The organism is Streptomyces thermoalcalitolerans (genome assembly GCF_039525155.1).
GTDB classification, from domain to species: Bacteria; Actinomycetota; Actinomycetes; order Streptomycetales; family Streptomycetaceae; genus Streptomyces; species Streptomyces thermovulgaris.
Genome location: NZ_BAAAHG010000018.1, coordinates 57,672 through 108,858, shown reverse-complemented (window position 1 = coordinate 108,858; position 51,187 = coordinate 57,672). Strand labels below are relative to the sequence as shown.

Sequence of the window (51,187 nt, the reverse complement as noted above, 5' to 3'; positions counted from 1 at the left end):
TGACGGACGCCGCCCCCCGGACCGTCCGCGCGCGCCCTCAGGCCGCGGCCAGTTCCCGGGCGATCCGCGTGATCGTCTCCGGGCCCACACGGCAGCAGCCGCCGATCAACCGGGCCCCCGCGGCACGCCACTGCCGGACCTGCTCGGGGACGAAGGCGGAGGGGCCGGCCCAGGTGCGGGACCCGGCGTCCCAGGCCTCACCGCTGTTGGGGTAGACCACGACCGGCTTGCCGGTGACCCGGGCGGCCGTCCGCACCGCGGCGGCCGCGTCGCCGGGCGCGCAGCAGTTCACCCCGACCGCGATCACCTCGTCCGTGTCGGCGGCCAGGGCGAACGCCTCCTCCAGCGGCTGCCCCGCGCGAGTGCGGTCGCCGGCGACGGTGTACGACAGCCAGGCCGGCACCCCCAGCCCGCGCACCGCCCGCAGCAGCGCCCGCGCCTCGTCCGTGTCCGGGACCGTCTCCAGCGCCAGTACGTCGGGCCGGGCGCCGGCCAGCACCTCCAGCCGGGGCCGGTGGAACCGCTCCAGCTCCCCGACGGTGAGCCCGTAACGCCCCCGGTACTCGGAGCCGTCGGCGAGCATCGCCCCGTACGGGCCCGCCGACGCGGCCGTCCAGAGGGGCCGGAGCACACCCCGCGCCCATGCCCTTCGTGCCGCCTCGCGCGCCAGCTCCACGCTCGACGCGATGAGTTCGGCCGCCCGCTCCCGGCCGATCCCCCGTTTCGCGAACCCCTCGAACGTGGCCTGGTAGCTCGCGGTGATCGCCACATCGGCCCCCGCCTCGAAGTAGGCGAGGTGAGCCTGGACGATCGCCTCGGGCCGCTCGTCCAGCAGCCGTGCCGACCACAGGTCGTCGCTCAGGTCGTACCCGGCCGACTCCAGCTGGTTGGACAGCCCTCCGTCGAGGACGACGGTCCCGGTGGCGAGGGCTTCGGCGAGGGTGGGGGAGACGACGCTGTTCATGCCACGACGCTAATCCACGGGCCGGGGACGAAGAGGATTCCCTGGGTCCGGGGACGCGTGCCCGGTGCACGTCCCGCGCCGTGCACGTCCCGCGCCGGCGGACTCCGGCGCCCCGATCCCCGCACCACCCGACGGAACACCGCCCGGGAGACCCGGGAGCACACGGACCGAAAGCGGTCCGGTCCGTGCGGCACAGCACACCGGAACGGTTCGGCCGGCGCCGAACCGACCGGCCCCTAGCGTCCCCCTCATGAGTGAGACCGCCTTCGCCGACCTCCATCACGCCGACGAGCCCCTGCTGCTGCCGAACGCCTGGGACCACGCCTCCGCCCTGTTCCTCGCCGCCCTCGGCTTCCCGGCCCTCGGCACCACCAGCCTCGGTGTCGCCGCCTCCGCCGGACTGCCCGACGGCGCCGCCGCGACCCGGGACCACACCCTCCGGCTCGCGCTCGCCCTCGGCGCGCAGCCGTTCCTGCTCTCGGTCGACGCGGAGAACGGGTTCAGCGACGACCCGGACGAAGTGGCCGAGTTCGCCCGGCAGGTGTGGAGGGCGGGAGCGGTCGGCATCAACCTGGAGGACGGGCTCGGACCGGCCGCCCGGCACGCCGCGAAGATCGCCGCCGTCAAGTCCGCCGTCCCCGGCCTGTTCGTCAACGCGCGCACGGACACGTACTGGCTGGGCGACAAGGACGAGACCGAGACGCTGCGCCGTCTCGACCTCTACCAACAGGCCGGTGCCGACGGCGTGTTCGTCCCCGGCCTGACCGACCCCGGGACGATCGCCGCCCTCGTGCGGCACCTCGACGCCCCGCTCAACATCCTCTGCTCCCCGGCCGGACCCACCGTCCCCCACCTCGCCGACCTCGGCGTACGCCGGATCAGCCTCGGCTCGCTGCTGTACCGGCGGGCGCTGGGCGCGGCCCTGGAGACGATGACCTTGGTCGCGGCCGGGCGCACTCCGCAGGGCGCCGCCCCCTCGTACGAAGAGGTGCAGGCGCTCAGCCGGCCGGTCCGTGAGACGGTACGGCCGGACGGGGGAGCCGGCGGAGCCGGGAAGTCACGGAGCCAGGAGGTCCGCGAGGAAGGCGTTGGTGAACTTTCCGGCCGGATCCAGCTCCCCGGCCAGGGAGCGGAAGTCGGCCAGCCGCGGATAGCGCCCGCGCAGTGCGGCCGTCGGGGTGGTGAAGACCTTGCCCCAGTGGGGCCGGGGGGAGAAGGGCTCCAGGGTCTCCTCGAGACGGCGCACCGCCGGGAGGACGGCCGCCGTGTCCGCGATCCAGGTGAAGTGCACGGCGACGGTGTCCCGGCCGTACGACGGGCTCAGCCACTGCTCGTCGGCGGCGACGGTGCGCACCTCGCAGGTCTGCAGGACCGGGGCGACGACCTGGCGGATGCCGTCGAGGGCGTGCAGGACGTCGAGGGCGTACGCGCGCGGCAGCAGGTACTCCGACTGCAGCTCCGCGCCGCTGCTCGGGGTGAACTCCGCCCGGAAGTGCGGCAGTCGCTCGTGCCAGGGCCCGGGGACGCCGAACTGCCGCGTGCAGTGCTCCGCCGGCATGCCCGGCACCGGGTGCAGCGCGACCTTGGCGGGCACCGCCCACGGGAAGGCGGGCGGCGGCTGGTCGGTGCGGCGTTTGAGCCACACCTGGCGGAAGCCGGGAGCGCGCCAGTCGGTGAACAGGCTGACGCTGTACGCGGCGGCGGCCACCGCCTCGAAGTCCAGCCCTTCCAGGGGAAGTTCGGTGAACAGATGCTGCTCGACCCCGAAGGCGGGCTCCAGGTCCAGGGTGAGCGCGGTGACCACGCCCAGCGCGCCCAGGGAGGTGACGGCCCCGCCGAACCGCGGGTCGCCCCGCCCGACGACGACCGTGGAGCCGTCCGCGGTGACGATCTCCACCTGCCGTACGGCGGAGGCGAGCGGACCGTTGGACACACCGGAGCCATGGGTGCCGGTCGCCACCGACCCGGCCACCGAGATGTGCGGCAGGGAGGCCATGTTGGGCAGGGCCAGGCCGTGCGCGTGCACCCGGCGGGCCAGCTCCGCGTACCGGACCCCGCCGCCCACCCGGACCGTACGGGCGGCCGTGTCCACGTCCACCTCGGCCGGCAGCGCCTCCAGCGACACCAGGGTGCCCCCGGCGCCCGGGTCAGCGATCCGGTTGAAGGAGTGACCGCTGCCCAGCGCCCGCACCCGCGTGCTCTTGGCCACCAGCGCGCACAGCGCCTCCAGTGATCCCGGCCGGTGCACCTCCCCGGCGGTGTAGGTGACGTTGCCCGCCCAGTTGGTCACGGTCCCGGTCGTCCTCCTGGCCATCCCGGTCCCTCTCTGTGCCGCTCCCTGTGCTCTCCGGGTGAACCTACCCGTCCGGCCGAGGGGGACCCGGCACCAGGTGCGCGCCGGCGGGGGCATACCGTGAGGAGTCGTACGTACGAAGTCGTGAGGAGAGACGGGATGGGCAGCCGTACCGCGCTGGTCGAGGATCTGATGGAGCGCTTCCCGCACGTGCCGCGGGAAGCCGTCTTCAAGGAGGATCTGCTCCGGGGTGGTGTGGCCTTCGACTCCTCCGCGCTCAGCGACAACGAGGACGGCGAGGTCAAACCGAAGTCGTACTTCATCTTCTCCTTCGACCACGGCACCCTGCCCGAGCTGGGCGAGGCCGCGCTCAGACGCCCGCCGGAGGAGATCATCCTCACCGGTGGGCCGTACGACCTGCGGCGCACCGTCGTGTCGGTGCGGGTGAACCCGTCCTCGCCCTACCGTGTGGCCGCTGACGACGAGGGCCTGCTCGGGCTCTACCTCGACGGCCGGCGCATCGCCGACGTCGGTGTGCCGCCCATGCCCGAGTACTACCGGCACACCCTGTCCAACGGAAAGTCCGTCATGGAGGTGGCCCCGACCATCCAGTGGGGCTACCTGATCTATCTGACCGTCTTCCGGGTCTGCCAGTACTTCGGCGCCAAGGAGGAGTGCCAGTACTGCGACATCAACCACAACTGGCGCCAGCACAAGGCGGCCGGCCGGCCCTACACGGGCGTCAAGGACGTCGAGGAGGTCCTGGAGGCGCTCGAGATCATCGACCGGTACGACACCCAGAAGGCGTCCACCGCCTACACGCTCACCGGCGGCGCCATCACCAAGACGGTCGCCGGCCGGGACGAGGCCGACTTCTACGGCCACTACGCCAAGGCCATCGAGGAGCGCTTCCCGGGCCGCTGGATCGGCAAGGTCGTCGCGCAGGCGCTGCCCAAGGCGGACGTGCAGCGGTTCAAGGACTACGGCGTGCAGATCTACCACCCCAACTACGAGGTGTGGGACCGCCGTCTGTTCGAGCTGTACTGCCCGGGCAAGGAGCGCTACGTCGGCCGCGACGAGTGGCACCGCCGCATCCTCGACTCGGCGGACGTCTTCGGGCCCCGCAATGTGATCCCCAACTTCGTGGCCGGTGTGGAGATGGCCAGGCCCCACGGCTTCACCACCGTCGACGAGGCCATCGCGTCCACCACCGAGGGCCTGCGCTTCTTCATGTCACACGGCATCACACCGCGTTTCACCACCTGGTGTCCGGAGCCCACCACCCCGCTGGGCAAGGCCAACCCGCAGGGGGCGCCGCTGGAGTACCACATCCGGCTGCTCGAGGCCTACCGCGCCACCATGGACGACTTCGGGCTCTCCTCGCCCCCCGGCTACGGCCCGCCCGGCCCCGGCCGCGCGGTCTTCTCGGTCAGTTCCTTCATGGACAGCCTTCCCGCCGAGGAGGACGACACGAGGGAGACGGACGCGGTGCGGACGTCCCAAGACCGTGAGCCGGGAGGAAGCTCCGTGCGGGCCCGCGCGTGAGCGCTGAGGGGCTCCGGCGCCCGTGACGGACGGCGGATCGCCGGCCCGCCGTCCGTCACGGGATTCCGAATACGCGGCTTGTCAGTTGTGTCACGGCCGTGAAAAGCTCGTGCCCTGCTGCGAGGTTCCCTCCAACTCCTTCTTGAACACGGTGAGTTGCCTCGCCCGTGGATGCAGGAGACCCATGCCCGACCTGCCGAGCCCCAAGGACGCGACCGAGTCCGCGCTGCACGCCGAGTGCTGGGACGCGGTGCTTTCCTACGCCGACCTGTGCACGGCCGGCTCCTTTGCGGCCCGGGAGCTGGCCGAGGAGGCGTTCGCACTGGGCGTGCGCGAGATACGGGCCGCCGAGGCCGCTGCGTCCCGGGGCCGCCGTACGCCCCGGCTGCCGGCGATACCGCTGATGCTGACCGCCGTGCGCACCACCGCCGCGTCCTGGGAGGCCGACGGCCTCGGCCACCGGCTGGACCCGGACCTGCGCCTGTGGCTCAACTCCGACAAGGCCGCCCGCTACACGGGCCCGCCCCTGCGCCGCCCGATCGCCCTGCGCGGCCTGCGGGACCTGCAGGAGCCGGACGCCGCGCTGCTGTGGCTGACGGAGGTGGAGGCGCTGCCGTCGACCGTCGTGGCCCGCAGGCTCGGGCTCGACCCGGCGCTGGTGTCCGAGGAGCTCGACCAGGTCCGGACCCTGTTCCGGGACCGCTGCCACCGCAACCACCTCGACACCCCGCTGGACGAGGAGTGCCGCAAGTACGCCCGGCTGCTGGACGCGGTCACCCGTTCCACACCGGTCTCCGAGACCCCCGAGGACCTCACCCGGCACCTGGCCACCTGCGTGGACTGCGCGGAGGCCGCCGGCTGCCTGAGGCTGAACGGCGGCGAACTGCCGGCCGCCCTCGCCGGCGGCGTGATCGGCTGGGGCGGCCTGGCCTATCTGGAGCGCCGCCGCCGGGCCGCCGAGGCGCGCCTGGGCACCCGCCGCTCCGAGCCGGCGAGCACCGGCTACGGGGAGCCCGCCGGGAACGCCACCCGGGCACGGATCGTGCGCGGCAGCCTGCTCGCCGCGGCGGTCGCCCTGTCCGGGCTGGCGCTGGTGGTGTCGATGATGCCGTTCGGCGGCTCCGCGGACGACACCGCGCGCGGTGACGTCGGCGCCCTGCCGATCGCCGACTCCGGCCTGTCCCTGCCGGCCACCGGTTGCTCGTCGTCCTCCTCGGCCTCCCCCTCGACGGCCGGCTCCGCCTCCGCCTCGGCCTCCGCGTCCGCCTCGGGCACGCCGTCCACGACCGGAACGGAGACCCGGGCCGACCGCAAGAACCCCGGACCCCAGGGCGCTCCCACCGCCACCGCCGGTGAGGCCGGCGGGACCGGTGAGACCCGTGAGAGCGCCACCCCCGGTCCGGACCGGAGCACCCCGGCGCTCTGCCAGGTCCGCTACCGCCTGACGGACCAGTGGCAGAACGGCTTCCAGGCCGTCGTCACCGTCACCACCGTCCGCGCCCTCGACACCTGGCAGGTGTCCTGGTCCTTCCGCGACGGCCAGCGGATCACCCGGATATGGGACGCGGACGTCGTCCGGAAGGGCCCCCGCGTCACCGTCGCCGCCGCCGACTACAACAGGTCCGTCGCCGCGGGCGGCACCCTGTCCTTCGGCTTCATCGGCACCTGGCAGGACAGGAACACCGCGCCGCACGGCTTCACGCTGAACGGCCACGACTGCGCGATCACCTGACCGCACGCGGGAAGTCCGGCTTCCGGGGGTGACCCGAACGGCCCTGTCGGATACCCGGGGAGGCAAGCAGGGTAGGAGGCGTGCCCCCGGCACGCGGTACTCCGACCGCCGTCCCGCCCCGGAAAGGACTTCCGATGCCCGCCGAGACGCAGCAGGAACCCGCCGGACTCACGGACGAGGAACTCGCGCAGCTGGACGCCCACTGGCGCGCCGCGAACTACCTTTCCGCCGGCCAGATCTACCTGATGGCCAACCCGCTGCTGACCGAGCCGCTGCGCCCGGAGCACATCAAGCCGCGCCTGCTCGGCCACTGGGGCACCTCGCCCGGCCTCAACCTCGTCCACACCCACCTCAACCGGGTCATCAAGGCCCGTGATCTGAACGCCCTGTGCATCTGGGGCCCCGGCCACGGCGGGCCCGCCGTGCTCGCCAACTCCTGGCTGGAGGGCTCGTACACCGAGACGTACCCGGACATCACCCGGGACGCGCACGGCATGGCACGGCTGTTCAAGCAGTTCTCCTTCCCCGGCGGGGTGCCCAGCCACGTCGCCCCCGAGACACCGGGCTCCATCCACGAGGGCGGGGAGCTCGGCTACGCGCTCTCCCACGCCTACGGCGCCGCGCTCGACAACCCGGACCTGCTCGTCGCCTGCGTGATCGGCGACGGCGAGGCGGAGACCGGCCCGCTGGCCGCGTCCTGGCACTCCAACAAGTTCCTCGACCCGGTCGGGGACGGCGCCGTCCTGCCGATCCTGCACCTCAACGGCTACAAGATCGCCAACCCCACGGTGCCGGCCCGGCTGCCCGAGGACGAGCTCGACGCCCTGCTGCGGGGATACGGCCACGACCCGGTCCATGTCGCCGGCGACGACCCGGCCGCCGTCCACCGCGCCCTGGCCGCGGCCATGGACACCGCGCTGGACCGCATCGCCGCACTCCAGCACGCCGCCCGCAGCGAGGGCGTCACCGACCGGCCCCGCTGGCCCATGATCGTGCTGCGCACCCCCAAGGGCTGGACCGGCCCCGCCGAGGTCGACGGCCTGCCCGTGGAGGGCACCTGGCGCTCCCACCAGGTCCCGCTGGCCGCCGTCCGGGACAACCCCGGGCACCTGCGGCAGCTGGAGCAGTGGCTGCGCTCGTACCGCCCCGAGGAGCTGTTCGACGAGCACGGCGCCCCGCGTCCCGACGTCCTGGCCTGCATCCCCGAGGGCGCGCGCCGGCTCGGCGCCACCCCGCACGCCAACGGCGGACTGCTGGTGCGCGAGCTGCCGCTGCCGCCGCTGGAGAAGTACGCCGTCGAGGTCGACAAGCCCGGCGCGACCCTGCACGAGCCGACCCGGGTCCTCGGCGGGATGCTCCAGGACGTCATGGCCGCCACCGCCGACCGGCGCGACTTCCGTCTCCTGGGCCCCGACGAGACCGCCTCCAACCGCCTCGAGGCCGTCTACGCCGCCAGCGGCAAGGCCTGGCAGGCCGCCGTCCTCGACGTGGACGAGCACCTCGACCGGCACGGCCGGGTGATGGAGATCCTGTCCGAGCACACCTGCCAGGGCTGGCTGGAGGGCTACCTCCTCACCGGCCGGCACGGGCTGTTCTCCTGCTACGAGGCGTTCGTGCACATCGTCGACTCGATGGTCAACCAGCACATCAAGTGGCTGCGCACCACCCGCCGGCTGTCCTGGCGCGCCCCCATCGCCTCCCTCAACTACCTGCTCACCTCGCATGTGTGGCGCCAGGACCACAACGGCTTCTCCCACCAGGACCCCGGCTTCGTCGATCATGTCCTGAACAAGAGCCCGGAGGCCGTCCGGGTCTACTTCCCGCCGGACGCCAACACCCTGCTGTCCGTGGCCGACCACGTCCTGCGCAGCCGGGACTACGTCAATGTGATCGTCGCCGGCAAGCAGCCCTGCTTCGACTGGCTTTCCATGGAGGAGGCGAAGGTGCACTGCGCACGCGGCGCCGGCATCTGGGACTGGGCCGGCACCGAGGACGGCAGCCGCGAACCGGACGTGGTGCTGGCCTGCGCCGGGGACGTGCCCACGCAGGAGGTGCTGGCCGCCGCCCAGCTGCTGCGCCGGCACCTGCCCGAACTGGCCGTGCGCGTGGTCAACGTCGTGGACATCGCCCGGCTGATGCCCCGCGAGGAGCACCCCCACGGGATGACCGACTTCGAGTACGACGGCCTGTTCACCCGGGACAAGCCGGTGATCTTCGCCTACCACGGCTACCCCTGGCTGATCCACCGCCTGGCCTACCGGCGCACCGGCCACCCCCATCTGCATGTGCGCGGCTACAAGGAGATCGGCACCACGACCACCCCGTTCGACATGGTGGTCAGCAACGACCTGGACCGCTACCGCCTGGTCATGGACGTCATCGACCGCGTCCCCGGCCTCGCGGTGCGCGCCGCCGCCGTACGCCAGCGCATGGAGGACGCCCGGCTGCGTCACCACGACTGGATCCGGGAACACGGGGTGGACATGCCCGAGGTCACGGACTGGTCCTGGGACGGCTGAGCCTCCCTGGGGCCGACCGGCCCTGGCCCCGCGTGCACCGAGGGTGAAGAATCGCGGTGGACACCGAGAACGGCACAAGGAGCGATTTCGATGGCGGACCGTGAGCAGGCCGGGGCCGGAACCCCGATCCGGGTCTTCCTCCTCGACGACCACGAGGTGGTACGGCGCGGGGTGCACGACCTGCTGAACGACGAACCGGACATCGAGGTGGTCGGCGAGGCCGCGAACGCCGAGCAGGCCCTGGTCCGCGTGCCCGCGCTGCGCCCGGACGTGGCGGTGCTCGACGTCCGGCTGCCCGACGGCGACGGCGTCACCGTCTGCCGTGAGCTGCGCTCCCGCCTGCCGGAGCTGGCCTGTCTGATGCTGACCTCCTTCGACGACGAGGAGGCACTGCTGGACTCGATCATGGCGGGCGCCGCCGGCTATGTCCTGAAGCAGATCCAGGGCGCGGACCTGGTCTCGGCGGTGCGCACCGTGGCCCGCGGCCAGTCGCTGCTCGACCCCAGCGCCACCGCGAAGCTGATGGCCCGGCTGCGCGGCGGCCAGGAGCCGGAGGAGGAGCCGGACGAGCTGCCCGGGCTGACCGACCGGGAGCGGGAGATCCTGGCCCTGATCGGCGAGGGGCTGACCAACCGGCAGATCGGGCAGCGGCTGTACCTGGCCGAGAAGACGGTGAAGAACCACATCTCCCGGCTGCTGGCCAAGCTCGGCGTGGAGCGGCGCGTGCAGGCCGCCGTGATCGCCACCCAGGCCCGGGACCGGCTGCGCGGCGAGGGCCGCTGACCCGGCCGGGCCGCGCGCGGCTCCGGGCCCGGCTGGTGAGGGCCGCGGAGCCGGGTGATGCTGGAGAGCGGACCCCTCCAGGCACGGCAGGGAAGGCAGGGCCATGCGTGCTCAGCTTGGCGACCGGCTGGTCGTCGAAAGTCCGGCCACCGGCGACACCCGGCGTGACGGCGAGATCGTCGGCCTGCATCACGACGACGGCACACCCCCGTACGACGTGCGCTGGTCGGACACCGGCGAGGTCACGCTGGTGTTCCCCGGTCCGGACGCCCGTGTCCAGCACCGGCGGCGCGAGCCGCAGGAGCCGGACCGGCCCCGGGAGCCGCGCCAGGACGGGGCCCCGGCGGGCGGCCCCGGGGACATCGGGCGGCGCCTCGCCGCCGCCCGCAGGCGTGCGGGGCTCAGCCTGGAGGAGGTGGCGGGCCGGGCGCGGATGTCCCCGCAGTACCTGAGCTACCTGGAGGAGTACCCCTCCGACCCCAGCCCGGCCGCCCTGCTGCGGCTGGCCGACGCGCTGGGCACCACGCTCGACAGGCTGCGCGGCGGCGGCTGGGAGCGCCCCCCGGGACAGGGACAGGCGCTGCTCCACCCCCGGCTGGTGGAGCTCGACGAGGACGAGTGCCGGGCGCTGCTGTGCACGCACGGCGTCGGACGCGTCGCCCTGGTCACCGAGGACGGCCCTGTCGTGTACCCGGTGAACTACGACGTGGTGGACGGCGACCTGGTCTTCCGCACCGACCCCGACGCGGCGCCCGCCGAGGCCGTCGGCACCGAGGTCGCCTTCGAGGTGGACCGCGTCGACGAGGTGATGAGCCAGGGGTGGAGCGTGCTCGCGCGCGGCCGCGCCGAGGCGGTGACGGACCCCGGGGAGATCCACCGGCTCCGGGGGCAGGTCCGCTCCTCCCCGTGGGCGAGCAGGGAGCGCACGCTGTGGGTGCGGATCCGGCCCACCCGCCTGACGGGACGCCGTATCACGCCGGCCGATCCGTGAGGGCGGCGCTCAGCAGGGCGCACTCGACGTCGACGACGCCCTCCACGGCGCGTACCAGACGGGCGGCGACGGGGACCAGCGAGGTGTCCCGGATGTGACCGCTGAGGGTGACCACGCCGTCGCGGACCTCGACGTGCACGGGGCCGGACGGAGCGGGGAAGAGACGGGCGACGATCTCCCGGCGGACCTCGTCGGCGATCTCCTCGTCCGGGCGCAGGAAGACCTTCAGCAGGTCGCTCCGGCTGATCAGACCCTCGAGCATGCCCTTGTCGTCGACGACGGGCAGCCGCTTGACCCGGTGCAGGGCCATGAGACGGGCGGCCTCGGCGAGGGTGGCGTCGGGGCGGACGGTGACGGCCGGGGCGGTCATCACGTCCGCGGCGGTGATTCCGCCCGCCTTGGCCAGGTCGGGCAGACGGCGCAGCTGGGTGAACCGGTCCGGGTCGCTGTCGCGGAACTCCTCCTTGGGCAGCAGATCGGCCTCCGAGACGATCCCGACCACCCGGCCCTCGCCCTCCAGCACGGGAAGGGCGCTGACCTTCCACTGCCCCATGATCTGGACGATGGTCTTGAACGGGGTGTCGCGGCCCGCGGACACGACGGTGCGCGTCATCATGTCGCTCACGGTGTACGGGCTGCCCATCACGGTCTCCTCCTCGCGTGTCGGTCGTGCGGGCCCCGCCGGCCCACCGGACCCGCGGGCGACATGAGCCGGCCTTCCGCGCCGGCCGGGAGGGGTCACCTGACGCCGCTGCCGTAGGGGGCGTACAGATCCAGGAGCCGGACACGCGCGGCGTGCAGGCGGTGCGCGACCACCCGGCCGACCCACACCGCGATCGCACGGCCGAACGCGGCGTCCTCGTCGCAGAGCCTCCGCACGGTCTCGGCGTCGAACTCGTACGCCCGCACCGGGCTCGTCGCCTCGCCGCCCAGCTGCCAGGTGTACGGCGGGAAGTGCCAGGACCAGCCGACCAGCTCGTTGTGGCCCAGGGTCTCGATGACGGCGGCGCGCCGGCCGGGGACATGCAGATCGAGGGCGACCGTCCCGGTCCTGATGATCCAGAACCGGTCGGCGTGCCGGTGCTCCTCGAACAGGCGGGTGCCGATGGGGAAGGACACCTCGCGGGCGAGGGACATCAGGCGCGTGCGGTGCTCCGCCGGCAGGGCCGAGGCCAGCGTGGTGGTGGAGGTCATCGTCTCCCGCTCCTTTCGTGCCCGTCGCCGCGGCCGGCCGACGAGCGGCGTCGCCCGGCCCCCTCCGGGACGCCGTCCGGCCCCCTCGGGAATGCGGTGGGTGCTGCTGATCCCAGCCTGTGCCCCGGCGGCGCGCACCACCACGGGCCACCCGGGCCCGGCGGGTGGGCCGTTCGGCCCCAACTGCCGGGAACCTGGTGCTTTGGTGCCGTGCCGCCGGACGGATCAGCGCGCGGCGCGGAGGTCCGTGAGCTCGCGCCCCGTGATCATCGTGGCCTCGATCCGGATGAAGACGTTGTCCTGGATGGGCATCCACGAGTCGGGGCCCGTCCGCAGCAGCCGCTCGTGCTCGGCGGGGTCGGTGACCACATGGGCCCGGCCGGTCACGACCACGCTCCAGCCGGACCGGGTCGCCGCGTCGAACTCGTCGGCCTCGAAGGCGACCACGACACCGTCGACGGCGCGCACCAGATCCGACCGGGCCGAGGTCCGTACCAGCACGGAGGAGTCCGTGTCCAGGGAGAAGTTCACGGGCAGCACCGCCGGGAGGGCATGCCGCGTGTACACGACACGCCCGACCGGCACCTTGCCCAGCAGTCGGAGGCACTCCTGGCGGTCCAGCGCGCGAAAGCCGTCGTTGTGCACCATCAGTCCATCCTCTCCCGCGGCTCCGCCGGCGGTTAGGGCCGATCGGCCCTAACCACGCCCGGGGGGATCCAGGGCCCCGGGCCCGGGCCGGCCCCCGCGGAACGGGCCGCCCGGCGGGAAAAGCTCTGCGGTTGCGTGTGTGGGCACTGCCTAGTGAGGTTATGCGGGTGGAGGTTATGCGGGTGACGGCTTTTCCCGGTGGACATCCACGGGCGGGCCCCGGAAGGGAGCGGCACGGTGGCCACGGAGAACGGTCCGGTGACGGACGAGACGCGCAGGGCCCGGCCGGCGGGCCTGGACAGTGAGCTGGTGGACGCGCTGGTGCGCTCGCGCCGGTTCTTCACCCGGGCGGAGATCTCCGACGACCTGCGCACCCTGCACAAGAAGGGCGGCCGCCGGGCGGACGTCTTCTACCGGGAGCGCTGGTCGTACGACAAGGTGGTCCGCTCCACCCACGGAGTGAACTGCACCGGCTCCTGCTCGTGGAAGGTGTACGTCAAGGACGGCATCATCACCTGGGAGGCCCAGCAGACCGACTACCCCTCGGTCGGCCCCGACCGCCCCGAGTACGAGCCGCGCGGCTGCCCCCGCGGTGCCGCGTTCTCCTGGTACACCTACTCGCCGACCCGGGTCCGCTACCCGTATGTGCGAGGCGTGCTCCTGCAGATGTACCGGGAGGCCAGGGCCCGGCTCGGCGACCCGGTCGCGGCCTGGGCGGAGATCGTCTCCGACCCCGGACGCGCCCGCCGCTACAAGGCGGCGCGCGGCAAGGGCGGCCTGGTGCGGGCGAGCTGGGACGAGGCGGTGGAGATGGTCGCCGCCGCGCATGTGCACACCATCAAGGAGTACGGCCCCGACCGGCTGGCCGGGTTCTCGCCGATCCCGGCGATGTCGATGGTCTCGCACGCCGCCGGGTCCCGTTTCTACGCGCTGCTCGGCGGCGTGATGCTGTCCTTCTACGACTGGTACGCGGACCTGCCGGTCGCCTCCCCGCAGGTCTTCGGCGACCAGACGGACGTCCCCGAGTCGGGGGACTGGTGGGACGCCGGCTATCTGATCATGTGGGGTTCCAATCTGCCGGTGACCCGCACCCCGGACGCCCACTGGATGGCCGAGGCCCGCTACCGCGGCCAGAAGGTGGTGGCGGTCTCCCCAGACTACGCGGACAACGTCAAGTTCGCCGACGAGTGGCTGCCCGCCCGGCCCGGCACCGACGGGGCGCTGGCCATGGCCATGGGCCATGTGGTGCTCAAGGAGTTCTTCGTCGACCGCCGCACCCCGTACTTCGAGGACTACGTCAAGCGGTACACGGACCTGCCGTTCCTGGTCGTGCTCGACGAGCGCGCACCGGGGACGTACACACCCGGAAAGTTCCTCACCGCCGCCGATCTCGGCGGTGAGCGGGCCGCCGCCGAGCACGCGGCGTTCCGCACCGTGCTGCTGGACGCCGACGGCAGCCCGGTCGTCCCGAACGGCACCCTCGGCGACCGGTTCGGCGAGAGCGGAGCGGGGAAGTGGAACCTGGACCTGGACGGCATCGACCCGCTGCTGTCCGCCGAGGGCGGCGACGAGGACCCGGTGACGGTGGAGCTGCCCCGCTTCGACGCCCCGGACGGCAGCGCCGGCGTGCTGCGGCGCTCGGTGCCCGTACGGCGGATCGCGGGACGGCCGGTCACCACGGTGTACGACCTCCTCCTCGCCCAGTACGGCGTGGCCCGCCCCGGTCTGCCCGGCCGCTGGCCCGCCTCCTACGACGACGCCGAGGAGCCGTACACCCCCGCCTGGCAGGCCGCGATCACCGGAGTGGACGCCGCCCGGGCGGCCCGGATCGCCCGGGAGTTCGCCGCCAACGCCGAGGAGTCCCGCGGCCGTTCGATGATCGTCATGGGGGCGGGCACCAACCACTGGTTCCACTCCGACACCATCTACCGCGCCTTTCTCACCCTGACCACGCTGACCGGCTGCCAGGGCGTCAACGGCGGCGGCTGGGCGCACTACGTCGGCCAGGAGAAGGTCCGCCCCCTCACCGGCTACACCGTGCTCGCGACCGCCTCCGACTGGCACCGCCCGCCCCGGCAGATGATCCAGACGGCGTACTGGTACCTGCACAGCGACCAGTTCCGCTACGACCCCTTCACCGCCGACACCCTCGCGGCGCCCGGCGCGGACGGCCCCTTCGCCGGGATGACCACCGCGGACGTGATCGCCGCCTCCGCGCGCAGGGGCTGGATGCCCTCCTACCCGACCTTCGACCGCAACCCGCTCGACCTGGCCGACGAGGCCGAGGCGGCCGGACGCCCGGCCGCCGAGCACGTGGTGGAGGAACTGAGGGCCGGACGGCTGCGCTTCGCGGGCGAGGACCCGGACGCACCGGAGAACTTCCCGCGCGTTTTGACCGTCTGGCGGGCCAACCTGTTCGGCTCCTCCGCGAAGGGCAACGAGTACTTCCTCAAGCACCTGCTGGGCACCGACTCCTCGGTGAACGCCGCCGAGGCACCGCCCGGGGCCCGGCCGAGGGACGTGGTGTGGCGGGAGGAGGCCCCCGTCGGCAAGCTGGACCTGCTGCTGACCCTGGACTTCCGCATGACCAGCACCACCGTCTTCTCGGACGTGGTGCTGCCCGCCGCCACCTGGTACGAGAAGCACGACCTGTCCAGCACCGACATGCACCCCTATGTGCATGCCTTCAACCCGGCGATCGCCCCGCCCTGGCAGACCCGCACCGACTGGGACGCCTTCGTCACCCTGGCCCGGGAGGTCAGCCGGCTCGGCGCCGCCCACCTCGGGGTGCGCACGGACGTGGTCGCCGCCCCGCTGATGCACGACACCCCGGACGAACTGGCCACCCCGCACGGCCGGGTACGGGACTGGAGGGCCGGCGAGTGCGCACCCGAGCCCGGCCGGACCATGCCCAGGATCGTCACCGTCGAACGCGACTACGGGGCGATCGCCGAGAAGATGACCGCCCTCGGCCCGCTGCTCGACTCCCTCGGCGCGACCACCAAGGGCGTCACCTTCACACTGGACCGCGCCCTGGACTACCTGCGGCACAAGAACGGCACGGTGCGCGGGGGAGCGGCGGCCGGACGGCCCGCGCTCACCCGGGACGTGCACGCCTGCGAGACCGTCCTCGCCCTGTCCGGCACCACCAACGGACACCTGGCCACCCAGGGCTTTCGCACCCTGGAGTCCCGCACCGGAACCCGGCTCGCCGACCTGGCCGCCGAGCACGAGGGCCGGCAGATCACCTTCGCCGACACCCAGAAAGCCCCCGTGCCGGTCATCACCAGCCCCGAGTGGTCCGGCTCCGAGAGCGGCGGCCGGCGCTATGCGCCGTTCACCGTCAACGTCGAGCGCCACAAGCCCTGGCACACCCTCACCGGCCGCCAGCACTTCTACCTCGACCACGACTGGATCGCCGCCCTGGGCGAGCAGCTCCCCGTCTACCGGCCGCCGCTGGACATGCACGTCCTGTTCGGCGAGCCCCGCCTGGGCGAGCAGGGCGAACTCGGCATCACCGTCCGCTATCTGACCCCGCACAACAAGTGGTCCATCCACTCCGAGTACCAGGACAACCTGTTCATGCTGTCGCTGTCCCGGGGCGGCCCCACCCTCTGGATGAGCACCCGGGACGCGGAGAAGATCGGCGTACGCGACAACGACTGGATCGAGGCGGTCAACCGCAACGGCGTCGTCGCCGCCCGCGCGGTCGTCTCGCACCGGATGCCCGAGGGCACCGTCTACATGCACCACGCCCAGGACCGGCTGATCGACGTGCCCCGCACCGAGACCACCGGCCGCCGGGGCGGCATCCACAACTCCCTCACCCGGCTGCTGATCAAACCCACCCATCTGATCGGCGGCTACGCCCAGCTGTCGTACGCCTTCAACTACCTCGGCCCGACCGGCAACCAGCGCGACGAGGTGACGGTGATCCGCCGCCGCGCCGACCAGGAGGTGACCTACTGACATGCGCCTCATGGCTCAGATGGCGATGGTGATGAACCTCGACAAGTGCATCGGCTGCCACACCTGCTCGGTCACCTGCAAACAGGCGTGGACCAACCGCACCGGCGTCGAGTACGTGTGGTTCAACAACGTCGAGACCCGCCCCGGCCAGGGCTACCCCCGCCGCTACGAGGACCAGGAGAAGTGGCGCGGCGGCTGGGAGCTGAACAAACGCGGCCGGCTCACCCTGAAGGCGGGCGGCCGGTTCAAGAAGCTGATCACCATCTTCTCCAACCCCGTGCTGCCCTCGCTCGACGACTACTACGAACCCTGGACCTACGACTACGAGACCCTGACCAACGCCCCGCTCCAGGAGCACATCCCGGTCGCCCGCCCCAAGTCCCTCATCACCGGCGAGGACCTGAAGATCTCCTGGTCGGCCAACTGGGACGACGACCTCGGCGGCTCCGACCGGCACGGGGAGAAGGACGTCGTGCTCGGCGAGATCTCCGAGAAGATCAAGCTGGAGTTCGAGCAGACGTTCATGTTCTATCTGCCGCGCATCTGCGAGCACTGCCTCAACCCGTCCTGCGCCGCCTCCTGCCCCTCCGGGGCGATCTACAAGCGCACCGAGGACGGCATCGTCCTCGTCGACCAGGACCGCTGCCGGGGCTGGCGGATGTGCGTGACCGGATGCCCGTACAAGAAGGTCTACTTCAACCACCGCACCGGCAAGGCCGAGAAGTGCACCTTCTGCTTCCCGCGCGTCGAGGTCGGCCTGCCCACCGTCTGCTCCGAGACCTGCGTGGGCCGGCTGCGCTACATCGGCCTGGTCCTCTACGACGCCGACCGGGTCCTCGAGGCCGCCTCCACCCCGGACGAGACCGGCCTGTACGAGGCGCAGCGCCGTGTCTTCCTCGACCCCCACGACCCGCGCGTCGTCGCCGAGGCCGAGAGGACCGGCATCCCCCGCGACTGGATCGAGGCCGCCCAGCGCTCCCCGGTGTACGCCCTGATCAACACCTACGAGGTGGCACTGCCGCTGCACCCGGAGTACCGCACCCTGCCCATGGTCTGGTACATCCCGCCGCTCTCCCCGGTCGTCGACGCCGTCCGCGACACCGGCCACGACGCCGAGGACCACCGCAATCTCTTCGCCGCCGTCGACGCCCTGCGCATCCCCGTCGGCTACCTCGCCCAGCTGTTCACCGCGGGCGACCCCGCCCCCGTGGACGCCGTCCTGCGCCGCCTGGCGGCCATGCGCGCCTACATGCGCGACATCAACCTCGGCCGGGAACCGGACCCCTCCATCCCCGAGCAGGTCGGCATGGACGAGGAGCGGATGTACGACATGTACCGGCTGCTGGCGCTGGCCAAGTACGACGAGCGGTACGTCATCCCGCCCGCCCACGCCGAACAGGCCCACAATCTGGAGGAGCTGGCCACCGAGTGCAGCCTGGACTACGAGGGCGGACCCGGCATGGGAGGCTCCGGGCCCTTCGGGGAGACCTCGGGCGGCGCGGCCCCCATCGCCGTGGAGAACTACCGCGCCCTGCTCCACCGGCAGACCTCCGACACCCCGGCCGCCCCCGTCGACAAGGAGACCCGCGTCAACCTCCTCAACTGGGACGGCAAGGGCACGCCCCCGGGCCTGTTCCCGCCCCGGCCCGCACCACGGCCGCCCGACGACGGCGGTGACGGGGAGGTCGAGCCGAAGCCATGAGGAGGAAACCCCAGCCGGCCGCGGCCCGCACCGAGCCCTGGCACCCGTACGCCTGGCAGACGCAGTCCCTGCTGCTGGCCTACCCGGACGAGCAGTTCCCGCAGAGCCTGTCCCTCGCCCGCCGTGTGACCCCCGCCCTGCCGGCCCGCGTCCGCGACCCCCTGCTCTGCTTCACCGACCACGCCGGGCACACCCCCGCCGGCGAACTGGCCGCCGCCTACGTCGCCACCTTCGACCACCGCAAGCGCTGCTGCCCCTACCTGACCTATTACGCGCACGGCGACACCCGCAGGCGCGGCATCGCCCTGCTCCGTCTCAAGCAGACCTACGCCGCCGCCGGACTGCGGCTGGGCGACGACGAACTGCCCGACCATCTCGCCGTCGTCCTGGAGTTCGCGGGCACGGACCCGGCCGCCGGGCACCGTCTGCTCACCGAGCACCGCGCCGGGCTGGAGCTGCTCCGCCTGGCCCTGCGCGCGGAGGACTCGCCCTGGACGGCCGTCCTGGAGTCCGTCTCGGCCACCCTTCCGCCGCTCAAGGGCGACGAGCGGCAGGCCGTGGCCCGGCTCGCCGCGAAGGGGCCGCCCGAGGAACAGGTCGGGCTCGCCCCCTACACACCCCCGCAGTACATGCCCGACCCGGCAGGAGGCCCGCGATGACCGCACCCGCGCAGCCCCTCACCACGGCCGCCGGGGCCGGCCCCGGCGCCGTCCTGCTGTGGGTGATCCTGCCGTACGTCTCCCTGGCCTTCTTCGTCCTGGGCCACATCTGGCGCTACCGCTACGACAAGTTCGGCTGGACCACCCGCTCCTCCCAGCTCTACGAGAACCGGCTGCTGCGCATCGGCAGCCCGCTGTTCCACTTCGGCATCCTCGTCGTCCTGCTCGGCCACATCGGGGGCCTGATCATTCCCAAGAGCTGGACGGAGGCGATCGGCATGAGCGAGCACACCTACCACCTGCTGGCCGTGATCCTCGGCACGATCGCCGGGGTGTGCACCGTGGGCGGCCTGGCCATCCTGGTCTACCGGCGCCGCACCGTCGGCCCGGTGTTCTCCGCGACCACCCGCAACGACAAGGCGATGTACCTCTCGCTCACCGTCACGATCCTGCTGGGCCTGGCCGCGACGGTCGCCGCGAACCTGGTGGGAGGCGGCTACGACTACCGCGAGACCGTCTCCCCCTGGTTCCGTTCGATCTTCTACCTCCAGCCGCACGCGGACCTGATGAGCGGCGCCCCCCTCCTCTTCCAGCTCCACGCCCTCAGCGCGCTGCTGCTCTTCGCGGCCTGGCCCTTCACCCGCCTGGTCCACATGCTCACCGCCCCCCTGGGCTACCTCACGCGCCCCTACATCGTCTACCGCAGCCGCGACCCTGGGCAGCTGGGCACCAGGCCGCCGCGCCGCGGCTGGGAACGCATCGGCTGACGGCGTCCGGGACGGCACCGGGCCGGGGGCCGGGGCAGTACGGCCGGTCCCGGCCGGGAGCCGGCCGGGACGCCGGGGCCGCACGCCGGCGATCCCCGGGTCAGGGCATGCCGCCCTGCGACCACGTGCTCATCTGCGGGAGGGTCGCGAACGGCGCCGCGGGGGGCTGCGGCCGGGCCGGAGCGGGCGGGGGGCCGGGAGCCGGGGGCCGGGGAGCGGGACGCATGCCGAAGAGCGAGCCGGTGGCGGCGGCCAGCTCGGCGGCGTAGTGGACCGACTCCTGGGCCGGCACGCCCAGCCGGCGCAGGGCCCCGGCGAGCGCGTCCTCCACCAGCTCCAGCCTCCGGAGCAGCTCCTCCGCACCGACCGCCTCACCGCGCGACCGGACGGACAGCGCGGTGAGGATCTCCTCCGACCTGTGCCGCACCAGATTGAGGGCCTCCCAGCCGGACGGCCGCGGCCGGGCGGGGGGCACGATGCCCTCGGAGCCCGGCGGCGGCAGGCCGAGGGCATCACGGATCCGGGCGCCGGCGGTGGAGTGCCAGTCGGTCAGGGCGCCGTGCAGCTCGGCGTACAGACCGTCGAGGAACGTCAGCAGTCCCGCCGCACCGTCGGCCGGGCCGCCGTGACCGGGGGAGGCGCCCAGATGCTCCCGGAGCGGCTGCAGACTGTGCGCCACGAGCTCGGCGGCGGTCTGGCAGGCGTGATCCGTGGGCATGGGGTCTCACGGCTCCTTCGGGCCGTGAGCACGCGAGGCGGGATCCGGCCGGCCGGGCTCCGGCTCCGTCGCCAGGGCGAGGAACTCGGCCAGATGGATGGCCTTGGCACGGGAGCGGGCACGGCGCAGCCCCTGCTCGAGCTGCCGCAGACAGCCCGGATTGACCGCCACGACGTAGTCCACGTCCGCCGCCTCCACCTCGCTCAGCTTCGGGTCCAGCACCTTTTTGCTGTCGGCCGGCCGGAGCAGCGAGTAGGTGCCGGCCGCGCCGCAGCACTTTCCCGCACTGGGCAGCTCGACGTAGTCGGCGACCTCGGCGATCAGCTCACGGGGCGGGCGGGTCACGCCCAGCCCGTTGCGCAGATGGCAGGAGTCCTGCAGCGCGGCCCGCGCCCGGCGGCCGTCGACCATGACCCGGCCGGCCGGCCGGTGGCCCTTCTCGGCGAGGTACTCGCTCAGCTCCCGCACCCGGTCGCGGCCGAGGTGGTGCGCGAGGTGCGCGGCGCAGCCGCCCGCCGTGGTGAGGATGGTGCCCGGCAGCTGTTCGCCGAGCCTGCGGGCGAGCTTCTCACCGGTCGCCGAGTCACCGTTGTGCGCGTGCAGCGCGCCGCAGCAGCCCTGCGCGGTCGGCACGTCGGCCTCCGGGCACAGGTGCCGGGCGGCACGGGAGACCCGGGGGTACAGGCCCCGTTCCACACAGCCCAGCATCAGGGACACGGGCTGCTGCGACGGCTCCGGCGGCTTCCCGGACGACGGGGCGGATGCGGAAGCGGATGCCGAAGCAGTTGCGGAAGCGGACGACGGGGCGGACGGCGCGGGTGCGGCCTTCTCGCCCGGGCCGCGGGCATGGCGCCGTACCAGTCCCTGCAGGCGCAGCAGTCCCGGCCGGGAGACCAGCATCATCAGGGCCCGGGCGATCCACGGCCTCCTCCGGCCGCTCCACTGGTGGTCGCGCCACTGCTCCAGCAGCCGGCCGTACTGCACGCCCGCCGGGCACACGGTCTCGCAGGCACGGCAGCCCAGGCAGAACGAGGACTCCTCGGCCAGCGTGGGGTCGTCGGGGGCGAGGTCGCCGGCCTCCAGCGCCCGCATCAGCGTGATGCGCCCGCGCGGGGAGGAGGTCTCCTGGCCGGTGAGGGCGTAGGTGGGGCAGGCGGGCAGACAGAACCCGCAGGAGATGCAGCGGTCCAGCAGTTCCTTGTCGAAGATCCCGCGGCCCTGCCCGGCCGAGGGGCCGGGCAGGACAGGGCCGGTGGGGCCGGCGGGGGCGGGCCCGCAGGCCCCTCCGGCGCACTCGGCGCCGGAGGAGCCGCACGGGCCGGTGTGGTCCACGGTGTCGTGGTCGGTCATGATCCGAGCTTTCCGGGGTTGAGGATGCCTGCGGGGTCGAAGGCCTTCTTGATGCGACGCAACAGCGCGACCTGGTCGTCCCCGAGCCGCTTGGTCAGGTACGGCAGCTTGGCGGCGCCCACGCCGTGTTCGCCGGTGATGGTGCCGTCCATCTCGATCGCGGCGGCGAAGATCTCGGAGAAGGCGAGGTGGGCACGGTCGGCACCCTCGTCGTCGTCGGGATCGAGCACACAGGTGGGGTGGAGGTTGCCGTCCCCGGCATGGCCGAAGGTGGCGATCCGCAGGTCGTACTGGTCGGCGATCCTGTCGATGCGGTCCACCATCGCGGCCATGCGGTGCCGGGGCACGGTGGCGTCCTCGAGGATCGTCAGCGAACCCAGCCGGGACAGCGCAGGGAGGGAGCAGCGGCGGGCGGCGAGCAGGGCCTCGGCGCGGGCCACGTTCTCGGCGAGCGTGACCTCGAGCGCCCCGTTCGCCTGGCAGATGTTCCCGATCCTGGCCAGGTTGTCCTCGACGTTGTCCGCCGAGCCGTCGTCACCGAACAGCAGCAGCGCACCGGCGTCCTTGCGCAGGCCGAGGCCGGCGAACTCCTCGACCGCCTGGATGCACTTGCGGTCGAGGAACTCCAGGGTCGCCGGGACGACGCCGGCGGCGATGACGGCCGTCACCGCGCGCGAGGCGTCGGCGAGGGTGTCGAAGTACGCCACGCCGGTACCGGTCTCGGCCGGGGCCGGGAGCAGGGCCACGGTGACCTCGGTGATCACCGCCAGGGTGCCCTCGGAGCCGGTGAGCAGCCGGGTCAGGTCGTAGCCGGCGACGTCCTTCCACAGCCTTCCCCCGGTGCGGATGATCTCGCCGGTGGGCAGGACGGCCTCGAGCCCGAGGACGTAGTTGCGGGTGACGCCGTACTTCAGCCCGCGCAGCCCCCCGGCGCAGGTCGCCACATTGCCGCCGATCGTGGAGACGGTGTGGCTGCCCGGGTCGGGAGCGTAGAGCAGGCCCTTGGCGGCCGCGGCGCTCGCCAGCGTGGCGGTGGTCACCCCGGTCTGCGCACGGGCCAGCAGCTCCTCGGAGCTGATCTCGAGCAGCCGGTTCAGCCGGGTCAGGACCAGGACGATGCCGCCGCTCAGCGGAACGGTGCCGGCGCACAGGTTGGAGCCGGCGCCCCGCGGCACCACGGGGATGCCGTGGGCGGTGGCGTAGCGGAGCACCTCCGCGACCTCCTCGGTGCTGCCGGGCAGCACCACGGCCTGCGGCCGCGCGTGGAACAGCGGTGTGGCGTCGCGGGCGTACGCGGTGAGGGCGCCGTCGTCGGTCCGGACGTGGTCGTCCCCCACGATGCCGGCCAGATCCCTGGCCAGATCGACGCTGACGGTCATCAGCGCACCACCATCCAGTCCAGGACCGGGGTCGACTGCAGGTAGACCAGGGCACAGACCACGACGAGCATGCCGAGTCCCCAGCCGACGACCTTGCGGAACAGCTCGCCCTCGCGGCCCTCGAGTCCGACGACCGCCGCGGCGATGGCCAGGTTCTGGGGGGAGATCATCTTTCCGAGCACACCACCGGTGGTGTTGGCCGCGCCGAGCAGGTAGGAGGAGATGCCGGTCTTCTCGGCCGCGGCGACCTGGAGCATTCCGAAGAGGGAGTTGGAGGAGGTGTCGGAGCCGGTCACGGCCACACCGAGCCAGCCGACCACGGGGGAGAGCAGGGCGAACGCGCCGCCGGTCTGCGCCAGGAACAGGCCGAGGGTGACGGTCTGGCCGGACAGGTTCATCACATAGGCCAGGGCGAGCACCGCCATCACGGTGACGATCGTCCACCGGAACTGCCGGACCGTGTCGGCGTAGGCGCCCGTGGTCCGCCGGATGCCGATGCCGTACAGCACGGCGGTGAGCAGACCGGCCACCAGCAGGACGGTGCCGCCGGCGTTGAAGATGTTGAAGTTGTACGTCACGGCGGACAGCGGCTCGCCCTTGGCGTTGACGACGTCCAGGCCGGGCCAGGCGAACTTCCAGCCCGAGTGCGCCTCCAGCCAGGTCTTGACCGGTCCGGCGGTGGCCACGGAGAAGAGCGCCACGATGATCAGGTACGGGGCGAACGCCTTCAGCGCGGAGCCCTCACCGGTCTGCCGGCGCCGCAGGATCGCGTCCGACGTGGCGGTGGCGGTGGAGCCGCCGGCGATGACCGGGGCCGGACCCTGCGCGGTCAGGAGCTCCTTGGGCTGCCAGACGCGCAGGATGCCCACGACGGCCAGGGCGCCCGCGAAGGAGGCCACGATGTCGGCGATCTCGTACGAGATGTAGTTGGCGCTGATGAACTGGGCGCCGGCGAAGGCGAGCCCGCCGACGAGGGCGACCGGCCAGGTCTGCCGCACACCGCGCTTGCCGTCCACCATGAAGACCAGGACCAGCGGCACGAACAGGGCGAGCAGCGGGGTCTGGCGTCCGACCATGGCGCCGAGGTCGGCGGCGTCCATGCCGGTGATCTTGCCGAGGGTGGTGATCGGGACCGCGATGGCGCCGAAGGCGACCGGAGCGGTGTTGGCGACGAGGGAGACGGCCGCCGCCTTCATGGGCCTCATCCCGACGGCCATCAGCATCACGGAGGAGACGGCGACCGGGGTGCCGAAGCCGGCGAGCGCCTCGAGCAGCGCGCCGAAGCAGAAAGCGATGATCACCGCCTGGACCCGCTGGTCGCCGGAGAGGGACCCGAACGCCCTGCGCAGCACGGCGTCCCAGCCGGTGATCTCCGTCATTTTGTAGATCCACAGTGCGTTCAGCACGATGAACAGGATCGGAAACAAGCCAAATGCGGCGCCCTCGCTCGCGGCCAGCGCCGCCTGCCCGACGGGCATCGAGTAGGCGAGAACCGCCACGGCCAGAGCGACCGCCAGGGACACCAGCGACGCCTTCCACGCCTTCCAGCGCAGTCCGCCCAGCAGGACGAAAAGCGTGATCAGAGGGAGCGCGGCGAAGAGAGCGCTCCATCCGAGAGATCCCCCGACAGGGTCAAAAACTTGTTGGTAAGCAGCCATGACGCGTCCTTGCCTCATTGTTGGCTCTGCCGTGATCCCCGTCACTCCGGTGCGCGGGGTTGGTTGATTGTCAGACAGGCTCACATGTCTGTCAATGGATCGTGCAAGGCATGGTGCGTGCGAGAATGGTGGAGTTTCCCTCGGAGGTGTTCATGGCTCAGGACGCCGCCATCCGGCTGTCCACCGTCTCGGTCGTCGAAGCCCTTGCCGCATCCCTGCGTGAGCGTGTGCTCGACGGCCAGCTGATCCCCGGCACGACCCTCGCGGAGACCGAGATCGCGACCGAGTACGGCGTCTCGCGGCCCACCGCCCGCAGTGCGGTGACCGCCCTGGTTCACGAGGGACTGCTGCGCCGCGACGCCAACAAGCCGGCCTATGTGCCCCAGCTCACCCGCGTCGACGTCGACGACCTGTTCCTGGTCCGCACGCCGCTCGAGACCCAGGTCGTACGGGTGCTCGTCGAGCGCGGCACGGTACCGGTGGCCGCCGCCGAGCGGGCGATCGCGGATCTCGACCGGATGGGGCCCGACACCCCGCACAGCACCTTCGTCGAGTCGGACCTGGGCTTCCACCAGTCGCTGGTGGACGCGGTCGGCAGCCCGCGGCTCAGCCGGCTCTACTGGGGCATCAAGGGCGAGATGCACCTGTGCATGGTGCAGACCCGGCACACGCTGGGGCGTGAACGCATCGTTGCCGAGCACGGGGGGATCCTGGAGGCGCTGCGCGCCGGGGACGCCGAGGAGGCGATCCGCCGTATGCGGGCCCACCTCGACGGGGCGTGCAGCTCACTGCAGCAGCTCTTCGGGGACACCGAGGGCTGAGGACCGCCCGCCGGGGCGCCGGCCCGGGGTGCCGGCCTGGGACCGGCCATGGGAAAAACGGTGGCGTCCGCATGTGCGGTCCCCCTAAGGTGACCCCTGTCCTTCACGGTGGCCGCTGCCCGGGCGCCGCCGTCAGTCGAGCGGAGAGAGGGAGGTGTGACCGATGGCTGTCCTTGCGACGGGCCCTGCCCGCAACCGGACGTTCATCCACTCCACCTCCGCGGCCCTCGGCTGACCCCTCGCTCGCGCACACCGCCGTACGCGCTGCCGGGGCCGCCCTCGTGAAGGGTTTCCCGTTGACTTCTCCCTCGCATTCCACCCCGCTTTCCACCGCGCCGCACCCCCTCGCCCCGTACGGCTGGGACGAGGGCTGGGAGGCGGCGTTCGCTCCCCACGCCGGGCAGGGACTCGTGCCCGGACGTGTCCTGCGCGTCGACCGCGGCCTGTGCGATGTCGTCACACCGGCCGGCGTCGTGCGCGCCGACACGGAGTTCGTCGTGCCCCGCGACCCGATGAAGGTCGTCTGCACGGGAGACTGGGTCGCCGTCGACCCGGAGGGCGCCAGTCCCCGGTATGTGCGGACGGTGCTGCCGCGCCGCACCGCCTTCGTGCGCTCCACCTCGTCCAAGCGGTCCGAGGGACAGATCCTCGCCGCCAACGTCGACCACGCGATCGTCGCCGTCTCGCTCGCCGTCGACCTGGACCTCGGCCGCGTCGAACGGTTCCTGGCGCTGGCCTGGGAGTCCGGTGCGCAGCCGCTGGTCGTGCTGACCAAGGCCGACCTCGTACCGGACGCGACAGGGCTCGCGTATCTCGTCCAGGACGTGGAGACCACGGCCCCCGGCGTGCAGGTGCTGCCGGTCAGCGCGGTGACCGGGGACGGCCTCGACGTCCTCGCCGCCGTCGTCCGCGACGGGACGTCCGTGCTGCTCGGGCAGTCCGGGGCCGGCAAGTCCACGCTCACCAACGCCCTGCTCGGCGAGGACGTGATGGCCGTCCGGGCCACCCGGGACACCGACGGCAAGGGCCGGCACACCACCACCACCCGCAACCTGTTCACGCTCCCCGGCGGCGGCGTGCTCATCGACACGCCCGGACTGCGCGGGGTCGGGCTGTGGGACGCCGAGAGCGGCGTCGGGCAGGTGTTCTCGGAGATCGAGGAGCTGGCCGAGCGGTGCCGGTTCCACGACTGCGCGCACCACCGCGAACCCGGGTGCGCGGTGCTGGCCGCCGTCGACGCCGGCGAGCTGCCCGAGCGGAGGCTGGAGAGCTACCGCAAGCTCCTGCGCGAGAACCAGTGGATCACCGCCCGGACCGACGCACGGCTGCGGGCGGAGATCAGACGGGAGTGGAAGCGCAAGAACGCCGAGGGCCGGGCGGCGGCGGAGATCAAGCGGGGACGGTGGCGTTAGAGGACCGGACCCTCATGGAGGATCCTCGGGATCCTCGCGGATCTCTCGGGGCCTGTCCGGTGGATCCTGCCGGGCAGGCCCCCCGAGGTCCCGAGGTCTGCGCCGGACGCCATGTCCGATTTCCGCCAGCGGGCACCCCGTCCCGGGGCGGAGACTGGACAGCGTGATGGACGAGGACGCCAGGTACGAGGCCGTGCGCAGCCGGGACGGCAGGTTCGACGGGGAGTTCTTCTTCGCCGTCGAGACCACCGGGATCTACTGCCGTCCCAGCTGCCCCGCCATGACGCCGAAACGGCGGCATGTGCGGTTTTTCCCCACGGCCGCCGCCGCGCAGGGCGCGGGCTTCCGGGCCTGCCGGCGGTGCCGGCCGGACGCGGTGCCCGGCTCCGCCGAGTGGAACGTCCGCGCGGACGTCGTCGGGCGGGCGATGCGGCTGATCGGCGACGGCGTGATCGACCGGGAGGGCGTCGAGGGACTCGCCGCACGGCTCGGCTACAGCGCTCGGCAGGTGCAGCGGCAGCTCACCGCCGAACTGGGCGCCGGGCCCCTGGCACTCGCCCGCGCCCAGCGGGCGCACACCGCGCGCGTCCTGCTGCAGACCACCGGGCTGCCGGTCACCCAGGTCGCGTTCGCGGCCGGGTTCGCCAGTGTGCGGCAGTTCAACGACACGATCCGGGCCGTCTACGCGGCGACCCCGAGCCGGCTGCGGGCAGCCGCGCCGCGCCGCAAGGGCGGCCGGGACGCCACGCCCGCCGCCGGCATCCCGCTGCGGCTCGCCCACCGGGGGCCCTACCGGGCCGGTCCCGTCTTCGACCTGCTCCAGCGCGAGGCCGTGCCCGGTGTGGAGGAGGTGAGCGGGCCGCCCGGCCGGCGCACCTACCGGCGCACCCTGCGCCTGCCCCACGGCACCGGGACCGCCGCCGTCGACGAGCGTCCCGGCGCCCGCTCCGGCACCCGCCGCGGGGCCCGCCTCGGCGGCTGGCTTCAGGCCCGGCTCCACCTCACCGACCCGCGCGACCTGACGACGGCCGTGCAGCGGCTGCGGCGGCTGTTCGACCTGGACGCCGACCCGTACGCCGTCGACGAACGGCTCGGCGCGGACCCACGCCTGGCCCCCCTGGTCGCCGCCCGGCCCGGGCTGCGCTCGCCGGGCTCGGCGGACCCGCAGGAGACGGCGGTCCGGGCCCTGGTGGGACCGGCGGCGGCCGAGGAACTGGTACGGCGCTACGGCAAGGCGCTGGACGCCCCCCAGGGCTCGCTGACCCATCTCTTCCCCGAACCGGCCGTCCTCGCCGAGGCCGAGCCGGACGGCCCCCTGGGCGCCCTGGCCGCCGCCCTCGCCGACGGCACCGTACGGCTGGACCCGGGCGCCGACCGGGACGACGCGCACCGGGCGCTGCTCGCCCTGCCCGGAATGGACCTCGCCACGGCCGCCGTCATCCGCAGCCGCGCCCTCGGCGACCCCGATGTGGCCCCGCCCGGCGTGGACGCCCCCGACAGCTGGCGCCCCTGGCGCTCGTACGCCGTGCAACACCTCTATGTCTCAGGAGAGTTGAAGCCGTGTTGACTTCCTCCCTCGCCTAGAGGCGGGGGAGTCCAGCGGTCGCCCGCTGGGGTTCCTGCTTCACCGACGACCGCCTTGTCCGGGAGGACTCCCGTTGAGGTCTTACACCGTCTCCACAGGCTGCTGCCGCCAGCCCGGCGGCCAGGATGTTGCGTGCCGCGTTGATGTCGCGGTCATGGGTGGTGCCGCAGTCGTCGCACGTCCAGGTGCGGACGTTCAGCGGCAGCTTCTCGCGGACCGTGCCGCAGGCCCCGCACAGCCTCGAGCTGGGAAAGAAGCGGTCGATCACGACGAGGTCGCGCCCGTACCAGGCGCACTTGTACTCCAGCATCGACCGCAGCTGCGTCCAGGCCGCGTCCGAGACGGCGCGCGCGAGGCGGCCGTTCTTCAGCAGGCTGCGGACGGTGAGGTCCTCGATCACGACCGTTTGGTTCTCACGGACGAGCCGAGTGGTCAGTTTGTGCAGGAAGTCGCGGCGCCGGTCGGCGATCCGCGCGTGGATGCGAGCCACCTTGCGGCGGACCTTCTCGCGGTTGGCCGAGCCCTTCGCCTTCCGCGACAGGGCGCGCTGCGCGCGGGCGAGGCGGGCGCGGTCACGCCGCTCGTGCCGGGGGTTGGTGATCTTCTCCCCAGTGGACAGCGTCACCAGGGAGGTGATCCCGGCGTCGATGCCGACAGCGTTGGTGGTGGCCGGTGCGGGCGCGGGGGTGTCCTGGCACAGCAGGGACACGAACCAGCGGCCCGCGCTGTCGCGGGACACCGTCACCGTGGTCGGCTCCGCCCCGTCGGGCAGGGGACGCGACCAGCGGATGTCCAGCGGCTCCGTCATCTTCGCCGGCGTCAGCTTCCCGTCACGCCAGGTGAACGCGCTGCGGGTGTACTCGGCCGACGCCCGGGACTTCTTCCTCGACTTGAACCGCGGGTACTTCGCCCGCTTGGCGAAGAAGTTGGTGAACGCAGCCTGCAAGTGGCGCAGCGCCTGCTGAAGCGGAACAGAGGACACCTCGTTCAGGAAGGCCAGCTCCTCGGTCTTCTTCCACTCGGTCAGCATCGCCGACGACTGCGCGTAGGAGATCCGGCGCTGCTCGCCGTACCACGAGCGAGTGCGCTCCTGAAGCGCCTTGTTGTACACGAGGCGGACGCAGCCGAACGTGCGCGACAGCTCCGCTGCCTGCTCGTCCGTGGGGTAGAAGCGGTACTTGAACGCCCGCTTGACCTGCCGCGTCACGGCTCACGCCGTATCAGATTCCGTGTGAGCGACGGGTGTCGGCCAGTGGCCGCAGACACCGCATCGCCCTGGCGGCGATCCGCCTTTCCCCGCCCCGCTCCGCGGGAGCTTTGTTTCTCCCCTGCAAGCGGGAGGTACCCCCACCCCGGCCTGAAGGCCGGGGCATCCACGAAGGAGTCTCAATGACCGACCCCACGACTGCGCCCGCGACCGGGGCGGCCGTCCGGACGACGTACTGGACCCGCCTCGACAGCCCCCTCGGCCCCCTGCTGCTGACCGCCGACTCCTCCGGTGCGCTGACCTCCCTCTCCCTGCCCGGCCAGAAGGGCGGCCGGGAGGTCCGGGCGGACTGGCGGCACGACGCCGGGCCCTTCCGCGCGGCGGAGGAACAGCTCGAGGCCTACTTCGCCGGTGAACTCAAGGAGTTCCGGCTGCCGTTGCGCACGGACGGCACCGCGTTCCGGGAGCGGGTGTGGTCCGCTCTCGACGACGTGCCGTACGGAACGACCACCACGTACGGCGAGATCGCCGCCCGTGTCGGTGCGCCCCGGGCCGCCCTACGGGCTGTCGGCGGCGCCATCGGCGCCAACCCGCTGCTGATCCTGCGCCCCTGTCACCGCGTCATCGGCACGAACGGCTCCCTGACCGGCTACGCGGCCGGACTGGAGAAGAAGGTGCGCCTGCTCACGCTGGAGGGTGCACTGTAAGTTGCGGCCTGCCCGCACGGCGCGGGTCAGCCGTGCCGGTCCCGGACCACCCAGCCCCGCTCGTGGGCGTGCCAGCCCAGCTGCAACCGGGTGGTCACGCCGGCCAGTTCCATCAGCCGTTTCACCCGGCGCTGCACGGTCCGCAGACCCAGATCGAGCTGTTTGGCGACGCTCGCGTCGGTCAGACCGGCCAGCAGCAGGGACAGCACTTCCAGATCGGTGGCGTCGGGGCCGTCCGGGGTCGCCTCGGTGACACCGGACGGCCCGAGGCACAGCGGCAGCGCCTCCCGCCACACCGACTCGAACAGCCCGTACAGCAGCTCCAGCAGACCGCTGGCGTGCACGACGAGCGCGGTGGGCTCCGCGGTGTTCACGGTGAGCGGCACCATGGCGAGCGTCCGGTCGACCAGCACGAGCTTGGTCGGCACGGTGTCGAGGACCCGTACCTCCTCGTCGCGGTCGAGCGCGGCGGTCAGCTCCGCGAGGCCGCCCGGCAGATCGAGCACCGCGCGTTCGAGCACCACCCGGTAGCGGACCCCGCGGGCGACCGCCTGCTCCTCGGCGTGGTTCTCCAGACTGGAGACGGCGATCGGGCTGCCGGTGACCAGCGCGCACACCTCCTCGCAGGCGCCCAGCTGGAGTTGCAGGAAGCGCTGGGCGATCGCGGAGGTGCCGGTGACGACCTCGACCAGGTCGTGCACGGCGGGCTCGGCGGCAGCCGCCCGGTACTCCTCGGCGAGCAGCGCGACCGCCAGTTCCGCCTTCTCCAGCTCATGCCGCTGCTGGGTGAGCAGGGCACCCAGCGCCACCCCGGGAGGCGCGGCCACCCAGCGGCCGGGCCGGGCCGAGGACTGGGCCGCGAGTCCCTGCCGCTCCAGCCGGCGCAGGGCGCGCTCGGTGGCCTCCTCACTGAGCATCAACTTCCGTGCGAGGTCGGGCACTTCGGCAGCACCCACGGATACCAGGGCCCGGTACGCCGACTCGTGCGTCTCGTCCAGGCCTATCGCTGCCAGCATCAGCCGCTGTCCTCCCTCGAGGATCCCCGGATGGCCGTTCCGCGGTGTGTCCGCCGTGGCGGGAAACAGCCACGGCACAAACCCGCCCCGGCACATCATCGCTGTATCCCCCGTCACTCTGACAAGGTCTGACAAGGTGGCGCGGGGAAGCACCGAATACCCGGCCGAGAGGTGTGGCCTGCGCGAACACGGGACCCGCGCCGATGGCCGAGGATCGGGCGGGCCGGCCCCGCCGTCGCGCGCGGGGCGTGTCCGACGGCAATGTTCCGGCCGTTCGGATCGGGACCCGGAGATCCGGGTCGCTTCGGTGCCGCCGGGCGGCCTTCCGTGGGGGGTGGGACCGCCCGGCGGCGATTTTCCGGATGCCTCGTTCTCATCCGCTTCCCACAGTGGACAATTGGGGGCATGAGTCAGCAGGGGGGAAGGCCCACCGGCCACGAGGACGACTGGTGGGGGCAGTTGTACGACGGCTCCACCGAGGACACCGGCCCCACGGCCACGCCCGATTCCCTGGACGACCGCTTCGCCTCGGCGACCGAGACCCTGGAGGACCCCCCGGACCCACAGCAGCGCCCGTCCCCGTCCGCTCGACCTTCTCGACCTTTTCCTCTCTCTTCCCCCGACCCACGATCGATGGTCTCCTCGCCCCGCACCGCACCCCCCTCGGACACCGCACCGGACACCGCGTCGGACAACCAGCCGTCAGCGTCCAAGGACCCCGCCCCGGCCCCCGGGACCGGAACCCTTCCGGAAACCCCGCTCCCCGCCCCGGCCTGGTGGCGGCGCACCCCCGGGAACACCCCGGCCTCCAGGACCTCGGCGTCGGACACCGCCGAGCCGGCGGACGCCGGGACCTCGGACTCCAAGGCTCCGGACGCCGGGACGTCGGACTCCGCCGAAGGACCCCGGACACAAGCCCCCGAGGATCCGCGGGCTCCCCGGGACACCCCGGCTCCTTCTTCCGCCACCCCCTCTTCCGCCGTCGAGCACGCCGGCGCCCGCCCGCCCGTCCACGACGCCACGCCCATCGCCCTGCCGCTCGCCGATCCGGAGGAACTCGGTGACCTGGTGCCGGACACGGTGCTGGAGGCAGCCGGTTACGGGACCTGCACCCTGCGGGCGGTCTCGGTCCGGGGGGATTCCGCGCGGCACCGGGGGGAGCCGCGGCGGGACGCCCTGCTCGTCGCGCGCTTCGGGACGGGCGAGCAGGCGCTCGTGCTCGTCGCGATGGCCACCGGGGCCCGGACCACGCCGGGCGCGCACCGTGCGGCGGCCGGGGCGTGCCAGGGGATCGCCCAGGCCGTGGGCCGCAGCCACGCGCGGCTCGTCGAGGACATACGGGCGGCGCGGCGCGGCGACCTGAAGTCGGGGCTGCACCGGCTCACCGACCGCAGCCTCGGCCGGCTCCGCGTCGACGCCGTCGAACGGGGCGTCGACCCGGATGCGTACACGGCCACCCTGCGCTGTCTGCTTCTGCCCGCCGACCCCGAGTGCCGGACCCGGATCTTCTTCGGTGTCGGCGCGGGCGGACTGTTCCGGCTGCGCGGCGGCGAGTGGCAGGACATCGAACCCCGGGTGGCCCGGACGGAGACGTCCGGCGCACCCGTCACCGGCTTCGGCTCGCCGTCCTCCGGGGCCTCCGAGAGCGACCGGCTCACCCTGAACCTCGGCATCACCACTCCGCCGAACCCCCACGACCTGCCCCCGGAGCCGCCCCGCGAACCCTTCCGCTTCCGGGCCTCGCTGGCTCAGCCGGGCGACACGCTCCTGATGTGCACCGCCGGTCTGGCCGACTCGTTGCGCAGCGAGCCCGAGCTGTGCGCCCGTCTCGCACGACGCTGGTCCGATCCGGTTCCGCCGGACCCGGCCGCCTTCCTGGTGGACGCCCAGGCCCGGGGTGCGGGCGACGCGGACGACCGTACGCTCGCGGCCGTCTGGGAGGCGTGAGGCACGGTCCGCGCAATGTGCCCCGGCCGCAGGCGCCTTCGACCGGGACGGGAAGGGACAGGAAAAGAAGTGGAGGAAAGGCGGGAAAAGGGCGGAAAAGACGGAAGAAAAAGGGGGAGAAGGAGGGAAGGAAGGTGAGCGCCGGCCTTCGGAAGCGTCGCACTTCGGCCAAGTTCGCCGATTGATGTCCGAACACGCGGCCGTTGAACGTGCGGCATGACTGGCGCGTGCCCCTTCGGGCAAGGATCTCCGTGAAACGTGTTCGAGCTGGAGGGAAACCGACGTCGACACGCGGACGGGGGGCCATGAAGAGGCACACAGGAGGGGGCGGCCCCATCGTGGTCGGGGCCTTCTCGGCTCCGGCGGCGGGGGGACGGGAGAACGACTTCAGGGAACGGCGTTCGCCGCTCCAGCTCAGGCGCAGACTGGGGCGGGCCGATCTGAAGGCGGTGCCCGAGACACGCCGGGCCCTGCGCGAGCTGCTGCGCCACTGGGGCAGGCCCGGGACGTCGGAGGTCGCGGAGCTGCTCACGAGCGAGCTGCTCACCAACGCACTGGTGCACACCGACGACGACGCCGTCCTGACGGCCACGGTGTCATCGCGTGGACTGCGCGTGGAGGTACGGGACTTCGTCGACCGCAGGCCCAGGGTCCGGGCGCCCGGCGGCGATGACGACACCGGCGGCCGGGGGCTGTTCCTGGTGCAGTCCCTCGCGGACGCCTGGGGCGTGCACACGCATGAGGTCGGCAAGTCGGTGTGGTTCGAACTGGGCGCGGACGCCGCGTGAGACGGGTGTGGGGGCGCGGCCGTGCGGCCGCGCCCCCACACCCGTTCACCGATCCGGGACCGGGGCCTGATCCGCTCGACAGGGCCTACCCGAACTGCTGCTCAAGGTCCTTGAGTTTGCGCTCCAGGGAGTCCAGACGCGGCAGGGCCAGGGTGTCGTCCTCCGCGGTGAGATCAACGGTGACGGTGTCGGACCCCTTGCGGACGGGCAGGGAGGGGCGCTTACGGACGGGCAGGGGCTCCGCCGCCCCTATGGCGGGCTCCGCGGTGGCCGGGGCCGAGGCGGGCTCCAGGGCCTGTGTCTCCATCTGCCGGCCGCCGCGGCCGACGAAGCCCCGGTGGCCCCGGCTGATCGCCTTCAACTGGGCTCGTTCCATGCGCTGCTGCTCACGCCGCAGCCGCCGGGCCTCGTCCTTCCGCCGCTTGTCCTCGCGTACCTCGTCGACCGCCTCGTCCAGGCTGCGCACGCCTTCCAGGAGCATCAGCGACCATGCCTTGTACGTCTCCCGGGGGGCCCGCAGCCAGCGGACCACCCGGATCTGCGGCAACGGGCGCGGCACGAGGCCCTGTTCCCGCAGGGCGGCCCGGCGGGTCTGCTTCAGCGCGCGGTCGAACAGGACGGCCGCGGACAGCGACATGCCGGCGAAGAACTGCGGTGCGCCCGCGTGGCCGGTTCCCCTGGGCGCGTGCACCCAGTTGAACCAGGCCGCGGCGCCCGCGAACGTCCACACCAGGATCCGTGAGCCGAGTGCCGCGTCGCCGTGGCTGGCCTCGCGCACGGCGAGCACGGAGCAGAACATCGCCGCGCCGTCCAGGCCGAACGGGACGAGGTACTCCCAGCCGCCGGAGAGGCCGAGGTTCTGCCGTCCGAAGCCGACCAGGCCATGGAAGGAGAGTGCGGCGGCGACCGCCGCACAGCAGAACAGGAGGAGGTAGGAGGCCGTTCCGTAGATGACCTCCTTGCGCCTGCGGCGCTGTTCGCTGCGCTCCCACGAGTCGTCCGCGCTCGCGTTCTCCCCGGAGCGCTTGCCGCGCGCGAGTACCGCCACCGCCGCCAGCATGCCCAGGAGCAGTACGGCGCCCGGAAGCAGCCAGTTCAGCGATATGTCGGTCAGTCTCATCTGGGGTCCCTTGCCTTGGGATAGGGCGTAACGCCCGTCATAGTGGCGCAATTCCACTGGCCCTCAGGGGGATTCGGAGCAAGAGGTGGCCAAGGAGGTGCAAGGGAGTGTCCGAGGCGGCGTTATTCTCGAACTACCGCTTGAATGTTGGAAATTGAGTTCGAATAAGACTGCCTGTAAGGGTGGTTCCATGGAAAGTTCCCGCCGGGGGCGGGGAAAGTGTGCAACGGCCGTGGCCCGTGGGGGCCACGACCGCGGGAAGCCGTGCGGAGCGGGCTCAGCCCGCCGCGGCAGCCGCCAGTTTGGTGATCCGGTCGGCGTCGCAGGTGCGCGGACAGGTGACGCAGGTCTCCTCGGGGCGCACGGTGTAGAACATGCAGCAGCTGACCCGGCTGCGGGTGGGCAGCGACTCGCCGTTCGGCCCGGTCAGCTCGCGGAAGGCGGCCGAGCCGACGTACGGCCGGGTCGCGCCCGGCAGCAGCAGTTCCAGCTCCCGCCGGGCCCGCTGCTGCTCGCCGAGCAGCTGGGCGATGTACCACAGGCTCTCGACGGTCTCGTCGGTCGCCATGCCCCACAGGGCGCGGCCGCGCCGCCGCATGCGCGGGCCGAAGGCGGCCAGGACCGGCTCCAGGTGCTCGGCGATCGCCGCCCGCACCTCGGCGCGCAGCGCCTCCTCGTCGCGCACCACGCGTGCGCCGGGCAGCGCGGCCGCCGGGTCGCCGGGCAGACAGGCGAAGCCGGCGAGACGTACGGCGATACGGCCGGCGCGGCGGTTGCTGGAGACGTGGGTCACCGGCAGACGGGGCACCCTGCGGTGCAGGAACCACGGCAGGGTGAACAGCAGGCAGACGGGCCAGGCGTACCGGTGCAGGGCGAAGCTCGCCACGACGTCCGGACGGGCCCGGGTGCCGTACGCCTCCAGCACCTGGGCGTCGTCCATGGCCAGGAAGGCGTCCAGCTCCGGACCGCCCGCCGTGAGAGAGGCGGACGGGATCCACTCGCCGCCGTCCGGAAGCGGTTCGCCGTCCGTGAGCTCCGTCACGGTGAGGCCGGGAAAGACCTCGCTGAGACGGGCGTACGCGTCCGCTGCGGCCGAAGGGAGCACAGGCATGCCGAACCACCGTTTCGCGCTCGACTAGAGGTAAGCCTTACCTTACTTCACTTCGACGAACTGTGAACCCATGGCCCGCAACACTTAAGGTTCTTGACGGACGAGTGACAAGCCGCCGTAATGTCCCCAAGCGCCCCAAGTGCCGCAAGCCCGGAGGAGGACCGTGAAGCAGGACGCGCAGGACTCCACCGGCACCCGGATTCCCGGAAGAATTCCCGAGGCCCGGCCGGGCGCGGCGTCGCGCATGCCGCGGCAGTCACCCCCCGCGGACCCGTACCGGGAGCGGGGCGTCCCGTCCGCGGACGCCGGCCGGCACGGCGTCCGCGGTGAGCACACGCACAGCGAGAGCCCCCTGCCGCGGCCCGCCGTGCGGCGTTCCTCCGTGCGCGGGCAGGTCCTGCAGGCCCTGCGCACCGCGCTGGTCGCGGGCGAGCTGCGGCCCGGGGAGGTCTACTCGGCGCCCGCGCTCGGCGAGCGGTTCGGGGTGTCCGCCACCCCGGTGCGCGAGGCGATGCAGCAGCTCGCGCTGGAGGGCGCCGTCGAGGTCGTGCCCAACCGCGGCTTCCGGGTGGTCGAACGCTGCGCCCGCGAGCTGGCCGAGCTGGCCGAGGTGCGGGCCCTGATCGAAGTGCCGGTGATGCTGCGGCTGGCCCGTACCGTGCCCGTCGAGCGCTGGGCCGACCTGCGCCCGCTCGCCGAGGCCGGTGTGCGGGCCGCGTCCTCCGGCTGCCGGGCGACCTACGCCGAGGCCGACCGGGCCTTCCACCGCGCGGTGCTCTCCCTGGCCGGGAACGACCAGCTCGTCCGGATCGCCGAGGACCTGCACCGCCGCGCCCAGTGGCCGCTCGTCGGCGGCCCGGTGCGGGCCGGCCGCGCCGAGCTGGTCGCCGACGCGGCGCAGCACACCGCGCTGCTGGACGCGCTGATCGCCCGGGACCTGGACGTGGTGCGCTCCCTGGTGGCCGAGCACTTCAAAGGCGCGGCGTGAGCCCATCCCCCGGACGGCCGCGCCTTCCCGGTGCCGGACCGCCCGGAGGGCCGGGGGGAGGCGCCGTACCGGCACAGTCGTATCGGCACCCGGCACAGCCGTATCGGCACCCGGCGCAGTCGTGTCGGCAGTCGTATCGGCACAGGGGTGCGCGTCGCCGTATCGGCGCAGGGGCGTGCGTCTCGTCCCGCGGTGGCGGCCGGCGTCCGTCCCGGTGGCCCGGCGTCAGGCCGTCGCCGTTTCCGTCGCCGGCGGTAAAGGGGTCAAATGCCGGGCCAGCCACGTCGGTACGCCGCCCAGCAGCCGGAACAGCCGCCGGGCCTCCTCGCGCAGCCGGGACGCCTCCGGTTCGGACTCCGTGTCGGCGAGGGACACCAGCGCCGGGGCGGTGCCGACGAGGTAGCCCAGCTCCTCACGGATCCGCAGCGACTCGGCGAAGCCGTGCCGAGCCTCGGCCAGCTCGCCGTCCCGCAGGGCCAGCCCGGCCAGATGACGCCAGGTGAAGGAGAGCAGAAGCCGGTCCGGCTGCGCGAGGGCGCCGGCGTGGGCGCGGCGGTAGGCGGCACGCGCGGCCTGCGGGGAGCGGGCGAGGTTCTCGGCGATCAGTCCGCGCCGGAAGTCCAGCAGGGCCCGCCTCGGACTCCCGGGCGGAATCAGGGCGGCCGCCCGGCCGAGCGCGGCCCGTGCCTCGTCCGCCCGGTCCCGTACGCCGTGCAGCGTGGCCGAGTAGGCGAGGTACCCGCGCTCACAGGCGGCCGCCCCCCGCTCCTCGTCGGTGTGGGCCAGCGCCTCGGCGGTGCGCAGCGCGTCCTCCGCCTCCTCCCAGCCCGTCTCGGTGTACAGACACCGCTCGACCAGCAGCTCCGTCCGCTGCAGCGCCGCGGCGGCGGTGGCCGGTTCGATCAGTGCTGCCGCGTCGGCCCAGCATGCGCGTGAGCGCAGCCGCCATACCGCGGTCTGGAGTGGATCGTCAGCTGCGGTTCCTTTACCAGACATGGCGGTATGCGCCACATTGCCCTCCCGTGCACGCCATCGAGCCTTGAGTGGTGGCGGCATCTCAGCACGAAATCCGCGGCCCGGCCAAGAGGGCGGGTGAAAGAATTCACAAAGTCGGCGGACAATGCCCCGCGCACGGCGCACACCGCTCGCCGTGCGCCGGTGCTCAGCTCATGCGCAGCGCGAGGAAGAAGTCCAGCTTGTCCTCCAGCCGCGACAGGTCACGCCCCGTCAACTGCTCGATCCGCCCGATCCGGTAGCGCAGTGTGTTGACGTGCAGATGGAGCCGGGAGGCGCAGCGCGTCCAGGAGCCGTCGCAGTCGAGGAACGCCTCCAGCGTGGGGATCAGCTCGGCGCGGTGCCGGCGGTCGTACTCCCGCAGCGGATCCAGCAGCCGCGCGGTGAAGGCACGGCGCACGTCGTCCGGGACGAAGGGCAGCAGCAGGACGTGGGAGGCCAGCTCCTGGTGGCCGGCCGCGCAGACACGCCCCGGGCGCGCCGCCGCCACCCGCCGGGCGTGCCGTGCCTCCTCCAGCGCCCCGCGCAGCCCCTCCGCCGAGTGCACGGCCGCGCTGACCCCGAGCGTGAGCCGCCCGTCGCCGTCCAGACCGGCCGACAGCGGCTCCCGTACGGTCTCCAGGAGCGCTTCGGCGAGAAGGCCCGTCTCGGCGCCGTCGTCCCCCGTCGGGACGGCCGGGAGCGGGACCAGCGCGACCGCCTCATCGCCCGTGTGGGCGACCGCTATCCGGTCGGAGGGTTCGGGGCCCGTGCTGTCCGGGGCGACCAGGATCTCCTCCAGCAGGGACTGGACGGCCTGCCCGCCCTCGGCCTGTCCGCCGTCCCACTCGACCCGGGCCACCACCACCTGCCAGTGCGGAGCCGTCCCGAGCCCGGGCAGCAGCACCGGCGCCGCGACCCGCAGCCGTGCGGCGATCTCGGCGGGCGGCGCGCTCGACTGCACCAGCTCCACCACCTCCTGGGCGAGCCGCCGGCGCACCGTACGGGCCGCGTCCCGGCGGTCCCGCTCCACCGCGATCAGCTGGGTCACGCCCTGGAGCAGGTCCAGCCGTTCCTCCGACCAGTCGCCCGCGTCCGCCTCCACGGCCAGCACCCAGTCCGACAGCGTCGTCTCCCGCGCGTCCTGTGCCGCGTCCTGTGCCGCGTCCTGGGCGTCGTGCGGGGGGCGGCCGGTGCTGCGGATGGGGAACAGGGAGTACGTCGTCGAGTCCAGCGTCACCCGGTGGGGGCCGGGGTGACCGGTGCGGCCGGCCGCCAGGTGCTCGCCGGCGAGCCGGACGCAGGTGGGGGCGGACGGCGCCGGGCCCGCCTCCTTGGGGCCGGCGATCAGCCGGCCGACGGGGGAGAGCAGCCAGGCCCGCAGGTCCAGGTCGGAGTACAGCAGGTCGAGCACCGCGTCCGGGCCGCCGCCCGCCGGGCCGGAGGTCATCATCCTGCGGTGCCGCTCCACCACGGCCGCGAGATCGCCGGCGCGCTCGCTCGAGACCTGCCGTACGACGTGCTCGGTGACCGTCGCGAACGCCACCGACTCGTGCACCGCGAACAGCGGCAGCCGGTGCCGGGCGCAGGCCACCACCAGGTCGTCCGGCACCTCGCCCAGCTCGGCCGTGCCGGCCGCCAGGGCGGCCACACCGGCCTGCACCAGGATCCGCACGAACGGCTCGGAGTCGGCGGGGCTCCGGCGCCAGGCGAGCCCGGAGAGCACCAGCTCGCCACCGGAGAGATAACGGCTGGGATCGCGCAGGTCGGTGGTCATGACCCCCCGCACGGTGCGGTCCAGCTCCTCCTCCCCGCCGAGCAGCTTCAGGCCCAGCGCGTCGGTCTCCAGCAGTGCGCGCAGCCGCATTCTCGTCGCCGCCGTTCTGTGTCTCGAAAGCTTCCTGGGGCCGTGCCCGCCGTCGCGGAGGAAACCCGAGGGGGTCGCTGACGGCCTTCTTCCCTATGTTTCATATGAATCTACAAGATGACTGCTCTGGCCAGCCAAATCCTTCATGCCTTCTGCGGCCGACGCTGCGGGAACAGCAGCCGCGCACCGGCTCCGCCGCAGGACGAACGGGGGACGCATGCGGGAGGAACGGACGGCGAGGGGGAAGAGAGTCGGCCACGGATGCCCTTGACCTCGCCTCTTGGCCTCACCGGCGGAAGGATGCGCACGACGCCGGGGGCGAGCACGCCCTTGCCGTACCGGCCGTCCCGTCGACGTGTTCAGATGCGCCGACGGTGTTCAGGTGCTTCAGGTGCTTCAGGTGCTTCAGGTGCGCCGACGGCCGCCCTCACGAGCGGTCGCGTCGGCGGGCGGCACGGGTGCGGCGGCCCGACACCCCGTCAGGGCTGCCTGAGCAAGTGGTTCAGCGCCCGCCCGAACACCGTGAGCGCCCCCTGCCGCAGCACCCCGTCGAACAGGTCGGGCAGAAAGCGGACGCGCAGTTCCTCCCGCCACTCCACCCGTGTACGCCCTCCGGGCCCGGGCCGGACCTCGAGCTCGGCCCACCCCCGCACCACGCGCCCCCGCTTCTCCAGCCGGCACAGCCCCGGCTCCCCGTCGGCCGGCGGGCGCCAGACGGTGACCTCCATCAGGTCGTCGAAGCCCAGGGGGCCGATTCCCGAACGGGCCACGAACACCGTGCCCACCCGGGTCGGCGTGGGCGCGACCTTGGTGATGCGGGTCAGCGGGATCCTCTCGGCATGCCGCGACCACCGCGTGACCCGACGCCACGCCTCGTCGATGGGCAGCGGCGCAGTGCGTTCGAGGGAGAAGACGACCACAGGACGATCGTAGGCACCCGGCCCCACCCAGCCGCGCGTTCACCCCCGAGTCACCCCTATGGCCGTATCCCCGCGCCCCTGCCGACGCCGGAGCCGCCCCGTCGCGGGCGCCCCGGCGCGCACTTCACCGGGTGTGCCGCCCGGCACCGGGTCCTGCCCGCCGAACAGGGCGCCGGCGTCCGCCGGTTCCGGCACCGGTCGGCGGCCGGACGTGCTCCGCGGCCGGCTTGCGCGTGCGCGTACCTCTTACGAGGTGCGCGTCAGGGTTCCGTCCACCGGCACAGCAGCCGGAGGACGGCGAACAACGCCACCGGCCACATCACGGCGAAGGCCCAGATCACGACCGGCACCGAGGTGACGATCCCGGCCGTCAGCAGGACCATGGAGAGCGCCAGCAGCACCCCCACGGTCCACACCCGGGGCGAGTACGACACGATCCGGGAGAGGAACGCCCGCCACCGGCTCCTTTGCTGCCGCCGCAGCCGCCGCACCAGACGGCGGTCGCGGCTCAGGGCGCGCTCTATCTCGTTCAGGATCCGCTTCTCATGATCAGAAAGTCGGCGTGTCGACACAGTTGCTCCTACGGGGTGCTCCTACGGAGGCTGCTCCTGATGGGGGACCGACCTGCCTGCCTGACGTTCCTCATCCGGGTGCCCCCGACGCATCGGGCACTAACCGGCGCGGCTTTGCCGCAGCACCGCCACCAGTTCCTCGGCGCCGTCCCGTCCGTCGCCGCCCGCGAACGCGTCCCGGATCCGCCGTGCGGCCACCCTGCCCGAGGTCAGACACCACTGCCACCAGCGGTCCAGCTCGGCCGCGTCCAGCCGTTCGGCGGGCACCAGCGCGGGCCAGTCGCAGGCACGCGCCTGCGCGGTCACCTTCGCGCCGCCCTCGACCGGGTCCACGGTCAGCGCGGGCGTACCGGCGCGCAGCGCGAGCACCAGCCCGTGCAGCCGGTCGGTGACCAGCAGGTCCAGACGGACCAGCACGGACTGAAGCTGCGCGGGTGTGGCGCACAGCCGCCAGTCGTGGGCGTCGAGCCGTGTCTCCAGCTCCAGCCGTGCGCAGTCCTTGCCGTGCAGCCAGCCGGTCACCTCCTTGGCCACCACATCGTGCCGGCGCGCCTGCCCGTACTCGTGCTGCCCGTGGGTGAGCACCACGCCGACGACCGGCCGTGCCGGCGGCGCGGGGGCATGGGCGGCCAGGTCGAGGGCGGCCCCGGCCCCCGGAGCGTCGCGGGCGATGACGTGGTCGAAGCCGGTGACGGCCGCACTGTCGGGATCGATCACCGAGGCGCCCACCGCGATCCGCACACAGTGCGCGAACCGGCGGTGCAGCTCCTCGATCTGCGGTCCGTGCAGCGGACCGCACACGAACACCAGCCACCCGTACGGCACATGCGCGGCGGCGTCCAGATGCAGGGCGTCGGGCCGGAAACCGGGGCTCCACGCGACGTCGTACTCGAGCCCCGCCCGCCGCAGCACCTCCTCGACGCGGTGCAGCGCCAGGACGTCCCCGGCGGTCGCCTCACCGTCCGGGAAGCTGAACCATCCTGTGAGCAGAATCCGTGACTGCCGCTGTTCCTGGTGCACAGTACGCCCCGAGTGCCCGGACGACGGCGGGCCAATCACCCACCCCTGGCACTCGCCTGGCACTCGCCTGTCACTCGTCCAGCCGCTCGCCGCTCTCCAGGAACAGGTCGACGTCGACGACCCCGTCGTGATGGAACAGCTCGGACGCCAGATGCCCGGTCTCGGCGGTGCCCTCCAGCCGCAGCAGCACCTGAGCGACCTGGTCCGTGCGGCGGGGCGGCTGCTCCACCCTGACCTGCAGAATGCGGAAGCCGAGCCGGGTGCACACCTCCAGCAGCCGCGGCAGCAGGGCCCGGCCCGTCAGATACGTCAGCCGCACCTCGACCGTGGCGGACGCGGAGCCGGGGGAGAGCCGGCCCGGCAGCCGGGGGTAGCCGCGGACGACCACGAAGTGCAGCAAGGTGGTCGCCAGCGCCAGGACCGGCAGGCCGCCCCCGCAGGCCATGCCCACCGCGCAGGTCAGCCAGACGGTGGCGGCGGTGGTCAGCCCACGCACCGCGTCCCGCCGTACGAAGATCAGACCGCCGCCGATGAAACCGATGCCGGAGACGATCTGCGAGGCCACCCGGGAAGGGTCGAACGAGGTGTTCTCCAGGCCGAGCGCGCCGGTGAACCCGTACTGGGACACCTCCATCATCAGCGCGCTCGCGACCCCGACCAGGGTGTGGGTGCGCAGGCCCGCACTCTTCTGCTTCGCCTCCCGCTCCCAGCCGATCAGACTCGACAGCAGCAGTGCGAGACCCAGTTCGGCGAGCTGACGCAGGCCCTGTCCACTGCTCAGGTTCCACAGCGGAACCGCAAGCCACGGCATGCGTCTCCCTCCGTCACGGCCCCCTGCCCTCATTGTGTGGTCGGCAGGGTCCCGGGCGGGGTACCCGACGCGGGGAAAGTCGAAGGAAGCCGCGGGAAGCCGCGGGGGACGCCTCGAAGGGGAAGAGGAAGAAGAGAGGAAGAAAGAGAGGAAGAAGTCGAACGGAGGAAACGAGCGGAGAAGAAGAGGGGCGGACGGGCGGAGAGACGGGAGGAGAAAGGCGCATGAGGTTCCGGAACCGCGCGCAGGCCGGGCGGAAACTGGCCGAGCGGCTGCGTGCCCGGTACGAGGCCGGCGCACTGCCCGACCCCGTCGTGCTGGCCCTGCCCCGCGGTGGTGTGGCGGTGGCCCAGGAGGTCGCACGGGCGCTCGACGCCCCTCTGGACGTGGTGGTCGTCCGCAAGATCGGCGCACCCTTCCAGGAGGAGTACGGCCTCGGCGCGATCGCCGGGGACGACCCCCCGCTCCTCGACAAGGCGGCCCTGCACCATCTCGGCCTGACCGAGGACGACCTCGCCGCCGTGGTGGAGCGCGAACGGGCCGAACTGCACCGCCGCGCCCGGCGCTACCGCCGCGACCGCCCCGCCCCGGACCTGCACGGCCGTACCGCGATCGTCGTCGACGACGGCCTGGCCACCGGCTCCACCGCCCGTGCCGCCCTGCGCCATGTACGGAGCCGGGGCCCCGCCCGCACCGTCCTCGCCGTCCCCGTCGGCGCGCCCGACGCGGTCGAGGCACTGGGCGAGGAGGCCGACGAGGTGGTCTGCCTCCACCAGCCGTCGTCCTTCACCGCCGTGGGCGTCTGGTACGACGACTTCGAGCAGCTGACGGACGACGAGGTCGTGCGGGCGCTGACGCCCCACTGAGACCCACCGCTGGGACACGCCGCTGGGACACGCCACTGAGACCCACGGCTGGGACACACCACTGAGACACGCCACTGCGGCGCATCACCGGCCCGTGCCGCTGCGGCGTACCACCGGCCACGTGGCCACCGTGACCACGGAGAGGAGAGGCCCGTGCCCCGCATGGACCCCGACGAGGCGCGCCGGCGGTTCTGGGCCGCCCGGGTGGCGAGGCTGGCCACGGTGGACAGGGCGGGCCGTCCGCACCAGGTGCCGGTGGTGTTCGCGGCCCTCGGCGACAACGGCATCGTGACGGCCGTCGACCGCAAACCCAAGACCACGACCCGTCTCGCACGTCTGCGCGACATCGGGGCCAACCCGTCCGTGTCCCTGCTGGCGGACGACTACACCGAGGACTGGGACCGCCTGTGGTGGGTCCGTGCCGACGGCCGCGCCCGGATCGTGCCGCCCGACGCGGCGGACGAGTCCACGGCGGTGGAGTACGGCACCGCGCTCGCCCGGCTGCTGCGCAAGTACCCGCAGTACCGCGACGCCCCGCCGCACGGCCCGGTGATCTCGGTCGCCGTCCACCACTGGACGGGCTGGCAGGCGACCCCGTTTGGGACCGCCGGTTCTGGCTACGCGGCGGACAGCCGGAGTGTCCGCAGCCCGCGGAGTCCCGCGGAGCCGGTCCGGGAGGTGCTCATGACCCGGCGAGTACGCGATGTGATGTCGCCCGGCGCGGTGGCCGTCGAGCCGATGACCACGCTGGAACGCGCGGCCCGTGTGATGCGCGAGCAGAACGTCGGCGACGTCCTGGTGGTCTACGACTGCGATCTGTTCGGTCTGCTCACCGACCGGGACATCGTGATCCGGGCCGTGGCCGAGGGCCGCGACCCGCACACCACGACCGCCGGCTCGGTCTGCACCCGGCCCCCGGTGGTCACCCTGGGCCCCGACGACACCACCGACCGCGCGGTCGAACTGATGCGCCAGCACGCCGTGCGCCGGCTGCCCGTCGTCGAACGCGGCGGCTGTCCCGTCGGCATGGTGAGCCTCGGCGACCTCGCCACCGCCGAGGACCCGCACTCCGCCCTGTCGGACATCAGCAGGGCGGACCCGAACCACTGAGGACCTGACCTCCGAGGGCCCGGTTCCGCTGCATCGAGACGACTGCATCGAGACGACCGCACTGAGACGACCGCACTGAGACGAGGAGACCCGTGTACGACGAACGCCGCCGCACCGGAACCGAGCCCCGCACCGCCCGCAGCCCCCTCCATCTGCGTCTTGTGCTGAGCGCGGTCTTCTTCCCGCTCTTCCTCGCCGCAACGGTCCTGTTCGCCACCTGGTCCGCCGACTCCGGCCCCCAGGACAGCCCCGGCCCCACGGCCCTCGCCACCCTCGCCGGCATCTGCGCGGCCCTGGCCCTGACAGCCGTCGTGGACCTCCTGGTCGTCACCCGCCGCCTGCGCGCCCGCCGCAACTGACCCGGACCGGCCGGCCCGCGGGCACCCTCCGCCGTCCTCGGCAGTCCGGCGGGCGCGGGGAACGAGCCAGGGAACGAGCGTCACAAGGAGTGAACACAGGGGAAGGGAACAGCACATCGGGGAACAGCGCATTGGAAAGGGGGCGCTGCGGGCCGCTCGTGGAGGCTCGCAGCGCCCCCCGGTCTTCGTGGGGCGCGGCTCAGGGGTCGAGCTGCGCGGTCACATGGTCGGAGAAGGCGGTCATCCGGGTGTAGACACCGGGGTAGCCCGCCTCGGCGCAGCCGATGCCCCAGGAAGTGATCCCTGCCAGGACGCCCCCGACGAGCAGGGGACCGCCGCTGTCGCCCTGGCAGGTGTCGACGCCGCCGGAGGGGTGTCCGGCGCACACCATGTCGCTCGCGATGAAGTCGGAGCCGTAGGCGCTGTGGCACTCCGCGTCGGACACGATGGGCACCGTCGCGGTCCGCAGCTGGTTGGAGGAGGGGCCGTTCACGGCGGTGGTGCCCCAGCCGAGGACGCGGGCGGGGGTGCCAGGCGTGTACATGTCGGTGTCGGCGGGGGAGGCGTACTTCGCCACCGCGTACGGCATCGGGGTGCTCAGGGTGAGGACGGCCACGTCGCCTCCTCCGGTGGCGCTCATGTACCCCGGGTCGACCCAGATGCGGCTGACCTCGCTGACCGTGCCGTCGGTCCCGTCGAGGAAGGTGCGCCCGCCCACCACGCGCACACCGCCCGGGACCGCACGGGCCACGCAGTGCGCCGCGGTGACCACCTTCGTGGACGTCACCAGGGTGCCGCCGCAGAACTGCCTGCCGGACACGTCCGTGAGCTGCATGACGAACGGGTACGCGTCCGTCGTGGTCGGTGTGCCGCCGATGACGGGCCGGGGAACGGTGGCCGAGGGGACGGCGGCCGAGGAGGGGGCGGTCAGCAGCGCCGTCGCGGCGACGGCGGCGCCGGCCGTGAGCACGGCGGCGGGTCTGGCGCAGGTGAGGCCGAGCATGCGTCTCCTCGGGGCAGGCCGGTGGGGGCGCGCGGGCGGGAGCAGGAGCACGGCGGTGCCGAGGGGGACCGTGCACCGGCTCCGTACGCCCGGGCGGGCGGCACGCCCCTTACGCTAGGGCCGGGCGCACCCGCCTCCAATGAGGGGACCCCCTAAGGGAGTTGGACAGGGAAAACCCTCGGTCGCACCCTGCGGCGGTCCTCACTGGATCACGTCACTGGATCACGTGGCCAGTCAACCCGCGCCGCGCTCACTTCGCGCGCCGGGCCGCCGCCAAACGGACGATGTCGACGCGCGAACGGATGCCCAGCTTGCGGTAGATCCGGGTCAGGGTCGCCTCGACCGTCTTGACGCTGACGTACAGCCGGGCCGCGATCTCCCGGTTGGTCGCGCCCTCCATGACCAGCGCGGCCACCTGACGCTCCATCGCCGCGAGCCCGTCCAGCGCCGCCGGCAGGCCGTCGGACCGGACCGGACGGGTGGCCGCCTCCTCCACCCGGCGCAGCCAGGGCAGCGCCCGGCAGCGCCGGAACAGCCGGGCCGCCTCGTCGTACGACGCCGGCCCCGGCACGGAGGTCCCTCCTGCCCGGGCGGCCCCGGAAGTCCGGGGGAGGTGGCGCAGCCGGGCCAGCGCGAACGCGGCCCGCGCCTCCTCCAGGCCGTTGCCCAGCTTCGCCAGCCGGTCCTGCGCGGACGTCAGCTGGGCGATGGCGCCCTCCCGGTCGCCGCGGGCGGCCCGCACCAGCGCCTCGGACCGGTCGAGGACGGCCAGCACGCTCTCCCGGCCGAGCCGCATCGCGTGCTCACGGGCCCCGTCGATGACACGCTGGGCCTCGGCCGGCTCCCCGATGCGCACCAGCGCCTCCGCGAGATCGCCGTGCCAGCGTCCGCGCGCCGGGTCGGTGATGTGGAGCCCCTGCTCCAGTTCGCTCACCCGGCGCAGCGCCTCGACGGCGGCCCGGTCGTCCCCGGCCACGAACCGGGCGTACCCCAGGGCGGCCAGGGCGCGGGAGAGGTACATCAGGTCGCCGTCCTCCTCGGCGTGCCCGACCGCCTCCTGGGCCAGCTCCAGCGCCCGTCCGGTGTCGCCGCCGGACGCCTCGGCGTAGGAGGCCAGCATCGCGGAGGCGCTCTCGCCGATGCCGGTGTCCCGGGCCATCCGCAAACTCTCCCGGGCCAGGTCCAGGGCCCGGCCGCAGTGCCCCGCGCGCAGCTCGGTCTCGGCGAGCAGCCGCAGATAGTGCACCTCGCTCTCGACCATCCCGCGCCGCCGCACCTCGCGCAGCAGCCCGGTGATGGTGGAGCGGGCCTCGGCCAGCTGGTCGTTCATCAGCAGCCAGCGGAAACGGGCCGAGCCGACACCGTTGTGGTGGCAGGCCACATACGGGTCCTGAGGCTCCTTCAGCGCCCGCTTGATGGTGACGGGGGCGTCCGGATGGCCCATCAGGGTCTCGGTGGAGGCCTGGAAGGCGAGCGCCATGAGCTCGGTGCGCCGGTCCCCGCCGCGCGCGGCCAGCTCCGCCGCGTGCGCGGCCTCCTGGCGGGCCTCGGCGAAGTCGCCCTGGACGACCAGGCCGCGCCAGGCCAGCTGATAGTGGACCTGGGCGAGCAGCCGCGGGTCGTCGCCGGCGTCGGCCAGCGCCTGCGGGAAGACGGCGTCCACGTCGCCGAGGGCCTGACCGGCGGCCTCGATCACCACCATCCAGGCCCGCACCCGCTGCGCGGGCACGGTGGCCCGGGTCAGCACCTCGCGGGCGATGTCCCGGGCGAGATCCACCTCACCGGCGGTGATGGCGTCCTCGGCGGCCTGCAGCCGTCTGACGTCCGGGCTCGGGTCGCTGGCGGCCGGGGTGTGCCGGGCGGCGAGCAGCCCCAGCGAGGCGGCCACCGAGGGGGCGCCGCGGTCCCGGGCCAGCGCGGCGGCCTCGGCGAGCCGGGCGGCCACCTCCGCGTCCGTGCCGGTGGTGGCCAGGGCCAGGTGCCGGGCCCGCTCGATCGGGTCGGAGGCCGCGGTGGACAGGGCGGCGTGGGCGGCGCGCCGCTCCTGGGCGGGGGCCTCCGCGTACAGCGCGGCGGAGATCAGCGGGTGCGCGAACCGTACGGCCGGGTCCTCCGGTTCGGTGGCCAGCAGTCCGAGCTCGGCGGCCTGCGCGCACTCCGCCTCGGCGTTCGTCCGGCCGGCCGCGTGCAGCAGGGCGGGGGTGGGGCGGGCGCCGGCGCTGGCCACGAGCAGGGTGCGGCGGGCCTCGTCCGACAGCATCTCCAGCCGGCTGAGCACCAGGGCGCGCAGCGAGGTCGGCACCGGCAGCGGCTCGCCCGGCCGGGGCGGGGTGGAATTCCCGGCCAGGGCACGGCCCAGCTCCAGCGCGAACAGGGGATTGCCGCCGCTGGTGCGGTGGATCTCGCGGACCGTGGAGCGGGGCAGGCCGGTGTAGCCGCGGTGGTCGAGCAGGGCCGAGACCTGGGCCCGGGTGAGCGGACCCAGCCGGACGGAGAGGGTGTCGGGCGGGCAGGCGCGCAGATGACGGTCGTACTCCCCGTCCTCGGTACGGTCCTCGGTGCGCACCGCGCACAGCATCTGCACGGGGGTCTCGCCCAGACGCCGGGCGGCGAAGCCGAGCAGTTCGGCGCTGGCCGAGTCCAGCCACTGCAGATCGTCGGCGACCATCAGGACCGGGCCCTTCGCGGCGAGCACGCGCAGCGCGGACAGCACGGCCAGACGCAGGGCGAGGCCGTCGCGCTGCAGGGTGGACTCGCCGCGCCCGGTGAGCGCCGACTCCAGCGCGGTGCGCTGGGCGGCGGGCAGCGCCCCGGACACCTCGTCCAGGACCAGGCCGAAGAGGTCGGCCAGGGCCAGGAAGGGCAGGTGGGATTCGGACTCGGTGGCGGAGCAGCGCAACACGGTGCGGGCCTTCGGGGCGTATTCCGCGGCCAATGCCCGCAGCACGGTCGACTTTCCTATTCCGGCCGGCCCGTGGAACAGCACACTCCCGCCGCGCGCGAGCTGCTCGCGGGCCGCTGCGGACGGCTCCTCCTGGCCTATGACCAGGTCGGAGCGGTAGCCAGCAGGGCCCTTGAAGTCCCGTCGCACGGTCACCGCTCCCCTCGTGTGTCGTGTGCGGGCCAAATTCTAGGCAACGGGGCCCTGAATTTCGGACGGACGAGGTGGTGAGGGAAATAACAGCGGCTGACACGTGACCGAATTCAAAGCACCGCTGAATGAATACAAGCCCTCGTGCGTACAGTCCTTCGACGGTACCGCTCCCCTGCCGCCGGCGGTACTCCCGCGGGCGTCCCGCCCGCCCTCCGGCACCGGCCGGAGGGCCGCGGCGCCGGCCGGAGGCATCGCGGCACCGGCCGGAGGCCCCGCGCCGTGCGCCATGGCCCCTGTGCCACGCCGTGGCCCGCACCATGCGCCGCGGCCCCGCGCCCTCCCTTTACGGTCCCTTTACAGCAGTCCTCTACGGCAGCGCCCCCGCGCGACGGGCCGCCGCCACCGCCTCTCCCCGGGTGTGGGCGCCCAGCTTGCGCATGGCCGAGCGCAGATAGCCCTTCACCGTCTCCGGACGCAGCCCCAGCCGGGCCGCCGCGGCGGCATTGGTCGCACCGCCGGCCACACAGGCCAGCACATCGATCTCCCGCGGGGTCAGGCCGACCTCCTGCACCGCGGCGGGGGACGCGGTCAACAGGCCGCAGGCGCTGAGCAGTTCGGCGCGCAGCCCGGGGTCCGTGATCCGCGGGGCCAGGGCGCGCAGGGCCGCGTGGGCCTCACGGACCTGCTCCCAGGCGGGGCCGGAGGCGGGCTCGTCCCGGGCCGCCGTCAGCAGGTCCTGTGCCTCCTCCCGCGCCACCAGCGCCTGCTCCACGTCCCGCGCCGCCTCCACCGCCGCGCTCAGTGTGCGGTCGCCCAGCGGCTGGGCCGTGCGCAGCGCGCCGTACAGCACCCCGCGCACCCGGCGCCGTACCACCACCGGCACCGCCAGCACCGAACGCAGCCCCTCGGCGGCGACCGGGGCGTCGTACTCGTGGCTGATGCGGCGCGAGAGCGAGTAGTCCGTCACCGCGCACGGGCGGCCCAGCGCCACCGCCTTGC

41 protein-coding genes and 2 pseudogenes (1 of these 43 running past the window's edge) are annotated in these 51,187 nt (G+C 73.2%); 21 read left to right on the top strand and 22 right to left on the bottom strand.

What is annotated here, in order from left to right; all coding sequences use genetic code 11:
- Positions 1-37: 37 nt before the first annotated feature.
- A complete protein-coding gene (gene mmuM, locus ABD224_RS13615; protein ID WP_344049779.1) occupies positions 38-964 on the bottom strand; it encodes a homocysteine S-methyltransferase in 927 nt (308 codons plus the stop codon).
- Positions 965-1,214: 250 nt separating this feature from the next.
- Here mmuM and ABD224_RS13610 point away from each other — a divergent pair.
- A pseudogene (locus tag ABD224_RS13610) lies at positions 1,215-1,970 on the top strand (isocitrate lyase/PEP mutase family protein); the annotation flags it as partial.
- 51 nt (positions 1,971-2,021) lie between these two features.
- Here the strand turns inward: ABD224_RS13610 and ABD224_RS13605 are convergent.
- Positions 2,022-3,278: an FAD-binding protein gene (locus ABD224_RS13605; protein WP_344049778.1), complete on the bottom strand. Its 1,257-nt coding sequence runs from the start codon at positions 3,276-3,278 to the stop codon at positions 2,022-2,024.
- A gap of 138 nt (positions 3,279-3,416) precedes the next feature.
- On the opposite strand from ABD224_RS13605, the gene ABD224_RS13600 reads away from it, so the two are divergent.
- From ABD224_RS13600 to ABD224_RS13580, 5 genes are all read left to right on the top strand, one after another.
- A complete protein-coding gene (locus tag ABD224_RS13600; protein WP_344049776.1) occupies positions 3,417-4,802 on the top strand; it encodes a radical SAM protein in 1,386 nt (461 codons plus the stop codon).
- Between the two features lie 184 nt (positions 4,803-4,986).
- Positions 4,987-6,534, top strand: a complete 1,548-nt coding sequence (locus tag ABD224_RS13595; protein ID WP_344049775.1) for a cellulose binding domain-containing protein — start codon at positions 4,987-4,989, stop codon at positions 6,532-6,534.
- 134 nt (positions 6,535-6,668) lie between these two features.
- Positions 6,669-9,053: a phosphoketolase family protein gene (locus ABD224_RS13590; protein ID WP_344049774.1), complete on the top strand. Its 2,385-nt coding sequence runs from the start codon at positions 6,669-6,671 to the stop codon at positions 9,051-9,053.
- Positions 9,054-9,143: 90 nt separating this feature from the next.
- Positions 9,144-9,836 carry a response regulator gene (locus ABD224_RS13585; protein ID WP_344049773.1) on the top strand — a complete coding sequence of 231 codons (693 nt, stop codon included), beginning with the start codon at positions 9,144-9,146 and terminating at the stop codon, positions 9,834-9,836.
- A 103-nt stretch (positions 9,837-9,939) separates the two neighbouring features.
- A complete protein-coding gene (locus ABD224_RS13580) occupies positions 9,940-10,827 on the top strand; it encodes a pyridoxamine 5'-phosphate oxidase family protein (protein WP_344049772.1) in 888 nt (295 codons plus the stop codon).
- Here the strand turns inward: ABD224_RS13580 and ABD224_RS13575 are convergent.
- The 3 genes from ABD224_RS13575 to ABD224_RS13565 all read right to left on the bottom strand — a co-directional run bounded on the left by ABD224_RS13575 (position 10,808) and on the right by ABD224_RS13565 (position 12,669).
- Entirely contained in the window at positions 10,808-11,470 is a 663-nt protein-coding gene (locus ABD224_RS13575; protein WP_425580974.1) for a CBS domain-containing protein, read from the bottom strand. The genes ABD224_RS13580 and ABD224_RS13575 overlap by 20 nt on opposite strands.
- A 95-nt stretch (positions 11,471-11,565) precedes the next feature.
- Positions 11,566-12,021: a Crp/Fnr family transcriptional regulator gene (locus ABD224_RS13570; RefSeq protein WP_344049770.1), complete on the bottom strand. Its 456-nt coding sequence runs from the start codon at positions 12,019-12,021 to the stop codon at positions 11,566-11,568.
- Between the two features lie 225 nt (positions 12,022-12,246).
- A complete protein-coding gene (locus tag ABD224_RS13565; protein WP_344049769.1) occupies positions 12,247-12,669 on the bottom strand; it encodes a pyridoxamine 5'-phosphate oxidase family protein in 423 nt (140 codons plus the stop codon).
- Positions 12,670-12,963: 294 nt separating this feature from the next.
- On the opposite strand from ABD224_RS13565, the gene ABD224_RS13560 reads away from it, so the two are divergent.
- Genes ABD224_RS13560 through narI form a run of 4 tightly spaced genes read left to right on the top strand, consistent with a single transcriptional unit; the run spans position 12,964 to position 19,766 of the window.
- A complete protein-coding gene (locus ABD224_RS13560; protein WP_344049784.1) occupies positions 12,964-16,638 on the top strand; it encodes a nitrate reductase subunit alpha in 3,675 nt (1,224 codons plus the stop codon).
- A 1-nt stretch (position 16,639) separates the two neighbouring features.
- Positions 16,640-18,340, top strand: coding sequence for a nitrate reductase subunit beta (gene narH / locus ABD224_RS13555; RefSeq protein ID WP_344049768.1), 1,701 nt, complete (start codon positions 16,640-16,642; stop codon positions 18,338-18,340).
- Positions 18,337-18,999, top strand: a complete 663-nt coding sequence (gene narJ / locus ABD224_RS13550) for a nitrate reductase molybdenum cofactor assembly chaperone (protein ID WP_344049767.1) — start codon at positions 18,337-18,339, stop codon at positions 18,997-18,999. The genes narH and narJ overlap by 4 nt, the downstream gene beginning before the upstream one ends.
- A complete protein-coding gene (gene narI, locus ABD224_RS13545) occupies positions 18,996-19,766 on the top strand; it encodes a respiratory nitrate reductase subunit gamma (protein ID WP_344049766.1) in 771 nt (256 codons plus the stop codon). Before narJ ends, narI begins: the two co-directional genes overlap by 4 nt.
- A gap of 100 nt (positions 19,767-19,866) precedes the next feature.
- On the opposite strand, the gene ABD224_RS13540 is transcribed toward narI, so the two are convergent.
- From ABD224_RS13540 to ABD224_RS13525, 4 genes are read right to left on the bottom strand one after another with little or no spacing between them, the layout of a single operon-like run.
- Positions 19,867-20,484 carry a hypothetical protein gene (locus tag ABD224_RS13540; RefSeq protein WP_344049765.1) on the bottom strand — a complete coding sequence of 206 codons (618 nt, stop codon included), beginning with the start codon at positions 20,482-20,484 and terminating at the stop codon, positions 19,867-19,869.
- A gap of 6 nt (positions 20,485-20,490) precedes the next feature.
- A complete protein-coding gene (locus tag ABD224_RS13535) occupies positions 20,491-21,834 on the bottom strand; it encodes a (Fe-S)-binding protein (protein ID WP_344049764.1) in 1,344 nt (447 codons plus the stop codon).
- Positions 21,831-23,213 (bottom strand): FAD-binding oxidoreductase, encoded by a 1,383-nt coding sequence (locus tag ABD224_RS13530; RefSeq protein WP_344049763.1) that lies wholly within the window; start codon positions 23,211-23,213, stop codon positions 21,831-21,833. Before ABD224_RS13530 ends, ABD224_RS13535 begins: the two co-directional genes overlap by 4 nt.
- Positions 23,213-24,871 (bottom strand): L-lactate permease, encoded by a 1,659-nt coding sequence (locus ABD224_RS13525; RefSeq protein ID WP_344049762.1) that lies wholly within the window; start codon positions 24,869-24,871, stop codon positions 23,213-23,215. Before ABD224_RS13525 ends, ABD224_RS13530 begins: the two co-directional genes overlap by 1 nt.
- 152 nt (positions 24,872-25,023) lie before the next feature.
- On the opposite strand from ABD224_RS13525, the gene ABD224_RS13520 reads away from it, so the two are divergent.
- The 3 genes from ABD224_RS13520 to ABD224_RS13510 all read left to right on the top strand — a co-directional run bounded on the left by ABD224_RS13520 (position 25,024) and on the right by ABD224_RS13510 (position 28,671).
- Entirely contained in the window at positions 25,024-25,692 is a 669-nt protein-coding gene (locus ABD224_RS13520; protein ID WP_344049761.1) for a GntR family transcriptional regulator, read from the top strand.
- A gap of 296 nt (positions 25,693-25,988) precedes the next feature.
- On the top strand, positions 25,989-27,104 hold the full coding sequence (rsgA, locus tag ABD224_RS13515; RefSeq protein WP_344049760.1) for a ribosome small subunit-dependent GTPase A: 1,116 nt from the start codon (positions 25,989-25,991) through the stop codon (positions 27,102-27,104).
- 166 nt (positions 27,105-27,270) lie between these two features.
- Positions 27,271-28,671: a DNA-3-methyladenine glycosylase 2 family protein gene (locus tag ABD224_RS13510; protein WP_344049783.1), complete on the top strand. Its 1,401-nt coding sequence runs from the start codon at positions 27,271-27,273 to the stop codon at positions 28,669-28,671.
- Between the two features lie 13 nt (positions 28,672-28,684).
- On the opposite strand, the gene ABD224_RS13505 is transcribed toward ABD224_RS13510, so the two are convergent.
- Positions 28,685-29,896 carry an RNA-guided endonuclease InsQ/TnpB family protein gene (locus ABD224_RS13505; protein ID WP_344049759.1) on the bottom strand — a complete coding sequence of 404 codons (1,212 nt, stop codon included), beginning with the start codon at positions 29,894-29,896 and terminating at the stop codon, positions 28,685-28,687.
- Positions 29,897-30,078: 182 nt separating this feature from the next.
- On the opposite strand from ABD224_RS13505, the gene ABD224_RS13500 reads away from it, so the two are divergent.
- Positions 30,079-30,603: a methylated-DNA--[protein]-cysteine S-methyltransferase gene (locus ABD224_RS13500; protein ID WP_344049756.1), complete on the top strand. Its 525-nt coding sequence runs from the start codon at positions 30,079-30,081 to the stop codon at positions 30,601-30,603.
- A 26-nt stretch (positions 30,604-30,629) separates the two neighbouring features.
- Here ABD224_RS13500 and ABD224_RS13495 read toward each other — a convergent pair whose 3' ends face one another.
- Positions 30,630-31,619 (bottom strand): helix-turn-helix domain-containing protein, encoded by a 990-nt coding sequence (locus tag ABD224_RS13495; RefSeq protein WP_344049754.1) that lies wholly within the window; start codon positions 31,617-31,619, stop codon positions 30,630-30,632.
- Positions 31,620-32,024: 405 nt separating this feature from the next.
- Here ABD224_RS13495 and ABD224_RS13490 point away from each other — a divergent pair, with 405 nt between their 5' ends.
- Together ABD224_RS13490 and ABD224_RS13485 are read left to right on the top strand one after the other, a co-directional pair.
- Positions 32,025-33,566 (top strand): protein phosphatase 2C domain-containing protein, encoded by a 1,542-nt coding sequence (locus ABD224_RS13490; RefSeq protein ID WP_344049752.1) that lies wholly within the window; start codon positions 32,025-32,027, stop codon positions 33,564-33,566.
- Positions 33,567-33,871: 305 nt separating this feature from the next.
- On the top strand, positions 33,872-34,354 hold the full coding sequence (locus ABD224_RS13485; protein ID WP_344049751.1) for an ATP-binding protein: 483 nt from the start codon (positions 33,872-33,874) through the stop codon (positions 34,352-34,354).
- An 85-nt stretch (positions 34,355-34,439) separates the two neighbouring features.
- On the opposite strand, the gene ABD224_RS13480 is transcribed toward ABD224_RS13485, so the two are convergent.
- Both ABD224_RS13480 and ABD224_RS13475 read right to left on the bottom strand, forming a co-directional pair.
- Positions 34,440-35,474 carry a DUF2637 domain-containing protein gene (locus tag ABD224_RS13480; RefSeq protein WP_344049750.1) on the bottom strand — a complete coding sequence of 345 codons (1,035 nt, stop codon included), beginning with the start codon at positions 35,472-35,474 and terminating at the stop codon, positions 34,440-34,442.
- A gap of 277 nt (positions 35,475-35,751) precedes the next feature.
- Positions 35,752-36,585 carry a (2Fe-2S)-binding protein gene (locus ABD224_RS13475; protein ID WP_344049749.1) on the bottom strand — a complete coding sequence of 278 codons (834 nt, stop codon included), beginning with the start codon at positions 36,583-36,585 and terminating at the stop codon, positions 35,752-35,754.
- 163 nt (positions 36,586-36,748) lie between these two features.
- Here ABD224_RS13475 and ABD224_RS13470 point away from each other — a divergent pair, with 163 nt between their 5' ends.
- Entirely contained in the window at positions 36,749-37,573 is an 825-nt protein-coding gene (locus ABD224_RS13470; protein ID WP_344049747.1) for a GntR family transcriptional regulator, read from the top strand.
- Positions 37,574-37,798: 225 nt separating this feature from the next.
- Here the strand turns inward: ABD224_RS13470 and ABD224_RS13465 are convergent, their stop codons facing one another.
- The 6 genes from ABD224_RS13465 to ABD224_RS13440 form a co-directional block, all read right to left on the bottom strand.
- On the bottom strand, positions 37,799-38,569 hold the full coding sequence (locus ABD224_RS13465) for a hypothetical protein (RefSeq protein WP_344049745.1): 771 nt from the start codon (positions 38,567-38,569) through the stop codon (positions 37,799-37,801).
- A gap of 166 nt (positions 38,570-38,735) precedes the next feature.
- Positions 38,736-40,433, bottom strand: a complete 1,698-nt coding sequence (locus tag ABD224_RS13460; protein ID WP_344049743.1) for a PucR family transcriptional regulator — start codon at positions 40,431-40,433, stop codon at positions 38,736-38,738.
- Between the two features lie 479 nt (positions 40,434-40,912).
- The gene (locus ABD224_RS13455; RefSeq protein WP_344049741.1) at positions 40,913-41,353 is read right to left on the bottom strand and encodes an SRPBCC family protein; all 441 of its coding nucleotides are present in this window, start codon (positions 41,351-41,353) and stop codon (positions 40,913-40,915) included.
- Positions 41,354-41,613: 260 nt separating this feature from the next.
- A complete protein-coding gene (locus ABD224_RS13450; protein ID WP_344049739.1) occupies positions 41,614-41,925 on the bottom strand; it encodes a DUF3040 domain-containing protein in 312 nt (103 codons plus the stop codon).
- 99 nt (positions 41,926-42,024) lie between these two features.
- On the bottom strand, positions 42,025-42,945 hold the full coding sequence (locus ABD224_RS13445; RefSeq protein ID WP_344049737.1) for a polysaccharide pyruvyl transferase family protein: 921 nt from the start codon (positions 42,943-42,945) through the stop codon (positions 42,025-42,027).
- Positions 42,946-43,015: 70 nt separating this feature from the next.
- Positions 43,016-43,756 (bottom strand): MgtC/SapB family protein, encoded by a 741-nt coding sequence (locus tag ABD224_RS13440; protein WP_344049734.1) that lies wholly within the window; start codon positions 43,754-43,756, stop codon positions 43,016-43,018.
- A gap of 224 nt (positions 43,757-43,980) precedes the next feature.
- Between ABD224_RS13440 and ABD224_RS13435 the strand changes: the two genes are divergently transcribed.
- From ABD224_RS13435 to ABD224_RS13420, 4 genes and pseudogenes are all read left to right on the top strand, one after another.
- Positions 43,981-44,622 carry a phosphoribosyltransferase gene (locus ABD224_RS13435; RefSeq protein ID WP_344049732.1) on the top strand — a complete coding sequence of 214 codons (642 nt, stop codon included), beginning with the start codon at positions 43,981-43,983 and terminating at the stop codon, positions 44,620-44,622.
- Between the two features lie 162 nt (positions 44,623-44,784).
- Positions 44,785-45,198 (top strand): annotated as a pseudogene (locus tag ABD224_RS13430) (TIGR03668 family PPOX class F420-dependent oxidoreductase); the annotation flags it as partial.
- 108 nt (positions 45,199-45,306) lie between these two features.
- Positions 45,307-45,732, top strand: coding sequence for a CBS domain-containing protein (locus ABD224_RS13425; RefSeq protein ID WP_344049782.1), 426 nt, complete (start codon positions 45,307-45,309; stop codon positions 45,730-45,732).
- 92 nt (positions 45,733-45,824) lie between these two features.
- Positions 45,825-46,091 (top strand): DUF6343 family protein, encoded by a 267-nt coding sequence (locus tag ABD224_RS13420; protein WP_344049730.1) that lies wholly within the window; start codon positions 45,825-45,827, stop codon positions 46,089-46,091.
- A 199-nt stretch (positions 46,092-46,290) separates the two neighbouring features.
- On the opposite strand, the gene ABD224_RS13415 is transcribed toward ABD224_RS13420, so the two are convergent.
- The 3 genes from ABD224_RS13415 to ABD224_RS13405 all read right to left on the bottom strand — a co-directional run.
- Positions 46,291-47,094, bottom strand: coding sequence for a S1 family peptidase (locus ABD224_RS13415; protein WP_344049727.1), 804 nt, complete (start codon positions 47,092-47,094; stop codon positions 46,291-46,293).
- Positions 47,095-47,344: 250 nt separating this feature from the next.
- The gene (locus ABD224_RS13410) at positions 47,345-50,191 is read right to left on the bottom strand and encodes a helix-turn-helix transcriptional regulator (RefSeq protein WP_344049726.1); all 2,847 of its coding nucleotides are present in this window, start codon (positions 50,189-50,191) and stop codon (positions 47,345-47,347) included.
- A gap of 364 nt (positions 50,192-50,555) precedes the next feature.
- Positions 50,556-51,187, bottom strand: the 3' portion of a protein-coding gene (locus ABD224_RS13405; protein WP_344049725.1) for a helix-turn-helix transcriptional regulator. Its footprint extends 193 nt past the window's final position; 632 of the gene's 825 nt are visible here — the last part of the coding sequence; the start codon falls outside the window, past its right edge; its stop codon occupies positions 50,556-50,558.

Coding starts and splice junctions, on each gene's coding strand:
- mmuM (WP_344049779.1), bottom strand. CDS start 964: ATGAACAGCGTCGTCTCCCCCACCCTCGCCGAAGCCCTCGCCACCGGG.
- ABD224_RS13605 (WP_344049778.1), bottom strand. CDS start 3,278: ATGGCCAGGAGGACGACCGGGACCGTGACCAACTGGGCGGGCAACGTC.
- ABD224_RS13600 (WP_344049776.1), top strand. CDS start 3,417: ATGGGCAGCCGTACCGCGCTGGTCGAGGATCTGATGGAGCGCTTCCCG.
- ABD224_RS13595 (WP_344049775.1), top strand. CDS start 4,987: ATGCCCGACCTGCCGAGCCCCAAGGACGCGACCGAGTCCGCGCTGCAC.
- ABD224_RS13590 (WP_344049774.1), top strand. CDS start 6,669: ATGCCCGCCGAGACGCAGCAGGAACCCGCCGGACTCACGGACGAGGAA.
- ABD224_RS13585 (WP_344049773.1), top strand. CDS start 9,144: ATGGCGGACCGTGAGCAGGCCGGGGCCGGAACCCCGATCCGGGTCTTC.
- ABD224_RS13580 (WP_344049772.1), top strand. CDS start 9,940: ATGCGTGCTCAGCTTGGCGACCGGCTGGTCGTCGAAAGTCCGGCCACC.
- ABD224_RS13575 (WP_425580974.1), bottom strand. CDS start 11,470: ATGGGCAGCCCGTACACCGTGAGCGACATGATGACGCGCACCGTCGTG.
- ABD224_RS13570 (WP_344049770.1), bottom strand. CDS start 12,021: ATGACCTCCACCACCACGCTGGCCTCGGCCCTGCCGGCGGAGCACCGC.
- ABD224_RS13565 (WP_344049769.1), bottom strand. CDS start 12,669: ATGGTGCACAACGACGGCTTTCGCGCGCTGGACCGCCAGGAGTGCCTC.
- narH (WP_344049768.1), top strand. CDS start 16,640: ATGCGCCTCATGGCTCAGATGGCGATGGTGATGAACCTCGACAAGTGC.
- narJ (WP_344049767.1), top strand. CDS start 18,337: ATGAGGAGGAAACCCCAGCCGGCCGCGGCCCGCACCGAGCCCTGGCAC.
- narI (WP_344049766.1), top strand. CDS start 18,996: ATGACCGCACCCGCGCAGCCCCTCACCACGGCCGCCGGGGCCGGCCCC.
- ABD224_RS13540 (WP_344049765.1), bottom strand. CDS start 20,484: ATGCCCACGGATCACGCCTGCCAGACCGCCGCCGAGCTCGTGGCGCAC.
- ABD224_RS13535 (WP_344049764.1), bottom strand. CDS start 21,834: ATGACCGACCACGACACCGTGGACCACACCGGCCCGTGCGGCTCCTCC.
- ABD224_RS13530 (WP_344049763.1), bottom strand. CDS start 23,213: ATGACCGTCAGCGTCGATCTGGCCAGGGATCTGGCCGGCATCGTGGGG.
- ABD224_RS13525 (WP_344049762.1), bottom strand. CDS start 24,871: ATGGCTGCTTACCAACAAGTTTTTGACCCTGTCGGGGGATCTCTCGGA.
- ABD224_RS13520 (WP_344049761.1), top strand. CDS start 25,024: ATGGCTCAGGACGCCGCCATCCGGCTGTCCACCGTCTCGGTCGTCGAA.
- ABD224_RS13510 (WP_344049783.1), top strand. CDS start 27,271: ATGGACGAGGACGCCAGGTACGAGGCCGTGCGCAGCCGGGACGGCAGG.
- ABD224_RS13500 (WP_344049756.1), top strand. CDS start 30,079: ATGACCGACCCCACGACTGCGCCCGCGACCGGGGCGGCCGTCCGGACG.
- ABD224_RS13495 (WP_344049754.1), bottom strand. CDS start 31,619: ATGCTGGCAGCGATAGGCCTGGACGAGACGCACGAGTCGGCGTACCGG.
- ABD224_RS13490 (WP_344049752.1), top strand. CDS start 32,025: ATGAGTCAGCAGGGGGGAAGGCCCACCGGCCACGAGGACGACTGGTGG.
- ABD224_RS13485 (WP_344049751.1), top strand. CDS start 33,872: ATGAAGAGGCACACAGGAGGGGGCGGCCCCATCGTGGTCGGGGCCTTC.
- ABD224_RS13480 (WP_344049750.1), bottom strand. CDS start 35,474: ATGAGACTGACCGACATATCGCTGAACTGGCTGCTTCCGGGCGCCGTA.
- ABD224_RS13475 (WP_344049749.1), bottom strand. CDS start 36,585: ATGCCTGTGCTCCCTTCGGCCGCAGCGGACGCGTACGCCCGTCTCAGC.
- ABD224_RS13465 (WP_344049745.1), bottom strand. CDS start 38,569: ATGTCTGGTAAAGGAACCGCAGCTGACGATCCACTCCAGACCGCGGTA.
- ABD224_RS13460 (WP_344049743.1), bottom strand. CDS start 40,433: ATGCGGCTGCGCGCACTGCTGGAGACCGACGCGCTGGGCCTGAAGCTG.
- ABD224_RS13440 (WP_344049734.1), bottom strand. CDS start 43,756: ATGCCGTGGCTTGCGGTTCCGCTGTGGAACCTGAGCAGTGGACAGGGC.
- ABD224_RS13435 (WP_344049732.1), top strand. CDS start 43,981: ATGAGGTTCCGGAACCGCGCGCAGGCCGGGCGGAAACTGGCCGAGCGG.
- ABD224_RS13425 (WP_344049782.1), top strand. CDS start 45,307: ATGACCCGGCGAGTACGCGATGTGATGTCGCCCGGCGCGGTGGCCGTC.
- ABD224_RS13415 (WP_344049727.1), bottom strand. CDS start 47,094: ATGCTCGGCCTCACCTGCGCCAGACCCGCCGCCGTGCTCACGGCCGGC.